Raw genomic sequence first — 57,671 nt, 5'->3', positions numbered from 1 at the left:
CAATTCCAAAAACTTCCAACATAGCCGCAAGAGCTTGCTTAACACTTGTATCATAGTTACCAGAGTTTATCCATTTGGCCATTTCAAAGACAACTGTGATACCGTTGGCAGCGTTAAAATCCTCATCCATAGCTGCTACAAACTTATCTTTAAAGGCTTGTAACTCTTGAGCATCTACAGTTCCAGTAAATGGTTGCTCATAAGTATTCTTTAGATACTTGAGATTAGTCTCTGCATCCCGCACTGCCTTTTCCGTAAAGTTGATAGGTTTGCGATAATGTTGAGTCGCAAAGAAGAAACGAAGCACTTGACCATCAAGAGTCTTCAGGGCATCATGAACAGTGATAAAGTTCCCCAAAGACTTAGACATCTTGACATTATCGATATTGACAAAGCCATTGTGCATCCAGTAGTTGGCAAAGGTCTGACCTGTTTTGGCTTCTGACTGGGCAATTTCATTGGTATGATGAGGAAACTCTAGGTCGGCTCCGCCACCGTGGATATCAATGGTATCGCCCAAAATCTCTGTTGACATGACTGAACACTCGATGTGCCAGCCTGGACGACCAGGTCCCCAAGGACTATCCCAAGAAATCTCGCCTAGCTTGGCAGCTTTCCAGAGGGCAAAGTCCACAGGATTTTCCTTACGAGCCGTTTCTTCATCGGTACGACCTGAAGCACCTAGCTCCAAATCTTCCAAGGTTTTATTTGCTAATTTAGCATAGTTGTGGGATTTTTCCACACGGAAGTAAACATCCCCTTGGCTCTCATAGGCAAAACCTTTTTCAATCAAGTCTTCCACAAAGCGGATAATGTCAGCCATAAACTCCACCACACGCGGATGGCGAGTCGCAGGTTTGACGCCCAAGGCTGTCACATCCTCACGAAAGGCAACTATGTACTTGTCCGCAACCTCCTGAGGAGTGATGCCTTCTTCCTTGGCACGGTTGATAATCTTATCATCCACATCCGTAAAATTGGAAATATAGGCAACTTCGTACCCACGATACTCAAAGTAACGTCGAATGGTATCAAAAGCTACCGTCGAGCGGGCATTCCCCACGTGGATATAGTTGTACACGGTTGGCCCACAAACATACATCTTGACCTTGCCGTCCTCGATTGGGACAAATTCTCGCAAATCACGAGACATGGTGTCATAGATTTTAATCATAAATCATAATCAGGAAAGCTGAATTCCAAGAACAGTTAATTTCATCACTAAAAGTTCAAGTAAATTTCAGTCCGAATATCTCTACACTTCGGAATCCCTTGCTCCTTTCTCATTCAGATAAACCACCTGAGTCTGTTTGACAAAGCCAATTTTTTCATACAAGCGCTTGGCACCTACATTACTATCCTCTACAGCAATCTGAAATTCCTTATCATTTTGCTCAATTAGTTGGTTGACAAGGGATTTTGCTAAATAGCTTCCATACCCTTTTCCACGTTCAGGTTCCGATATTGCTAAACCGTAGAAGTAATTCGTATTAGTCGATAAATCTACCGTGCAAGTTCCAATAACCTGACCGTCTTTTAATAAAATATATAAGCGACTTTCTGGATCCTTCAGAGCTTCAGCGACATATCTATCCACAATCTCTCTAGACTCATGTTCCTCTGAAAATGCCTGAAATTTTAACTGACTAATTTGCTCCTGAAACGAACTATCTGCTAACAAAACTTCAAGATTGGAAACAGTTGCTAACGGATAAGGTCTTCTATCCTTACCTAACCAGGTTTCTGTCTCTTCGTCCTCGACCAATCCCCAGTTGCTGACAAAATCAGGATGGCGGTCTAGAAAAATACGTTCTGTCTGAAAAGTAACTGAACGAATAGGGAAAGAAGCCGTTTCTTTCTCAAAACTAGTAAACAATGCACGCGCAATCCCCTGATGGCGATGACCTGGATGAACCAGTATCGTCACTTCTACATCTTGGTCATCTGCATAGACAGTTAATAAACCAACAAGTTCGCCTTTTTCATAATAAAGGAAAAAGGCGGGCATGTTTGGGTCAAAATTAAGCATGTTAGAGAGATAGGGATCACGATAGGTACCGTCATAGTTTTGGCAACAGTTAATTAGTTTTTTCGCCTCAGATAGCTCCTCTTGGCTTAACTTGTTTCTTGCTTGAATCATATAGGTATCCTCTACAACCCAGACGATCTGTGACTGGCATCTTTAGCCTGCTCGAGTTTATTGACGTAGTACTCTCGTTTTTCCTCTACTTCGTGAATGACCGGCTCATCCTTCTTACCATGAACACGGACAATCTTAGCAGGAATACCGACAACCGTCACATCACTAGGAACATCTGCCACAACAACTGCTGCAGCACCGACCTTAGCATTTTCGCCGATTTCCACCGGTCCAATAACTTGGGCATGGGCTGATATGAGAGCTCCCTTTCGAACAGTCGGATGGCGTTTGCCACAGTCTTTCCCTGTTCCCCCAAGAGTCACCCCATGATAGAGGAGAACTCCCGTCTCAACGATAGCCGTCTCTCCAATCACCAGACCCGAACCATGGTCGATAAAGACACCTGAATCAATCTGGGCACCTGGATGAATCTCAATCTGAGTCCAAAAGCGCCAGAACTGACTGTGCATACGAGCCAGTAGTTTGAAGCCATGCTTCCATAGAAAATGCGAGAGACGGTGGGCCGCCAAGGCCTTGACACCTGGATAAGTCAGCAAAACCTCCAAAGTGGTGCGGGCCGCTGGATCATTTTCTTTTACGATATCAATGGTTTCGCGCCACCATCCCATACATTTCTCCTTTTCTTATTCTGAATCTTTTGGTGTTTCTGTAAATTCTTTCTTAGGTTTGTGATCCTTGTGATGACGTGGGCGGTGAGGACGCTCTGATTTTTCACCTTTTTCATCACGTTCAGGTTTTGGAGGACGAGGAAGAAGGGCTTTCATAGAAGCATCCACACGTCCTTTTTCATCAATCTTGATAACCTTAACATCAACTTCATCCCCGATTGCTACCAAGTCTTCGACATTATTGGTACGCGTCCAAGCCATCTCAGAGATATGAACAAGGGCATCTGTCTTGTCAAAGAGGTTGACAAAGGCACCAAATTTCTCGATACGAACGACTTTAGCACGGTAAACTTCATCCACTTTGGCTTCACGGACCAAACCAGCAATAATTTCTTTAGCACGGTTAATAGCATCTTGGTCGCTAGAGTAGATAGACACATTTCCTTCTTCGTCGATATCAATCTTAACGCCTGTTTCGGCGATAATCTTGTCGATGGTTTCTCCACCCTTACCGATGACAATCTTGATCTTGTCCACATCGATCTTGATCGTATCAATTTTCGGAGCAGTTGGAGCCAATTCTGGACGAACTTCTGGAATGGTTGCTTCAATCACATCAAGGATTTCAAAACGTGCTTTCTTGGCTTGAGCAAGAGCCTCTGTCAAGATTTCTGCAGTGATTCCTTGAATCTTGATATCCATTTGAAGGGCTGTAATCCCGTCACGAGTACCCGCAACCTTGAAGTCCATGTCGCCAAAATGATCTTCCAAACCTTGGATATCTGTCAATACTGTGTAGTTATTTCCATCTGAGATGAGACCCATGGCAATCCCTGCTACTGGTGCCTTGATTGGCACACCACCAGCCATAAGGGCAAGAGTTCCCGCACAGATAGAAGCTTGAGATGAAGAACCATTTGATTCCAAGACTTCTGCTACCAGACGGATAGCGTATGGGAATTCTTCCAAGCTTGGCAAGACTTGAGCAAGGGCACGCTCTCCAAGAGCACCGTGACCAATTTCACGACGACCTGGCGCACCGTAACGACCAGTTTCCCCTACAGAGTATTGTGGGAAGTTATAGTGGTGCATAAAGCGTTTCTTGTACTCTGGGTCCAAACCATCAATGATTTGAGTTTCACCCATCGGAGCCAAAGTCAAGACTGAAAGAGCCTGAGTTTGTCCACGAGTAAAGAGACCTGAACCGTGCACACGAGGAAGGAAGTCAACAACCGCATCCAAAGGACGGATTTCATCAACCTTACGACCGTCAGGACGCACCTTATCTTCTGTGATCAAACGGCGCACTTCAGCATGTTCCATTTGTTCCAAGATTTCAGCCACATCACGCATAATACGGTCAAATTCTTCGTGGTCTGCATATTTTTCTTCGTAAACAGCAGTTACTTGGTCTTTAACAGCTTGAGTTGCAGCTTCACGAGCCAATTTTTCTTCTACTTGAACCGCTTTTTGGAGATCACTGTTGTAGGCTGCGATGATTTCAGCTTGCAATTCAGCATCTACATGAAGCAATTCCACCTCTGCTTTTTCTTTACCGACTGCTGCAACGATTTCTTCTTGGAAAGCGATCAATTCTTTAACTGCTTCGTGTCCTTTAAGAAGGGCTTCCAACATGATTTCTTCTGACAATTCTTTAGCACCAGACTCTACCATGTTGATAGCGTGCTTGGTACCAGCTACTGTCAATTCAAGGAGAGATTGCTCTGCTTGTTCTTGCGTAGGGTTGATGATGATTTGGCCATCTACATAGCCCACTTGTACTCCAGCGATTGGTCCGTCAAATGGAATATCTGAGATAGAAAGCGCCAAGGATGAACCAAACATAGCAGCCATTGGTGCAGAAGCATTTTCATCATAAGAAAGCACGGTGTTAATCACTTGCACTTCATTACGGAAACCTTCCGCAAACATGGGACGGATTGGACGGTCAATTAAACGCGCTGTCAAGGTCGCATCTGTTGAAGGACGTCCTTCACGTTTCATAAAGCCACCAGGAAACTTCCCAGCTGCATACATTTTTTCTTCGTAGTTGACTTGAAGAGGGAAGAAATCTCCAGTTGCCATTTTCTTAGACATAACGGCAGCAGTCAAGACAGTTGACTCACCGTAACGCACGACAACAGAGCCATTGGCTTGCTTAGCAACCTGACCAGTCTCTACAATTAACTCACGACCCGCAAAAGTCGTTTGAAACACTTGTTTTGTCATTTTAATCCCCTTTGGATTGATGAAATTATACGCCTTGCCTACAAAGATCAAGATACCAAGGACATCAAAAGCAAAGTAAAAATAGGAAACTGACGAAGTCTTCGATGAAGACAAGACAGTTTATCTTTTTTACACAGCTTTTCGGCCGGGTTCAATTGCTCAAGATATTTTGGACGGTTCGGCTTGCCGAACATTTCTGTAGAAAAATAGGAAGGTGACTTTGCACTCGATGAGTGCTAGGAAGCTTATCTTTTTTCCTAAGAAATGAGGACAAAATTCAATTAAGTATCTTTTTGATATTTCCCTGAAATAGTGTGGACGGGAGATAAAATTATCCAGTGGATGATTTTAGAAATCCAATGGAATTTCAATGGTAAATTTTAATTACTTCGCCTTTTCATTTCTATGCTCAGGCTAAAATAGTTTCCCGAGCTATTTTACTCTCAAAAATCCCGTCTTAGATAATAATATTGTTATCATCTAAGATACCACGATAGCGTGAATATCTTTTAAATACTCACTCCGTTCGTGTTTTTTGAGACACACATTATCAGATTTTGTTTAAAAAATAATCAACTTTAAACAAACTTCTACAACCTAAATACCCTCATCTTTGTATCAAGTACGTACAGAGTCTATTTTATCATATTTTTCTTAAAAAGTGCGGTCTTTACCATTAAAAAGGAACCATTCCCCTCACTGAGAAGAATGGTTTGCTTTTTATTATCCGAGAGACTGATGATTAAACAAAGCATGTGTTGCTTGGTGGATGTATTTTGCTGTATCCGCATTGTTCATGGTGTAGAGATGCACACCTGCAACATCCTGAGTTACCAAGTCCACGATTTGGTCCACTGCATAGGCAAGTCCTGCTGCTCTGAGCGACTCAGGGTCATGCTCATACTTGTCTAAGATGGCTTTAAATTTGCGTGGAAGATGGATATTCTCACAAGTCTTCAAGAGACGGAGAGCCTGATTTCGATTCAGAATTGGCATAATCCCTGCATGAATGGGAACATCAATCCCAGCCAAGATGCACTTGTCTTGGAAATCATAGAAGCGCTCATTGTCAAAGAAAAGCTGAGTTACAAGGCTCGAACAGCCTGCATCCACTTTCTTCTTAAGATTTTGAATATCTGAAATCTGATTTGGTGAATCTGGATGCCCTTCTGGATAACAAGCACCAACAATATCAAAGTGAGGAGCTTGCTCCTTGATGAACTCAATCAAGTCAGTTGCGTAGCGGAAATCCTTTTGTGGTTCCACATCTGGAATAATATCCCCACGAAGAGCCAAGATTTTCTGCACCCCAACCTTGTCCAAGTCTGCAATAGTTTCAGCAACCTTGTCCTTGGTCAGATAGATGGCTGGCAAGTGAGCAATAGTCGGAATCGCCAAGTCATTTTGGATAAAGTCGGCCAAACGAACCGTCGTTTCCTTGATATTAAATTTATTATTGCTGGCAGTTACACTGATAAAGTGGGGAGCCAACTCCTGCATATCTTGAAGAGCAGAAATAATGTTATCATTACCCACGGCTGGGTTTGGAGGGAACACTTCAAATGAGAGTGACGGTGTTTGGCGTGACATAGTCATTATCCTTTTCTAGTTGATTTTTTCGTTAGCTGGACTCCTATAATCCGAGTGAAACAGGCAGATTGACCAAACAGCGCTTCTTGAGAAATCCTATCTTATAATTTCTCACGCGCAGCTTTAGCTGCTTCAACAAGGCGGATCAAGCTTTCTTTTGTTTCTGGAATACCGCGTGTTTTCAAACCACAGTCAGGGTTGATCCAAACTTTCTTGCTTGGCACTTTAGCAAGGATAGCTTCGATTGTATTGTCAATTTCGCCTTCATTTGGCACACGAGGAGAGTGGATATCGTAAACCCCAGGTCCCACTTCTGTTTGGAAGTTTTTCGCTTTGAGTTCGTCCAAGATTTCAAGATTTGAACGGCTTGCCTCAAATGAGATAACGTCCGCATCCATGTTGTCGATAGCTGGGATGATATCTGTAAATTCTGAATAACACATGTGAGTGTGGATTTGAGTATCTGGCGCTACTGTTGAGTGTACCAAGCGGAAGGCAGGAATTGCCCAGTCAAGGTAGTCTTCATACCAGTCGCTACGACGGAGTGGCAATTTCTCACGAAGAGCAGCCTCGTCGATTTGGATGATTTTCACACCAGCAGCTTCAAGGTCAAGCACTTCATCCTTGATAGCAAGGGCGATTTGAAGAGTAGAATCCTTGATAGAGATGTCTTCACGTGGGAATGACCAGTTGAGGATGGTAACAGGTCCAGTCAACATACCTTTAACAGGTTTGTTTGTACGGCTTTGTGCATAGCTAGACCATTTAACAGTGATAGGGTTAAGACGAGTGACATCACCCCAAATGATTGGTGGTTTCACCCCACGCATACCGTATGATTGTACCCAACCATTTTTAGAGAAGAGGTATCCTGACAAGTTTTGACCGAAGTACTCAACCATGTCATTACGCTCGAATTCACCGTGAACAAGGACATCAAAGTCGATATCTTCTTGCCATTTGATCCATTCATCGATCGTTTCAGCAAGGAAAGCATCGTACTCTTCTTGAGACAACTCACCTTTACGGTAAGCCAAACGTTTCGCACGAACTTCCTTGGTTTGAGGGAATGAACCGATAGTTGTTGTTGGAAGAGCTGGAAGTTTGAAAGCTTCTTCTTGGATAGCTTCACGTTCAGCAAATGCTGGCAAACGAGTGTAGTCTGCGTCTGTCAAGCCAGCGATACGCGCACGAAGTTCCGCATTTTCACCAACACGCTCAGTCGCAAAGAGTTCTTTGTTAGCTGCAAGTGCTTCTTCACCTTGACCATTGCGGATAGCATCCAAGTCACGGATTTCATCTAATTTTTCAACCGCAAAGGCAAAGTGGTTCAAGATTGCTGGTTCAAATTCTTCATTAGCAGTTGTAAATGGCACATGAAGAAGTGAGCATGAACTTGTCAAGACAATGTTTTCAGCTGGAATTTGTTCAAGAACAGCCAAACTCTTTTCGTAATTGTTACGCCAGATGTTTTTACCATTGACAATACCTGCATAAAGAGTCTTATCAGCTGGGAAACCACCTTTAACGAGTTCAAGAGTTTTCTTACCTTCAACGAAGTCAAGACCGATAGCATCTACTGGCAAGTTTACAAGGTCAGCGTAGACGTCACGAACGTCACCGAAGTAAGTTTGAAGCAAGACTTCAAGACCTTTTTTGTCAGCCAAGAGTTTGTTGTAGAGGTTCAAGAAGAGAGCTTTTTCTTTAGCTGTCAAATCTTTGACAAGAGCCGCTTCATCCAATTGGATACGAGTCGCACCAAGTTCTGCCAATTTAGCAAAAACTTCTTGGTAAGCAGCCACTAAGCTGTCTACGAAGTCTTCTGCTTTCACGCCTTCTTCAAAGTCTGACAATTGAAGGAAAGTGAAGGGACCTACAAGGACTGGGCGAGTGTTCAATCCAAGTTCTTTTGCTTCTTGGAACTCATCGAAGATCTTGTGACCAGCCAATTTTACTTGAGTGTCTTTTTCAAATTTAGGAACGATGTAGTGGTAGTTGGTGTTGAACCATTTCTTCATTGGAAGGGCGCGAACGTCTCCTTTTTCTCCTTGGTAACCACGACCCAAAGCGAAGTAGCGCTCAAGGTCAGACAAGTCCAAGTTTTGAACGGATGCAGGTACCACGTTGAAAAGGAAGGCTGCATCTAGGAAGTTGTCATAGTGAGAAAAGTCATTTGATGGAATTTCAGTAATGCCTTTTTCTTTGACAATGTTCCAGTGTTTAGCACGCAAGTCTTTTGCGGCTGCCAAGAGTTCTTCTTCTGAGATTTCTTTTCTAAAGTATTTTTCAGTTGTAAATTTTAATTCGCGGAATTCGCCCAAACGAGGGAAACCGATGATTGTAGTTGACATGATGTGTCCTCCAAAATTTGTTGTTGAAACTATCTTAACAGAAAAGGAATCATCTGTATAATTGTAAAAAATTAGGCTTTGATATAGTTTGAAACTATACCTCTGTTTTAGACAAAAGAAAAAGACTTGAGACAAATGCCTCAAATCCTTTGTGTAGCTTGTTTTTTAACTATATTTCAGTTAGACTGGCCAAACGCGTTATTAGTAATTCTTATAAGTGACTATGACTTGTTATTAGAAAAGACTATAGGTTGATTCCCTTCTCTCGGAGATTAGCCAGACACTCCTCATAGTAGGCGTCGTCATGTTCGCTATAGATAGGACTAGTCAACTTCTCCTCTGCTAAATCTTCATAGAGAGGACAGGTCTTACCTCGGTAGTTCTTGTCCAGCCACTCTTGACTGACATTATAGCCACGGTTAGCCATCTCCTCCATGATCAAGTCATGATAGGCATAGAGACGATAAGGCGAGTGGGTAAAGACATACTCCACCGTTGCATGCTTTCTGCCCCAGCCATTGCCACGCAGGGCACAACACTCTCGATGTTGCCCCAAGAGTTGAGGACGAGGAAGCTGTGAAATCAAAGCCTCATGCCAAAGTCTCATGGGAGTCTCCTTTCAGTAACGTTGAATGTTGCAAATAGGTATTTGGATAGCGATCAAGCAAGTCTCGAGTCTTAGTGATCAAGTCTTCCTTAGAAGCCTGACCAAAGCGGTAGCGATCCAGCAAGAGCATATAGTCCTTGCGCTCGGCATCTGTCGCTTTCTTTTTAAAATAGCCCCAAATATGCTGAAAGGCATTGCAAACCTGACCCCTGTGTTCTGGAATCTGACAGACACGGTCAATCATCTCCTGAACCTGACTCACCTCCACCTCTTCATTCTTTAGATACTGACGAATCTCATTGTAAATATTGCTGGAATGACTCAAAACTAGATATTTGTTTCTAGCCCAGAGTTGTTGGCAAAGAGCACGTTGGTTGTTATTCATAATTGACATTATACCATGTTTAGATTCATAAATATCTATTCCTACCTTATAATCTTATAAAATTGCCTTTTTTAAAGCCGCTTGAAGTTCTTCATCTACTGCGTAGATATAGAGTCCATTTACTCCTCTTGTAAGTAAAACATTTAATTCATTTTTTAAAAGATCTTCACCAAAATTTTTCATTTCACCATTTTCGAGTTTCCTATTTTGAACTGCCCCTTTATTTTTACTAGCAGAGATATCAAACTTAATTTTACCATCTCTATATTTAACCGATGGACCAATAATGACTCCAGCATAATTCAAATCAAAACCTTGCACAGTAAAAGTGGATCCTACTTCACCAATAGTTTGTGGTTGTTCAATCCAAGAAAGTTTAGAGTTTTTCCTATCCCTACTCAATTCTCTATTCCAAGGACAAGACCAGTCATCTATTTCCACACACCAATAATCTTTAGATTCAGGTTTAGATTGACTACTATATTCCCAATCATAAGTTGCTATTAACCTAGAAATCCCTAAATGACGATTCTCATCTTTTAATTTAATAGCATCCTGTAATTCCTTGGGAGAATTAAATATCTGGATATCATAGTTATTATCTTCTTTTAATTTGGTAATTTCTCTTTTATCAATAATATTTCTAATCCAACTAATTGTTGATTCACTAGCTTTTATACGCATTTGATTATTTAATTCAATTAAATTGCCAGACAGCCTCGCTTGATGCTGTAAAGTCAAAAATGAATCATCTACCCATATTTGAGATTTACTCATTATTTGATTATCATCGTACACTAAAACTACTACTTTCGATTTTGATAGTATATCCTTTAAATGATTACCACCTTGATAAGCTTGATTTTTTGCAGTCAAAAGTAAGTGTCCTTCGTCAATAACAACTATACCAGCATTAGCATCTTGCTTTTTTAGTGCGTTTAAAAACTGAGTTGGTTTCATAGCAACATCAAGGGTTGAACCACTCTTCCATTCAAGCTTTTTCTCTATTTCTTTATAGACACTCAATTGATCATCATGATTAACAACCAAATTAATTGCATTATTTTCTCTTAGGAAATCCGTGTCATCAGAATTTAATAGATCATCGATTAAAGAACTCATCAAAACAGTTTTACCAGCACCAGCTTCTCCTTTAACCAAGATTAAAGTTCCAAACTCGTTCTTACTAAGTGCTGATGTAATTTTAAAAACGATTTCATTTTTCGCTTTTAATTGCTCATTGGTTAATTTATGAAATGGGGAAGATTTAAAAATTGCAGAATTTCTAACAATACTTTCTGCTGGAAATAAATACTTATTTTTCTTATTTAACGAACTCCAAATTTTGGTAAAAATCTCATCAAGCTCATCAGAAGTATAATATTTATTTTGAGGATTCCCTCGTCTGTTTTGAACATTTGAAACATTATCAACACTTAATAAATACAACATTAGTCTATTCTCAATATCTAGTGTCAAAGACTTATTAAAGTGATGATGACCTATAACAAACATTTTAGTAGTATTTGATTTTGAAAATTTAGTCCAATCTTCTCTAATTTCACCTAAATGTTGATTTGTACGACGTACAATATCTGTTGTTTCACCTACATAAACACTATATCCATCAGAATTTTTATCATTTACAATATATATAGTCGGATACTCAAACAATAGTATCTTGTTTTCATCACGAAAACTGATTTTTAAAGTTTCCTGTAAAGTGTCTAATGAACCACTTTCATATTTTACTTCTTCAATTACTGGTTTCAATATTTTACTCATATCAGTTACTCAACACTATAATTCAGTATATTTTTTATTATTCCCCTTACTTAATTTAACAGGATATTTCGCTTTATTTTTTTCTAATTTTTCTTCAATAATTTGTTCTATATCCAGTTGTAAATTATCAGCTAACATCATTGAATATATTAGCACATCCGCTAGTTCTTCTTTAATTCTTTCGAGAGAATTTGTTGTAACTTCTTCAGGCTGCTTCCATTGGAACAATTCTAGAAGTTCACTAGATTCCAGCAAAATAGAAATAGCTAAATCTTTTTCATTGTGAAATTTTCTCCAATCCCGATCATCCCGAAATTTATTAATTTTCTCTATTGTTGATTTCATTTATTTTCTCCAATATCAATTTACTTATACACATTATATCATGAAACCCGTTCTTAAATTTTATAATTGGAATAAAATTAGGTTTAAATTCTTGAAATTCCCTCTAATCCCAAAACAATCCTTTCCCCCTTTCTCCTCCAAAATATGGTATAGTAGAAATATACTATCTATGAGGAGTTTACATGTCACAGGATAAACAAATGAAAGCTGTTTCTCCCCTTCTGCAGCAAGTTATCAATATCTCATCGATTGTCGGTGGGGTTGGGAGTTTGATTTTCTGTATTTGGGCTTATCAGGCTGGGATTTTACAGTCTAAGGAAACCCTCTCTGCCTTTATCCAGCAGGCAGGCATCTGGGGGCCACCTCTCTTTATCTTTTTACAGATTTTACAGACGGTCGTCCCTATCATTCCTGGGGCCTTGACCTCGGTGGCTGGCGTCTTTATCTACGGTCACATCATCGGGACAATCTACAACTATATCGGCATCGTGATTGGCTGTGCCATTATCTTTTATCTGGTGCGCCTCTACGGAGCTACCTTTGTCCAGTCTGTCGTCAGCAAGCGCACCTATGACAAGTATATAGGCTGGTTGGATAAGGGCAATCGTTTTGACCGTTTCTTTATTTTTATGATGATTTGGCCCATTAGTCCAGCTGACTTTCTCTGTATGCTGGCTGCCCTGACCAAGATGAGCTTCAAGCGCTATATGATCATCATCGTTCTGACCAAACCCTTTACCCTCGTGGTTTATACCTACGGTCTGACCTATATTATTGACTTTTTCTGGCAAATGCTTTGACATGTAAAAAATCCGTTTGGTTTCCCAAGCGGATTTTGTGCTTTATTTTGAAACTTCTTTTGCAAGGACAAAGTTCCCAAGGGTGGCAGAACCATTTCCTGCGACTGCTGGCGTCACGATATAGTCACGCACATCTGGTACTGGTAGGTAGCCGTTGAGAAGAGCTGTAAATTTTTCACGGACACGGTCCAGCATGTGTTGTTGAGCCATGACCCCTCCACCAAAGACAATCACGTCTGGGCGGAAAGTCACTGTCGCATTAACCGCAGCTTGGGCGATGTAGTAGGCTTGAACATCCCAGACAGGGTTGTTGAGTTCAATGTTTTCCCCACGAACACCTGTACGAGCTTCCAGACTTGGACCAGCTGCATAGCCTTCCAGACATCCCTTATGGAAAGGACAAACACCCTTAAACTCTTTTTCAATATCCATTGGGTGTCTAGCCACATAGTAATGACCCATTTCAGGATGACCCACACCACCGATAAACTCACCACGTTGGATGACACCTGCACCGATACCTGTACCGATTGTGTAGTAAACCAAGTTTTCGATACGACCACCAGCATTGTTACGGGCAACCACTTCACCATAAGCAGAGCTGTTTACGTCTGTTGTGAAGTACATTGGCACGTTGAGGGCGCGACGAAGGGCACCAAGCAAGTCCACATTTGCCCAGTTCGGTTTTGGAGTTGTTGTGATAAAGCCATAGGTTTTTGAGTTTTTATCAATATCAATCGGACCAAATGAACCAACTGCAAGACCAGCAAGGTTGTCGAATTTTGAGAAGAACTCAATAGTTTTATCGATTGTTTCGATTGGAGTTGTTGTTGGAAATTGTGTTTTTTCTACAACGTTAAAGTTTTCATCACCGACAGCACAGACAAACTTTGTACCGCCCGCTTCCAAGCTTCCATATAATTTTGTCATGATAAACCTCTTGTTTTTATTTTCTTTATTATAGCATATTTCGAAAGTCTAAATTTCTCTATTTTTTAGATTTTCCTCTGTAAATCTTACCATTCAAGCAAAAACGAACAAACATGTCATTTGTTCGTTTTCATTTAGCTAGGAAAGATTAAGCTTTCACTTCGATAAGAGCATCCCCCTTCGCAACTGAACCTGTTGCGACTGGAGCTACTGAAGAGAAGTCAGCTGTGTTTGTAACGATAACCATTGTTGTATCATCAAGACCAGCTGCAGCGATTTTGTTTGAGTCAAATGTTCCAAGAACATCGCCTGCTTTCACCTTGTCACCTTGGGCAACTTTTTGTTCGAAACCTTCACCGTTCATTGTTACAGTGTCGATACCAACGTGGATCAAGACTTCAGCACCATTAGTTGTTTTCAAACCAAAGGCGTGTCCTGTTGCAAAGGCGATTGAAACTTCAGCATCAGCTGGTGCATATACCACACCTTGACTTGGTTTCACAGCGATACCTTGTCCCATAGCTCCACTTGAAAAAACAGGGTCATTAACATCAGCAAGAGCGACAACATCACCGACGATAGGAGTTACAAGTGTTTCATTTCGAAGAGTTGCTGGAATGTTACCAGTTGTTTCTTCTTGGACCAAACGTTCTGTCTCTACTTCAGTAGCAACTTCTTTTTCATCCTCATAACCAAACATGTAAGTAAGAGCAAAACCAAGTGCAAATGATACAGCTACCATAAGAAGGTATAGTGGAAGTTGTCCATTACCTGCATAAAGCATTGTACCAGGGATGATAGTGATACCACTACCAGTACCAGCAAGTCCAAGGATTGAAGCCAATCCACCACCGATTGCACCAGCAATCAATGAAAGGAAGAATGGTTTACGGAAACGCAAGTTCACCCCGAAGATAGCAGGCTCTGTAATACCGAGGAAGGCAGAAAGAGCAGCTGGGAAAGCAAGTGTTTTCAGTTTTGGATTTTTAGTTTTAACACCAACCGCAACAGTCGCAGCACCTTGGGCTGTCATAGCCGCAGTGATGATCGCGTTGAATGGATTAGCATGGTCAGCAGCAAGCAATTGCACTTCAAGCAAGTTGAAGATGTGGTGCACACCTGACACGACAATCAATTGGTGAACCCCACCAATCAAGAAACCACCAAGACCAAATGGCAAGCCAAGAATTGCTTTTGTACCAATAAGGATGTAGTTTTCAACAACGTGGAAGACTGGTCCGATAACAAAGAGTCCAAGGATAGACATGACCAAAAGTGTCACGAATGGTGTTACCAAGAGGTCAATGACATCTGGAACAACCTTGCGGACAGCTTTTTCAAATTTAGCTCCGACAACCCCGATGATGAAGGCTGGAAGAACAGAACCTTGCAAACCAACAACAGGGATGAAACCAAAGAAGTTCATAGCTGTTACTTCACCACCTGAAGCGACTGCCCAAGCGTTTGGAAGTGAGCCAGAAACAAGCATCATACCAAGAACGATACCAACGGCAGGATTTCCACCAAATACACGGAAGGTTGACCACACAACCAAACCTGGCAAGATGATAAAGGCTGTATCTGTCAAGATTTGAGTGTAAGTTGCAAAGTCACCTGGAAGTGGCATTTCAAGAGCGTTGAAAAGACCACGCACACCCATAAAGAGACCTGTCGCTACGATAACTGGGATGATTGGAACAAAAACGTCACCGAAAGTACGGATAGCACGTTGGAACCAGTTCCCTTGTTTCGCAGCTTCTGCTTTCATGTCATCTTTAGATGATGTTGGCAAACCAAGCGCAACAACTTCATCGTACATTTTGTTTACTGTACCAGTACCAAAGATGATTTGGTATTGACCTGAGTTAAAGAAAGCACCTTGAACTTTTTCCAAGTTCTCAATCACTTCTTTATTGATTTTTCCTTCATCTTTGACCATGACACGAAGACGAGTCGCACAGTGAGCTACACTGTTGACATTTTCACGTCCGCCCAAGGCATCGATGACTTTTTTTGCAATTTCCTGATTGTTCATTTGCAAAAATCTCCTTATATAAAATTTTGTTATTGTTTGAAAGCGATTTTATTCGCCCTACGACTATTATTTTATCATGTTTTAGAAATATGTCAAGCGTTTTGCAGAAAAAATATTCTATCCACTTAGTAAGCTCGCTTTAGATTGATTGATTTTGACTGTTTTAGCAGGTGTTCCTTGAAAAAATAAGTTTAAAATCATGATTAAAGCGGCTTTGATTTTATTATCTTTCATATTTTTGTAAAAAAATGATTGATTTTCTGCTTTTAATTTGTGGTAAACGTTTGACAGTTTTTTCTCTTTTTTAACATAAAAGGCTTGCATTTTTTATCGAAAACGGTTACTATTAGAAGTGATAAGATTTTTGGAGGAATGAATGAATGGAATGGACAACTGAGCGTCGTTACAGACTTTATCAAGATTGGACGCAAGAAGAAATTCAACATATAAAAGAAAATATGGCACAATCTCCATGGCATACTCATTACCATGTTGAGCCAAAAACAGGACTTCTAAACGACCCAAATGGCTTTTCCTACTTTGATGGGAAGTGGGTTGTTTTTTATCAAAATTTTCCTTTTGGTGCAGCCCACGGTTTGAAATCTTGGGTGCAGTTGGAAAGTGAGGACTTGGTTCACTTCACAGAAACTGGAGTCAAAGTTTTGCCTGATACTCTATTAGATAGCCACGGTGCCTACTCTGGTTCTGCCATGCAGTTTGGCGATAACTTGTTCCTATTCTATACAGGAAATGTCCGCGATGAAAACTGGATCCGTCACCCTTACCAGATTGGAGCTTTGATGGATAAGGATGGCAAGATTACAAAGATTGACAAGATTTTGATTGACCAACCAGCAGACTCTACTGACCACTTCCGCGACCCGCAAATTTTTAACTTCAAGGGCCAATATTATGCCATCGTCGGTGGACAGGACTTGGATAAAAAAGGCTTCGTCCGTCTCTACAAGGCTGTAGACAACGACTATACAAACTGGCAAGCCGTTGGCAACCTTGACTTTGCTAACGACCGTACTGCCTACATGATGGAATGTCCAAATCTGGTCTTTGTAGGGGAACAACCTGTCCTTCTCTACTGCCCACAAGGATTGGATAAGAAAGTTCTAGACTACGATAATATCTTTCCAAATATGTATAAGATTGGGGCTTCCTTTGACCCTGAAAATGCTAAAATGGTAGATGTATCTCAACTTCAAAACATGGACTATGGTTTCGAAGCCTATGCAACTCAAGCCTTCAACGCTCCTGACGGACGTGCTCTAGCTGTTAGCTGGCTTGGCTTGCCAGATGTTTCTTACCCATCTGACCGTTTTGACCACCAAGGAACCTTCTCTTTGGTCAAGGAACTCACTATCAAAGACGGCAAACTCTACCAATACCCAGTCGCAGCTATCAAGAACCTTCGTGCTTCTGAAGAACCTTTCTCAAACCGTGCCCAAACCAAGAACACTTACGAACTTGAACTCAACTTGGAAGCTAATAGCCAGAGCGAGATTACCTTACTTGCTGATCAAGAAGGAAAGGGACTTTCCATCAACTTTGACCTTGTAAATGGTCAAGTGACAGTGGATCGTAGCCAGGCTGGTGAACAGTATGCCCAAGAATTTGGAACAACTCGCTCTTGCCCTATCGATCATCAGGCTACTACTGCTACAATCTTCATCGATAACTCTGTCTTTGAAATTTTCATCAATAAAGGAGAAAAAGTATTTTCTGGTCGTGTCTTCCCACATGCGGACCAAAATGGTATCCTCATCAAATCTGGAAATCCAACTGGAACTTACTATGAATTAGATTATGGTCGCAAAACTAACTGATGTCGCCAAACTTGCAGGCGTCAGTCCTACTACCGTTTCTCGGGTTATCAATAAAAAAGGGTATCTATCTGAAAAAACCATTCAAAAGGTTAATGAAGCCATGCGAGAACTGGGCTATAAACCCAACAACCTAGCTCGCAGTCTACAAGGAAAATCAGCTAAGTTAATCGGCTTGATTTTCCCAAATATTTCCAACGTTTTCTACGCAGAATTGATTGATAAGCTGGAACACCAACTCTTCAAAAATGGCTACAAGACCATCATTTGCAACAGCGAGCATGACTCTGAGAAGGAACGCGAATACATCGAAATGTTGGAAGCTAATCAGGTGGACGGCATCATTTCGGGTAGTCACAACTTGGGAATCGAAGACTACAATCGTGTGACGGCGCCGATTATTTCCTTTGACCGAAATCTGTCACCAGACATTCCAGTCGTCTCCTCTGACAACTATGCTGGTGGAGTTCTCGCAGCCCAGACCTTAGTCAAGACAGGTGCCCAGTCCATCATCATGATTACAGGGAATGACAATTCTAATTCGCCAACTGGACTACGTCACGCTGGCTTTGCATCTGTTCTCCCCAAAGCACCTATTATCAATGTTTCCAGTGACTTTTCTCCTGTCAGAAAAGAAATGGAAATCAAGAATATCTTGACCCGTCAAAGACCAGATGCCATCTTTGCTTCAGATGACTTAACAGCTATTCTGGTCATTAAAATCGCTCAAGAACTGGGCATTTCTGTCCCGAAAGAGCTTAAAATCATCGGCTATGATGGGACCTACTTTATCGAGAATTACTACCCTCAACTGGCTACTATCAAGCAACCCTTGGAAGAGATTGCCTGCCTCACTGTTGACCTACTCTTGCAAAAAATCGAAGGCAAGGACGTGGCAACAACAGGCTACTTTTTACCAGTTACCCTATTACCAGGAAAAAGTATTTAATACTCAATGAAAATCAAAGAGCAAACTAGGAAGCTAGCCACAGTTTGCTAAAAGCACTGCTTTGAGGTTGTAGATAAGACTGACGAAGTCAGTTACATATATCTACGGCAAGGCGAAGCTGACGTGGTTTGAAGAGATTTTCGAAGAGTATAAGCACAAGAAAACTCAGACCGATCTGTCTGAGTTTTTTATGATCTTAAATTTTCGAGATAGCGCTGGGCTGTCTCTAAATTAAAGGTTTTCTCTGCGATCAGACGCTCAACTAGGGGAGCTACCTCGGATTCACTAGCACCTGCTAGAAGTGCCAAGGATTTGGCCTGCAATTTCATGTGGCCTTGCTGGATGCCTGTACTGACCAAGGCTTTGAGTGCCGCAAAATTTTGGGCAAGTCCGATAGAAACGATAAGCTGGGCTAATTCTTTGGCAGAAGGATTTCCCAGTAGTTCATGACTGAGGGCTACACGAGGGTTGAGGCCGATAGAGCCTCCCTTGGTCGCCACAGGCATGGGCAGGGTAAGCTCACCGACCAATTCTTCTCTTTCAAGGTCCAGCGTCCAGCGACTGAGACCTTGAAAGTGCCCGTCTCGACTGGCAAAAGCATGAGCTCCCGCCTCAATGGCACGCCAGTCATTACCAGTGGCAATTAAAATGGCATCAATACCATTAAAAATCCCTTTATTGTGAGTAGCAGCTCGATAAGGATCAGCCTGTGCAAACTGACTAGCCAAAGCAATTTTCTCCGCAATTTCTCGTCCTTGATCCTTTTGGCGACTCAAGTAGCGAAAGGCGAGGCGACAGCTTGCAGTCACCAGAGAATCGGTCGCGTAGTTGGACAGGATTCCCATAAGACTCTGTCCTTGACTCAGTTCTTCTAAGACTGGTTTCAAGGCTTCCAGCATGGTGTTGAGCATATTAGCACCCATGGCTTCCTGGGTATCGACATGAAGATAAACGACGAGAAAGTCTGTTTCACCTTTGATCTGCTCTATATGCAAATCACGCACCCCACCTCCACGTTTAACGATAGAAGGATAGGCTTGATTGGCAAGCTCCAAGAGTTCTGCTTTCTTGCTGGCAATCTTCTCTTGCGCTTGTTCAGGTTCAACAACTTGATAAAGGGCCACCTGCCCAATCATCTGACGCTCATGCACTTGAGCAGTAAAGCCACCTGCTCGCTTGATGATTTTGCTGGCATAACTGGCCGCAGCAACCACAGAGGGCTCTTCTGTCACATAGGGAACTGTGTACTCCTGACCATTGACAAGAACCTCTGGAACCAGCGAATAAGGCAGAGAAAAAGTCCCCACCACATTCTCACTCAGCTGGTCTGCCACAGTCACACTCATCTGTTCATCCTGCTCCAGACTCGCTTGTCTCTCAGGACTAAGGAGCGCCTGAGCTTTTAACAGCTCGAGGCGCTCTTGGTATGATTTTTTAGAAAATCCATTCCAACTTATCTTCATTATTTTTCAACCTTGCTATAACGGCGTTGGTGGTCAACAATTTCAACCAAGGCAAAATCTTGATTTTCATAGCCAGCAAACTGGGTAGAATTTGTTTCATCTAAGTCTACTTCCTCAAAGAAGACTTTTTCATAGTCTGCAACGGATAGGGCAGTTCGTTGGTTGAGCTTATTCAAACGATCTTTATCCAAATAAGCTTCATATCCTTCAACCAATTCACCACTGAAGAACTCAGCCACAGCACCACTTCCGTAACTATAAAGGGCAATTTTATCACCAGCCTTCAAGCTATCTGTATTTTCCAAGAGAGACAGAAGCCCAAGGAAGAGAGAACCTGTATAGATATTCCCCACCTTCTGACTGTAGAGAATAGACTGGTCAAAATGCTTTTGCAAGAGGTCTTTTTTCTCTTGAGGCAAGTTCTTATCCATGATTTTTTTCAAGCCTTTTAGCGCTAATTTAGGATAAGGCAAGTGGAAGCAAACAGCTGCAAAATCATCCAAAGTAAGCTGGTAGCGTTTTTGGTATTCAAGCCAAGTCGTTTTCAAACTATCTAGGTATTGTTGGGTAGAATAGACACCATTTACATAAGGAGTTGTTGAGTAATTTGGACGCCAGAAATCCATGATGTCACGAGTTTGAGCCACATTGTCATTATTAAAGGCCATCATGCGTGGATTCTGTGTAATCAACATAGCCACACTTCCGGCACCCTGAGTGGGTTCTCCTGGAGTTTCAATACCGTATTTGGCAATATCGCTAGCAATAACCAAGACCTTGGACTCTGGAGAATTTTCCACATGCAGTTTTGCATAATGAAGGGCCGCTGTCGCCCCATAGCAAGCTTCTTTAATCTCGAAACTACGAGCAAAGGGCTGAATGCCCAGCAAGCCATGCACAAAGACCGCCGCAGCCTTACTCTGGTCAATTCCTGACTCGGTAGCCACAATGACCATATCGATTTCTTGTCTTTCTTGCTCAGTTAAAATAGAGTCACTAGCACTGGCGGCCAAGGTCACGATATCCTCAGTTAGAGGCGCAATACTTAATTCCTTGAGTAAGAGTCCTTTGCTTAATTTTTCAGGGTCAATTCCCCTCGCTTCTGCTAAGTCTTGTAATTTCAAGACATATTGACTGGTCGCAAAACCAATCTTATCAATACCGATTGTCATATTTACCTCTGTTTTATCATTCATGTAAAAAATCGTTCAGTACTATTTTATCACAAATGGCAATAAAAGAGAGAAAAAAGACTTGATTCACCAAATCAAGCCTCTTATGAATCTAACTTTTATGCTGTTTTCGTAAGTAAGAATAAAGTCTGAGAATCACTGTTCCGCTAGCCATTCCAATGGAAATGACCAGAGCCAGCATGACAACCAAGGTCGCACTTGCCAGCGCTTTATTATAGTCCCCTGTCACAAAAAAGGCAGTTGTCCGATAGGAGAGATAACCCGGAACCAAGGGTGCCAAGATGGCTAAGATAAAGACTACAGCAGGAGTCTTATAAAGAATACTCAAAATCTGGCTGACACAAGAACCGATAATGGCCGCAATGAAGGTAGCAACAATGACATTGGTCGGTTCCTTGAGCAAGAGATAAATTAGCCAGACAGCCATGCCCAAAATCCCTCCAGGTAAGAGCATAGAGCGTTGCACATTGAGTACGATTAAAAAAGTGATAATGGCAAGAAGACTTGCCACTGCTTGTAATAAAAAGGTTGTTAGTGTCATATTAGTTCATCAATACCAAGGCGACAGAAGTTCCTGCCCCTAAAGCAAGGGTAATGAGCAGGGATTCAAACATCTTGCTCATACCAGAGTTTATGTGGTTAGTCATAATATCACGAACCGCATTAGTCAAGGCAATCCCTGGTACAAAAGGCATGACCGCACCAGCTATAATCAAGTCTGCCGTTGAAGGAAAGCCTGTGTAGCGAGCCCAAAACTGGGCAATCATTCCAAAGACGAAGGCCCCAGCAAAGGCCGTCACAAAGGGAATTCGGATAAACTTCTCCACATAGAGGGAAAAGGCAAAACCAAATAAGGTCGCCACTCCTGCCCCAAGTGCGTCATAGATATTTCCACTAAACATAACCGAAAAGAAAGGAGCACTAAGGGTCGCGGCCAGAGTTACCTGCAACTTAGTATAGGGAAGGGGCTGGGCTTGCAAGGCCTTCAATTGCTTGAAGGCTGTCTCTAAATCAATCCGCCCCCCAACCAGCTGACGAGAAATCTGGTTGACATCGCAGACTTTTTCGATGTTATAAGAAGAGGAAGTCACGCGTTTCATTCGCGAAATATTGGTATTTTCAATAGAGAAAAAGATAGCGGCAGGCATGGCAAGAACATTGCAATCCACAATCCCCTGCGAATGCGCAATACGGATCATGGTATCTTCTACACGATGAATCTCTGAGCCACTTTTGAGAAGAATGGTTCCAGCTAACATAATCACATCGATGACGGCATTTAATTCTCTTGATTCTTCCATGCTTTCCTCCTTTTATCAACTCCCTCTATTCTATCACAAATCCGGACTCAAAAAAAATCTTTGCCACGAAATCATGACAAAGATTGATTACTTATTTTGATTATCCATCTGATTTTAAGGAGTAGCTGAACTTGTTTTAGGTTTGTAGATTGAAATCTTGACCCTTGTCTTATTGAGGTCTACCTTTTCACCTGCTCTAGGACTTTGTTCAACAACCATACCTCCTGCACTACCTGCAGGCGCTGTCGTCACTTCTACCACTTCTATATTAGCTTCCTTAATCCCAACAATTTGAATCAAATTATTCTTAGTAAACTCCAAGCTGGAACCAATGTAGCTCGGCATGGCAACACTTGTAACTTTTTTAGCTACTGTCAAGACGATTTGAGTAGGTTTACTCAAATCATAAAGGATACCTGCACCTGGATTTTGTTTCATAATCGTTCCTGGTTCGCTTTCGCTGGACTCTTCTTCCTCTATCTTAATCAAATTCTCAGGAACCTTCTTCTGCTTGAGTTCTGAGATTACTTCTGTAGAGTTCCGTCCAATATAGTTCCCTAATTGAATCGTCGTAGCTTTTTTAGCTACTGTCAAGACGATTTGAGTTGCCTTGCTTAAGTCATAGGTCGTACCTTCTGGTAGACTTTGTTTCATGACCGTTCCAGCCTCACTCTCCTTGGACTCTTCTTCCTCAATTTTAATCAAATTATCTGGAACTTTTTTCTCTTTTAATTCCGCAATGACATCAGAGGATTTCCGGCCGACATAATTACTAATTTGGAAGGATTGTTTGCCTGATGAGACAACCAAATTGATTTTCGTCCCTTCTTTTCGACCAGTTCCAGCACCAGGATCTGTACGGATAATCCGCCCCTCTTCCACCTTTTCACTAGCCTCTGACTTCTCCTCGCCAATCTCAAAATTGGCTTTCTTGAGTGTTTCCTTGGCCTCCGCAACTGTCTGACCTGCCACATCTGGAATGGCAATAGTTGCAGGAGTTTTGGATAGTATCCAAATAAGAGAAGCTGCCACCAATACAATGCTGGCCAAAAAAATCAGGTAACGCATCTTAAATCTACGTTTTTTCGATACTTGTGGTTGGTAAGTTTCCTCTGTCACAGCATGGCTTGGTTTTTTGATTGGTTTGTGTTCTGTCTGCGCTTGAACCTTAGGAATCGAAGTCAAGGTGCTCTGGGATACTTTTGGTAGAGTCTTGGTATCTGCCTTAGTCGCATCGTCAAAGACCAGCTTTGGTTCATTACGACGATTATAAGACAAACTACTAGACAAATCCACATACATTTCAGCAACTGATTTATAGCGATCTGTCAATTTCTTAGCAGTTGCCTTGATAACAACATTCTCCAAAGCCTGGGGCACAGATGGATTCTCAGCAATAACGGACGGCAGTGGTTTTTGGAAATGTTGGAGAGCGATGGTCACCGCACTATCTCCATCGTAAGGGATATGACCTGTCAGCATCTCATAAAAAATAATCCCCATTGCATAGATATCACTTTGTACAGTCGCCTTCGAACCACGCGCCTGCTCTGGTGACAAGTAATGAACTGAACCCAGCATCGAGTTAGTCTGAGTCAGACTCGTCTCAGCAAAGGCTACTGCAATCCCAAAGTCTGTAACCTTGACAGTCCCATCTGGTGTCAAGAGGATGTTTTGAGGTTTCAAGTCCCGGTGAACAATTCCTCGAGTATGGGCTAAGCGCATGGCTAGGAGGATTTGTCCCATGATACGGACGGCTTCTTCATTAGAAAGAGGATAATGTTCCTTGATATAGCGTTTCAGGTCAAGTCCAGCCACATACTCCATAGCGAGGTACTGTTGACCGTCTTCCTCGCCAATATCTGTTATCCGAACGATATGAGGATGGTCTAAATCTGCCATAGCTCTCGCTTCACGCTGAAAACGAGCTACAGCTATCGGGTCTGTCTGGTAGTTGGTTCTCAGAACCTTCACTGCCACTTCTTCCCCGTCTAGAATCAAATCTTTGGCCAAGTAAACATCTGCCATGCCTCCTCGACCAATCTGTTTGATAATCCGATAGCGTCCGGCAAAAATCTTGCCGATTTGGATCATTCTGCATCCTCCTCGTTCATAGAAACAAGGGCAACCGTAATGTTGTCTAAGCCTCCTGCATTGTTAGCAAAACGAATAAGTGTCTCCGTTTTATCTGCTAAAGGAATATCACTGGTTACAATATCACGAATCTCACTGCCTGAAATCATGTTGGTCAAGCCGTCACTATTGAGCAAGAGATAGTCGCCTGACTCAAGGATAACTGTCCCAAAATCAGGCTGAATTTCATCTTTTTGACCAATAGACTGGGTGATAATATTTTTTTGCGGATGAGCTTCTGCCTCTTCTGGTGTCAATTGACCAGCCTTGAGCAATTCATTGACCAAAGAATGGTCGCTCGTCAACTGATGGTATTCTTCTCCACGAATCAAGCCGATACGCGAATCACCGATATGAGCATAGATAGCTTGATTGCCAATAATAGCAAGGACTTCCAAAGTAGTTCCCATGCCTCTGTAAGCTTCATCCTGACCAAGCTGGTGAATCTTTTGATTTTCAATTTCTAGGTAATGGGCGAACCATTCACGCACTTCATTGACTGTATCGATTTGGGTATCGACCCAAGCTATACCTAGGTCTGTTACCGCCATTTCACTAGCGATATTCCCTGCGCGATGACCTCCCATCCCATCAGCTAAAATAATCATGGTACGCCCAGCTCTATTGACATAGTGGTTGACATAGTCTTGGTTATTTGTCCGTTTCTGACCAACATCTGTTAATAATGAAATTTCCATGTGTCAGTTCCTTCCTAATCCGATATCTTGCGAAATTGACTGATGAAGAATCCATCACTTCCATACAATTCAGGTGTAATGAGGATACAGCCGTCTTTCATGATATCCTTACATTCATGTTCTAGTCTTACCTGCTCGAACTCAGGATGACTTTCTAAAAACGCCTCAACGACTTGAAAATTCTCCTCTGAGACAATAGTACAGGTACTATAAGTTATTATACCACCTTTGCCTAGTGTTTGACAAACACTACCTAATATTTCTAGCTGAATTTCCTGTAAGGACGCGAAATCTGCCGTTTCTTTATTGTATTTGATATCTGGTTTTCGGCGCAAAAGACCGATTCCTGAACAGGGAGCATCCACCAAAATCTTATCAAATGAATCCTGACCAAAAAACTCATGTACCTTTCTGGCATCCAATTTTTGCCTTTGAACCCGATCTGCAACTCCCAGACGTTGGGCATTTTCTTGGATTAAATCCAACTTGTGATCGTAAAGGTCCAGAGCAGTAACCTGACCTGTCGTAAGATAAGAGGCTATATGGGCTGTTTTCCCACCTGGAGCCGCACAGGCATCAAGCACTCGCTCATCACCTTGTAAATCAAGCGTCGGAGCAACCAGCTGACTGGACTCGTCTTGGATGGTAATGGCTCCCTCCGCAAACAAATCATGGCCTGCAAAATGCCCTTGCTCCTTAACCAGACCAGTGGTTGCTAAAAGGGAATTATTCGCCTCTAACAAGGCTTGAATTTCCTCTTTTCGGCTTAAGTCAGTCACTCGGATGCTAGCCTTGTTGCGCACTAAGAGACTTTCAAAGATAGCTTGTGCTCGCTCTTCTCCGTATTCTTCCTTGAGTTTGGTAACTAGCCAAACTGGGAGAGAATAGGCAATGGAATCACGCTTGTTTTTTCGTTTGATGCTAGCAATATCTGGCCAGCCTTCACGCAAGATACGGCGAAGGACGGCGTTGACCAATTTTTCGCTACCTTTTTTACGGACTTTGGCCAATTCCACTGCTTCATTGACCACAGCATGATCTGGAATCTTGTCCAAATAGCGGAGTTGGTAGGCACTCATGAGGAGAAGGACGTAGAGCCAGCTGTCTAACTGATCTCTGTCTTCGATAAAGTGGGATAGGTACCATTCCAGAGTCAGTTTACGGGCTACCGTTCCATAGACCAGCTCGGTCGCCAAACCCTTGTCTGCTGCTGAAAGTTGGCTTCCCTTGAGATGCTTATTTAAGGCAATATTTGAGTATGCTTGATTGATAAAGACATCCTCTAATACTGCTAGGGATAAACTTCTAGCCGTTTCTACTTTAGTCACCAAATCGTTCTCCTACAGTCAATGTACGTCCAACTCCGTTGAGGAAGGAAGCAATGTCCATCTTAGGCTTACCAGCTGGCTGCACTTGTTTGAGGGATAAAGCCCCTTCAGCCGTTGCGACAATCAATTCTTTCTTGCCGATAGAGAGGATTTCTCCTGGATTTCCCTGACCTTCTACTGGTAGAGCTTCATAAATCTTAAAGCGGTCGCCCTTAAGGAAAGTATGGGCAACAGGCCACGGATTCATTCCACGGATTTGGTTAAAGAGTTGACGATTGGTTTTATTCCAGTCCAGTTTTTCTTCTTCTGGCTTGATATTTGGCGAGAAAGTAACCTGACTTGGATCCTGCGCTTCAGGTTTGATATCACCAGCAATGTAGCCAGGCAAAGTATCCAAAAGCAAATCACGACCAACTAGCGCCAATTTCTCAAACAAGGTGCCGACATTGTCCTCATCCGTAATCGGAATACTACGACGAGAAATCATATCTCCTGCATCCATTTCCTTAACCATCTCCATAATGGTCACACCAGCTTCCTCATCCCCTTGAATCAAGGCATAATGGATAGGCGCACCACCACGGTGTTTAGGAAGGAGGGAGGCGTGAACATTGACAGCAAAGTCCATGCTATCAAGGAGTTTACTTGGGAGAAACTGCCCAAAAGCAGCTGTCACAATCCCATCCGCTCCTAGCTTCATAATAGCTTCCATCTCTGGACTTCCAGATAGTTTTTCAGGTTGATAAATAGGAAGTCCTGCTTCCTTGGCAGCTTGTTTAACTGGGGTTTCTTGGATCACTTTTTTACGGCCGACAGCACGGTCTGGCTGGGTTACAACAGCTAGAATTTCGTAACGGTCATCTGTCAAAAGTCCTTTTAAGACTGTTGCTGAAAAGTCGGGTGTCCCCATAAAGATTAGTTTTGTCATATCTTCTCCTTCTTATAAAAATTGCTGTGGCTCATGGTCAATGCTGAGACGGAGCTCACTATTTTCCCGTTCTTGAGTCAAGGCCAAGACCTGGTTGAGAGTCGGCCCCAGCTCATCTTCTAAACGGTATTTAATTAAAATCTGGTAATGGTAGAGGTTGTGAGTACGAGCGATGGGCTTGGGCGTCGGCCCAAGGATGTTACTGGTTTCTGACAAACCTGACCGCAAAATATTCATCACTTCATAAGCACGTTTGACAACCTCTTCTTCTTTTTTATGAGAAAGGGTAATGCCAATGGTGAAATAGTAAGGCGGATAACCAAGTTGTCGTCTGATTCCCATTTCATAAGCGTAAAAGCCTTCGTAGTCCTGATCCTTGGCAAATCGGATAGCGTAGTGCTGAGGATTGTAAGACTGGATTAAGACCTGACCTGCTTTTTCAGCCCGACCTGCTCGACCTGCCACCTGAGTCAAGAGCTGGAAGGTTCTCTCAGAAGAACGGAAATCAGGCAGATTCAAGGATGTATCGGCATTGAGAACTCCGACCAAAGTCACATTTGGAAAATCCAATCCCTTGGCGATCATCTGAGTACCTAGTAAAATATCTGCTTCCCCTCTACCAAATTGGTCAAGGAGAGCTTGATGACTACCTTTCTTACGAGTCGTGTCCACATCCATGCGCAGAATGCGAGCCTGGGGAAAAAGTTCTGCTAGCTCGTCATAAGCCTTCTGAGTTCCCGTCCCGTAGTAACGAATGCTTCGGCTCTTACAGTTAGGACAGACCTGAGGAATATCCTTCGAGAAACCACAATAATGGCAGTTCATAGTCTTGGTATCCATATGCAAGGTCAGAGAAATGTCACAGTTGGGACAAGTATCCACCGTTCCACACTCTCGACACATGACAAAGCTAGAATAACCACGGCGATTGAGCATGAGAACTACCTGCTCTTTTTTAGCTAGACGGTCCTGAATAGCTTCTAACAAAGGTGGCGTAAAGTTTGACGTCTCATTTTGTCCGATATAGTCCCGAAAGTCAATCACTTGAACCTCAGGGATCCTAGCTAAAGGATTGGCGCGTTGGGTCAGACGTAAATGTTGATAAACGCCTTTTCCAGCTCGCGCACGGCTCTCTAAGCTCGGCGTTGCAGAACCAAGGACTAAAGCCGCTTGATTATACTGAGCCCGTAAAATAGCAACCTCTCTGGCATGATAACGGGGATTACTGTCCTGCTTATAAGTCGCTTCATGCTCCTCATCAATAATCATGACACCCAGATTTTTCAGAGGAGCAAAGATGGCAGATCTGGCACCCACAACAACTTGAGCGTCTCCACGCTCGACCTTGCGCCATTCATCATACTTTTCACCATTAGACAAGCCTGAGTGAAGAATGGCCACCTTGTCCCCAAAACGTGCTATAAAACGCTCCGTCATTTGCGGAGTCAAGGAAATCTCAGGCACCAGCAAAATAGCTGTCTTGCCCTTGTCCAAGGCCCCTTGGATAATCTGCAAGTAAACCTCGGTCTTCCCACTTCCTGTAATCCCTTGAAGGAGGAAGGGAGGCTGATGACTGCCAATCGCACTGACAACCGCATCACGCGCCTGTCTTTGTTCTGGATTTAACTCCAAAGGTCGACTTGTCTCAATACCTTCAAAATAAGCAGCCGAGCGTTGAACTTCCTTTTGGACTATGGTCACAGCACCTTGTTCCACAAAGAAGTTGACTTGGTCCCGCGAATAGGACTCTAACAAACTAGCCAAGGAAGCACTCTCAGGATGAGACAGCAAGTAATCTCTCAATTCCAACTTTTTCTTGGCACGTGTAGAAATCTCTACTCCTTCTAATTGAGCAAGATGAACCTCATACCAAGACTGGGTCTTGACTTTCTTTTGATCGACTGCCTGATACTCCAGACCAAGCAGGCCTTTTCTAGTCAGTTGCATCATTTCAGCTTGTTTGGCAAGGTCTAGTGAAGAAAAGGCAAGCGAATTTTCTGAACCAAACAAGCGCTCTCTGTCTTCCTGACTCAGACCTGCCTTAGGATAGAGAATTTTGTCATAGCTGGAGTTCAGAAACCCTGGTAACATAGCCTTGAGAATAGAGATTTTGTAGGAGAAGACAGATTTACGTAACTCCTCAGCCAGCCAGAGTTGTTCTTGCGTGAGAACAGGAGAAAAATCCAGCACCTCCGCAATATCTTTTAAATCTTGATTAGCCTCTTCTTCATCTGGTTGGGACTCCAAACCAAGAACAATCCCTTGAATCAGGCGATTGCCCTTACCAAAGGGAACATGAACCCGCATCCCAACTTCAAGCATTCCCTCAAATTCCTCCGGAATCCTGTAACTATAGGGCTGGTCCGTCTGCATCAAGGGCACATCCACGATAATTTTAGCTATAGCCATCTTCTCACCTCCTCCTTGTCAGTACATTCTTGCAATAGAAAAAATAAGATTGAGTCCCCCCAACCTTAAATTTTTTCACCATCTTCTTTTTCTTTAGCGATTTGCTCTTTGATTTTCTTTTCTTCTTCTTCTTTGCGACGTTTTGCTTCTTCGATACGGCGACGCACCGCTTCACGTTTTCCTTCTGGGTCTGGGTGAATTGTAACGTTTCCTGATTCGATTTCTTCTAAAGCGCGAAGAGTTGATTTTTCAGACTTGAAACCTTGAGTTGCTGGCGCACCTGCTTCTAATTCGTGGGCACGTTTTGCTTCCAAGATTACGAGTGAATATTTTGAAGGAACCTTGTCAAGCAAGGTATCAATAGAGGGTTTTAACATCATTTGCTTGTACCTATTTTCTATATTTTATCGGGTAGTTGGAGATTTTGGTAACATCTCCTGATAGTGACCAATGACACGATCCACACGGAAGTGTTCTGCTTCGATCACACGTTTGACACGCTCAGCAGCTAGGGGCACCTGATCGTTGACAATCGCATAATCATATTCACGCATGAGGGCAATTTCTTCCTTGGCTTTTTCGATTCGTTGGGCAATTACTTCTGCACTATCTGTTCCACGACCTACCAGACGATCTTGCAATTCATCCAAATCGGGTGGTGTCAGGAAGATAAAGACAGCATCTGGAACCTTTTTCTTGACCTGAAGAGCACCCTGAACTTCAATTTCAAGGAAAACATCGATTCCCTTGTCCAAGGTTTCATTGACATAGGTCAGAGGAGTTCCATAGTAGTTGCCGACATATTCTGCATATTCCAACATCTGACCTTGACGAATCAGCTCTTCAAACTCTTCTCGAGTACGGAAGAAATAGTCAACACCATCCACTTCTCCAGGACGTTGTGCGCGTGTCGTCATCGATACAGAGTATTGAAATTGGTTTTCAGAACTCTCAAAAATCTCTCTTCTAACCGTTCCTTTTCCAACCCCTGAAGGACCAGAAAAAACGATTAGTAAGCCTCGGTCTGCCATTGTGTCTCCTTTTAGTCAGTCTGTGAAATAACATTTCTCTAGAATAATGGCAAAAAGCCAGATTATCCTTTACAGTCTTTCTATCTAGTGTAACAAAAAAGCAGTAATTTTTCAACTGCTCTTTCTTATTTATTTAGCATAATCTACTGCACGAAGCTCGCGAATCACGGTTACCTTGATATTTCCTGGGTAATCGAGATTGTTTTCAATTTTCTCACGAACTTTGTGAGCCAAGATTGTGACTTTGTCGTCCTTGATTTGTCCTGGATTTACCATGATGCGGATTTCACGTCCTGCTTGAAGGGCAAAGCTAGTTTGCACTCCTTCAAAACCGTTAGCAATTTCTTCCAAATCATGAAGACGCTTAATGTAGCTTTCAAGAGACTCACTACGAGCACCTGGACGAGCTGCACTCAAGGCATCTGCTGCAGCGACGATAACTGCAATGACGCTCTCAGCTTCAACATCTCCGTGGTGGCTAGCAATCGTATTTACCACAACTGGGTGTTCCTTGTACTTACGTGCCAATTCCATACCGATTTCAACGTGGCTACCCTCAACCTCACGGTCAATAGCTTTCCCGATATCGTGAAGGAATCCAGCACGACGGGCAAGAGCCGCATTTTCACCAAGCTCGCTCGCCATGATACCAGCCAACTTAGCAACCTCAATCGAATGGCGCAAAACATTTTGTCCATAAGAGGTACGGAACTGCAAACGTCCCATAATCTTCATCAAGTCTGGATGGAGGTTCGGCGCACCGATCTCATAGGCTGCTGCCTCGCCGTATTCCCGGATCTTATTGTCAATCTCTTGACGGTTTTTCTCAACCAACTCTTCGATACGAGCTGGGTGGATACGACCATCTTTGAGCAACATTTCCATAGTCATACGAGCAATCTCACGACGAATCGGGTCAAAACCTGACAAGGTCACCACTTCTGGCGTATCGTCGATAATCACATCGACCCCTGTCAAACTTTCAAAGGTACGAATGTTACGACCTTCACGACCAATAATGCGTCCCTTCATAGTATCGTCTGGCAGATGAACTGTTGAGTTCGTTGACTCTGCTACATATTCACCAGCGATACGTTGCATAGCTTGAACCAGGATATCCTTGGCCATTTTGTCAGAACGTTCCTTGACCTCTTGCTCAGCTTCACGAATACGGCTAGCAATCTCCTTGGTCAAATTTTCCTCTGTCTGAGCCAAGATAATATCTCGTGCTTCTGCCTGAGACAGAGCACCAATACGCTCTAGCTCTGCTTCTTTTTGTCTTTCGACTTCCTCTAATTGCTCTTCACGCGCATCAAGGTTTTTCGCTCTATCAGAAATACTTTGTTCTTTTTGTTCAAGTGTTTGTTCTTTACTCGTCAAATTGTCGTCTTTACGGTCAAGGCTAGTAGCTCTCTCTGTCAAACGACTTTCGATTTGTTTGAGTTCTTGACGTTCTGATTTGAATTCAGCGTCCACTTCTTCACGGTATTTTCTGGCTTCTTCTTTGGCCTCCAATAGTGCTTCTTTTTTAAGAGACTTGCTTTCACGTTTGGCTTCATTAACAAGTAAATCTGCTTCACGTTCAGCTTGTCCACGTAAATTAGTTGCTTCTTGTTCAGCATTTAAAAGCATCAACTCTGCAGCTTCCTGAGATGATTTCATCTTAGCTGAGATGCTGACATATCCAATGACTAAACCAATGATGACGGCAAAAACAGCAATCGCAAGCGACATTACTTCCATGTTTTTACCTCATTTTATTGTTATTCCGAATGACATACATTCTTTTACATTCTACCATAAAAATGTGATTTTCACAAACCTAAAATAGAATATGTTTTGAGGAATTTGGAACATGTTTGCTAAAATAAACTTGTTGTTTAGAAAAGCCTACTTCGCAGTAGACTTAGTTTGTTTCTATTCTTATCGGCGCTCTTCCAAAATTCTGCTCTTCTATACTGGGATTCCCCAGTTGATAAATCTGGTCTGCCTTTTGGGTCATGGCATCCCAAGGTTCTTTGCCAATTCGGCTGACTAGATTGACCTGCCCTTTCAGAGACTTGAGGTGTTGCCTGCCTTTTTCAGTAAAGCCAAGAACATGAATAGCTTCTGGTAAGTCACTTTCTCTGGCCTGCACCAAAATATAGGTCAAAAGGCGTCTGACACGCGCCTTGGTGTAACGTTTGGTCGCAACCGCTTCAACCAATTCGTCAACAGACTGGGCTGGTTTAATAGCCTCTTTAATGCGCACAGCCATTTCTTGATTGACCTGATAAATGGTTGGTAGGTAGGGATTTGACAAGATTTGATAGCGGAGCATAGGAAAATAGTCTTCCCAGCTCACCTTACTAGCCTGCTCAAAGAGGGCAACAGAAGGCATAAAGCGTTCTAAGAAATCTTTGTCCCTCTGGTGCTGACGAAGGGCTGTCGCCGAGGCAAAGTCCACATCCTTATCCACAGAATGGTAACCAGCCCCCTGACGTTGAATTGGATGAAGTTTAATATTTCGCCCTGCAACTGCCTTGACATAGGCCAGAGCTAGAACATGATTGGGCGTATTGCCTGAAAAATCAAGATCTGCAAATTCTTTCCACATGGCTTGGGTTTTCTGGGGATAGGAAAGGGAATCAGGCAGATTTTCCACAAATTGCTCCATCTCAGCACCTTTCTCTGTGTATAAGTCAGCGATTTTTTGATAATCCAGAACTTCCTCCGTCCCAAAGGCTAGGTTATCAATTCTTAACTGGGTTAAGATATCCACAGCTCCTTGGCCAAAGAAATCTGCTGCCTGAACACTGACTAAAAAGGGCAATTCCACCACCAGATCCGCTCCATTTTCTAGCGCCATCTGGGTCCGTACCCACTTGTCTACGATAGCAGGCTCTCCACGCTGCATAAAATTACCAGACATGGCAACGATTTTCAGTCCCTCAGCCTGCTCAAGCAGGTATTTATGCCCATTATGAAAAGGATTAAACTCCGCAATAATACCTGTGATGGTCATAGTAATCTCCTACTTCTGCGCGACAAAAAACCAACGGGTGCTAGTTTCTGTAGGCTCTTTATCCTCAAAGTCTGCATAGAGTTTGAAAGACTTAAATCCGGCCTGTTCCAGCAAAATATCATAGGTCAAGACCTCATAGGTCCGCTCCTCATGCACTTCATCGTGACGACTAAAGGAGCCATCCGCTTCCTTGACAAAGAAAGTCAACTCATGCACGATGGAGTGAGGCGTCGCATCCTCATAGGTATCCCAAAGCATAGCGAAATCTTCCGCATTTTCATGGTAGGAATAGCCTGGAAAAACCTCGTCCGTCTGGTAGGTCGAATGCACATCAAAGATAAAGACACCATCTTCGTTGAGAGCATTATAGACTTCTTTAAAAACGTCCCCGACTTCCACCTCATCCTGCATGTAACAGATTGAGTCCGAATAACAAGTGACAAAATCATATTGACCTGCCTTGGACAAATCCAGCATATTGCCTTCAATAAAATCAATCTTTTGCTTGGCTGAAGTCGCTCTCTTCTCCGCAATCTTCAACATATCCCCACTCAAGTCAAGTCCAGTCACATCAAAACCAGCCTGAGAGAAGCGAACAGACTGGATACCTGTCCCACAAGCCAATTCCAAAAGTTTCTTTTTCTCCTTGGTCTTAGGCAAATGACGCAGAGAAAAATCAGTCCATTTATCGTATAAACTGTCATCCATAACCGCATCATAGACCGCCGCAAAAGTTTCATAAGTTGCCATAATCATGATACCAAGAGCCTCCATGGCAAACACCACTCGCCCTATACCTTTCTATCACATTCCTTTTAAAATAAGCAAAGAAACCCAGTTGACTACAACTGAGTTCATCTTCTAAGCAAGAGCTTCTGAAATATCTACTGAATTTGCCTCATGCCATAGTTTTTCTAAGTTATAGTGGGCACGCATTTCTTCTGAAAAGACATGCACGACAACAGCACCGAGGTCTAGCAAGACCCAGCCTCCAGCCGCATCTCCTTCGACATGACTGCCTTTAAAGCCTGCTTCCGCTACTTTTTCACGGATATTATCAGCGATAGCGTCCAACTGACGGCTATTCATTGAACTAGTAATAACAAAGTAATCCGTCACACTAGTCAAATCTTGTACGTCAAGTGCGAGGATATCCTCCGCACGTTTCTCATCAGCCGCTTTCACGACTAGTTCTAGTAATTCTTTTTCGTTCATTTAGTCCTCTTTTTAGAAAATATGTTTGTAATCTAGGACATCTGCAAAGCGCCCCTCCCAAATGCCCTCATAAAATTCATTAATCGTTTCTGCTGGAATGTCATCCCCATCAAAGGTTGTGACAGCACCTTCTGGAATAATCAGCTTATAGCCATATTCAAAGGCAACCTTGACAGAGGTATCCACACAATATTCTGTCTGCATACCACATAAAACTAATTTTTCAATCCCCTGTTTATCCAAGTATTCTTTTAAGCCAGTTTCTTTGAAAATACTGTTATACTTCTTCTGAAAGACCTTTTCATCAGTTTTTCGATTTAAAAGCGCAGATAACTGCCAATCTTCTGATGTTTGAGCTTCAGAGTTCTCAATATGTTGAACATAGATAATTTCAATATTCTTGCTTCTAGCCTGGTTTTGTAAATAAGAAATTTTTTCCAATAGACTTTTTGTCTGGAACCCAGTTTCTACTAAAACATTCTGAACATCAATGATTATAAAAGCCGTCTTCATTTAGTCCTCTTTCAAATAGTGCACAAAGGCGTTATAGGTTTCAAGGGTTTGGGGATAGATGGCAAATCCCTGATGAGCTAGATGCTCCACAGTGCGAGCTGTCTCATAAGCTACTGCCTTATTAAGTGATAGACTTGCAATCTCACGTGCCACATCAACTCCTGGAAAGGCACGATTATGCTCAATATAGTCTGCTACATAGATAACCTTATCTAAGTCTGTCATCTGAGCCGCCCCGACTGTATGGATTTCAATGGCTCGCAGGATTTCTGGATCATGCAAATCCAAGTCTTCTTGAATCTTGTAAATTCCGACCATACCATGCCAGACATTATTGCCCCAGTTTTTGAGGTCAGGATTCAGCTGATAACGATCAATCAAGTCTAGAAATTCCTGATCTGACAGCTTTTTAGCATAGTCATGAAGAAGACCTGCTAGACCAGCTTTCTCGGCATCTACTCCAAATCGTTGGGCTAGTTCTATGGCTGCACGCTCCACACCCAAGCAATGGGTTAAACGTTTTTCAGGTAGAAGCTCTGCCATTTTTTCCAACAAAGTCTCACGAGAGCAGTTGATATAGTCTTGATAGTCCATTAGTAGAGACCCTCCTTCTCGATGTAGTCTAGCACCGGCTGGGGTAGGAGAAAGTTGGGTTTCCGACCTTGAGCAAGGAAGTCCCGCACCATGCTGGATGAGATATCCATGAGAGGCACATCCACCCAGATAACTGGATAAGAAGTCCCTGCCTTGTAGCGTGGGCGCTGAACTCCCACAAACTGAACCATATCTACCAGTTCATCAATTCGGTACCACTTAGGCAGATAGTCCACCATGTCGGCACCGATGATAAAGTAATAATCGGTATCTGGATTTTTCTCTGTCAAAATCTTCATGGTGTCATAGGTGTAGGAAATGCCCTTGCGCTCCAACTCAATGGTTTCAATATCCAAACCTTCAATCCCCTCAATCGACAACTCAAGCATCTTGAGACGATGGTGTTCAGGGATTGTTTCCTTTTTATCTACGTGAGGAGGTTGGTATTCAGGCATGAGCAGAACCTGATCCAGTCCCAACTGTTGCCGTACTTGGTCCGCAACGATCAGATGGGCATTGTGAACAGGGTTAAAATTCCCCCCTAGAATCCCGACTTGTTTGCGTTTTTTCTCCTTGATTTCTGGCTCCAACTCTACCTTGGTAAAGGGAGTCAATAATTCGATTGCCATAGGCTAGTCTCCTTTATTTCTCTGTAAGAACAGTTGTTTGGAGTAGTTTTTTTAGATTTCTTTGACTTTTTTAGAAATCTTGCGATTCTCTTTCTTGCTGGATTGTTTAAACAAAATCAAGATGCGTCCGATTTTTTGGACTGTATCGACGCCGATTTCTTCTTCCAAGATTTCAGCTACTTCGTGGATGTTTTCATCTGTGTTTTGCAAGAGAGTGACTTTAATCAATTCGCGGGCATCAAGAGCCTGACGGACGCTGGTTTTGATTTGGTCGTTGAGTCCATTTTTTCCGATTTGGATGATGGGTTTGAGGGTGTGTGCCTGGCTGTTGAGGAAGGCACGTTGTTTTGATGTTAATGACATAATTTCTTCCTTTTTTTGATAGTTGTTTTAGGTGGTGAGGGACGGTCGGAACTAATTTTTCAAAGATTTCATCTTTGAAAAATGGATTTCCTGACCTCACAATTGAGCCTAGGTCTCAATTGTGCCCCTTGCCAATCTACAGATTGGCAATCACACCACGGCAATAACTATCGATATATGAGCTCACTTTGTTCGCTCAGTGATTTTATTTTAAATAATGGCTTTTCGTGTGACGACGGCGACGCCTTCTGGTGCCCAGACGGCGACTTTGGCAGTGCCTATTACACGGATCCAGCCGAGTCCAGAGATGACTAGGTCTGTCTTTTCCTTAATGTTAAATACATGCTGAACTAGTTTTGGAAAATCTTCTTTTTCCTTACTATTTGGTGGTGTCAGAAGGGTTCCGACGTGCTTATCGTAGAAAGCACTAGCACCTTCAAGCTTGGTACGATGGAGTTTCAATTCGTTGTCAAAAAAGGCTGTGAAACCTTGCTTCTCACCTGCAATGAAATCAAAACGTCCGAGACCACCTAAAAATAGGGTTTGTTCAGAATTGAGCTGATAGGTTTTAGGCTTGATTTCCTTTTTAGGACTGACATACTTGAGGTTTTTAGCAGTCAAGTAGTGAGCCATCTGGTGACGGTGGATAATCCCCGGCGTATCGTAGATATAAGAACCGTCATCAAGCGGAATCTCGATTTTGTCCAAGGTTGTCCCTGGGAAGCGCGAAGTCGTAATGACATTCTGATCACCCGTGATTTCTTGGATAATAGCATTGATAAGAGTTGATTTTCCAACGTTGGTTACACCGACCACATAGACATCGCGGCCCTTACGGTAATGCTCGATTTTGTCAATGACTTCCTTAATGGCATGCTTGTTTTGGGCTGAAGTTAGGACGACATCGACTGGACGAAGACCTTCTTCGTGGGCACGTTCCATGAGCCACTGGCTAATCTTGCCTGGTTTAACAGACTTGGGCAAGATATCTTTTTTATTTCCCACCAAGAGGACATCATTGCCCGATACAAAGCGTGGCAATCCTGGGATGACAGAGCCATTAAAATCAAAGATATCAATGACATTGACCACTAAGGCATCACTGTCTCCCACCTCGTGCAAGAGCTTGAGGAAATCATCGTCCGTCAACTGGACATCCGTGATTTCATTATAGTGGCGGAGACGGAAACAGCGTTGGCAATAGACTTCGCCAGTTTCCAAACCTTTTTCAAGTGCCGACTGGGGGGTAAAACCAAGACCAGCCTTATCTGTCGTCTGAATGGTTGCTCCACAACCAATACAGAGAATTTCTTCCATAGTTAAATTCCTTTTTTATATGTAATCGGTCCGTACTTTTCAGTGATTTTTCGCTTCACACGGCGCTCACGAGCTCGGTTGATCTGCGTTTTGATCGAGTCATGTTGGACCAAGGGTTTGACTAAAATCGAGCGAATGCCTGCACGGTGGGCTGCTCGTATATCTGTCATGAGCTGGTCGCCAACCATGACCACTTCACTTTTCTCATAATGAAATTCCTTCATGGCACGGTCAATCCCAAATGTGAAGGGCTTCAGAGCCCAATAAACGTAGTCAATCCCAAATTTCTCAACTGCTCGTTGGACGCGTTTTTTAGTGTTATTTGATACCACAATGATGCGAATGCCCGCGTCCCGAAGATCATGTAGCCATTGCTTCATCTCTGGCGTCCCGTCAGGGTTGTTCCAAGCAATGAGGGTATTGTCCAAATCGACCAAAACAGCCTTGATTCCATGCGCCTGCAGGCTTGGGACTGTCAGATCATAGACTGCTTCCACAGCAAAGTCTGGCATGTAGTTTTCAATCACCATTTTGGCTCCTTTTCTTTTATTTTCTAGTAATTTTCTTCAGCCATTGAGATAAGGCCACCCATAAAATCAAGCTAGTCATTAAGATATAAATCCAAGCATTTGGCTCTTCTGTAAATGGTAGAGGAACATTCATTCCGAAGAAACCTGTAATAACCGCAAGTACTGCTAGTAAGACGGAGATAATAGTCAAAATTGACAAACTATCATTCAAGTTATTGTTTAGGATGTTGTTGTAAGAAGCTGAGAGTTGTTGCAAGACTTGAGAAATCAAGTCTGTCATAGACACCAACTGATGGGCTTCAATCATGGCATCATCAAACTGCTCTCGTTCGACATCATTAAATCTCCGATAAAGAGCATGGCCCTGGATATGTTCCAAGAGGAGTCGATTTTGTTTTGCTGCTGCTGTCAAGTAAACCATACCAGTCTCCAAGTCAGAGAGGGCGAAGAGATTTTTCTTTGTTGTAGTTTGACGTAGCAAGGCACTAATTTCGTCCTTACTTTTATCCATCTCTTCAATGACAGGATAATAAGCGTTACTGATAATCTCTAAACCAGCAAAGAGAAACTTGTAAATAGAAAGCGACTCATGGCTATCCAGATAAGCTGACATCTGATCAATGACATAAGCATTCTTATGGTTGCTGATGGTAATCATTCGTTGTCTTTCGACGATAAAGGTCATGGGAATCGCTTCATAATATTCTTTGTCTTTTTCTAAATCAAGAACATTATAAATAAAGGTCACAGTCCCATTTTCACGGTGATAATCCATGTGAGCGCGTTCATTTCTATCCAGTGCGTATTCAATCGTTTCCTTGTCCAAACCGTAGATTTCAGAAAGGTCCTCTAGTTTTTTCAACTTGTCCAAATCTAGGTTAATCCAGGTACAACCATTACCCAACTGTTTTTCTAAAAACATCTTCTCTCCTTTATTAAACTCTTTCTATTGTACCATAAATTACTTAAAATAACAGGTCTAGTCTGTGCGTGAGAAATTGCTAACAACCGTGATATTTCGGTTAGGGACAAAGTGAAGGGCTTGCTCCTCGCTACGAAGCTGGGTCGTACGAATACCGACACTAACCACCTTGCCTGATACAGTAATGGGGCCATTTGTCAGAACGACCTCATCTCCCACATCCAGTTGATGTTCAAAGAGGATGAAAAAACCATTGATGACATCAGATAGAAAGCCTTGGGCTCCCATCCCAATCGCCACCCCAGCAATACCAGCTCCAGCAAGCAAACTAGAAACTGGCAAACCTAAAATCGACAAAATGCAGTAGAGTAAAAAGAAATATAGCGTATAATTAAACACATTTTCTAGTAAACGCGAAATAGTCTTTTGGCGCCCGACATCATGACGAGACATTTTTAGAGAAGGTTTGACAATTCTCTGCACCATGGTATGAAGCATTTTTTTAGCAATATAAAATACAATCAAAAGCAGTAAAAGAGAAATGACCTTGGTGAGAATATTCTCGATAATGGTTGTCACATCTAACTTTTCAATATAAGCTTGAATAAATTTTTGCATATAAAACTCCTTTCATTTATTATACCATACTTTCATAAAGTGTCATTCTCCATAAATATTCAAAAATAATTTCAAAAATAGACAGAAAATTCTTGATTTTAGTTCATATTTATACTATAATCATAAACATTACACAACAAAGGAGATTGTTATGAAAAAATTTATTCATGCTTGGAATAAGGCAAGCCTAATCAAACGAATTTTGATTGGCATGCTTATTGGAGGAACCCTAGGACTGACATTTCCTAACGTTTCAGGAATTGGTCTACTCGGGGATTTATTCGTCGGAGGTCTAAAAGCTGTTGCTCCTATCCTAGTCTTTGCCCTCGTTGCCAATGCCCTTTCCCAACATCAAAAGGGACAAGATAGCAATATGAAAACGGTTATCTTCCTTTACTTGGTGGGAACCTTTGCCGCTGCCCTTATCGCTGTACTAGCAAGTTTCATCGTACCTGTTGAAATTACCCTAAATAGTGCCAATACTGAAATTGCACCACCAGATGGGATTGGACAGGTCCTCAGCAACCTCTTGCTCAAACTGGTTGACAATCCAGTTAATGCCCTCATTACTGCCAACTACATCGGTATCCTATCTTGGGCAGTTGTTTTCGGGATTGCCATGAGAGAAGCCAGCAAAAATAGTAAAGAATTACTAAAAACTATGGCTGATGTGACTTCTAAAATTGTCGAATGGATCATCAACCTGGCTCCATTTGGAATCCTTGGTCTTGTTTTTAAAACCATTTCTGACAAGGGAATCGGAAGCCTTGCCAACTACGGTATTTTATTGGTTCTATTAGTAACGACTATGCTTTTTGTTGCCCTTGTGGTCAACCCTTTGATTGCCTTCTTCTTTATGAGACGCAATCCTTACCCTCTAGTTTGGAACTGCCTCCGTGTCAGCGGTGTGACAGCCTTCTTTACTCGTAGTTCTGCTGCCAACATCCCTGTCAACATGAAACTTTGCCACGACCTTGGACTGGATCCAGATACCTATTCTGTTTCTATCCCACTTGGTTCTACTATCAACATGGCCGGAGCAGCGATTACTATTAACATTTTGACCCTTGCTGCAGTTAACACTCTTGGAATCCCTGTTGACTTTGCGACAGCCTTTGTCCTCAGTGTAGTAGCAGCTATCTCAGCCTGTGGTGCTTCTGGTATTGCGGGAGGTTCCCTCCTTCTTATCCCAGTTGCTTGTAGCCTTTTCGGTATTTCTAACGATATTGCCATGCAAGTTGTCGGAGTTGGTTTTGTGATTGGGGTCATCCAAGACTCATGTGAAACAGCCCTCAACTCTTCTACAGATGTCCTCTTTACCGCCGTTGCCGAATACGCAGCAGCCCGTAAAAAATAACTCATAAAGGCAAGCCTCTCAGGTCTTGTCTTTTACGCTTTTATTCTAACTTATTAGGAAATTCTTATGTCTATTAGCCAACGTACGACCAAGCTCATCTTAGCTACCTGTCTTGCCTGCCTTCTTGCTTATTTTCTCAATCTCTCCTCAGCTGTCTCGGCTGGAATCATCGCCCTCTTAAGCCTATCTGATACGCGTAGAAGTACCTTAAAACTGGCTCGCAATCGACTCTTTTCCATGCTCCTAGCTCTGGCTATCGGTGTTCTAGCTTTTCACTTGAGCGGATTTCATATCTGGAGTCTTGGCCTCTATCTCGCCTTCTACGTTCCTTTAGCCTACAAGATGGGCTGGGAAATTGGCATCACACCAAGCACTGTTTTGGTTAGCCACCTCTTGGTGCAAGAGTCAACCTCTCCAAACCTTCTAGTTAATGAATTTCTTCTCTTTGCTATCGGTACTGGATTTGCCTTGCTTGTCAATCTCTACATGCCTTCACGAGAAGAGGAAATTCATCACTACCACACATTGGTAGAAGAAAAGTTAAAAGATATCCTCCTACGCTTCAAATATTATTTATCCAGAGGTGATGGACGCAACCGAGCACAGCTGGTGGAAGAATTAGACACTCTTTTGGAAGAAGCCCTCAAACTGGTCTATCTAGATCACTCTGACCACCTCTTCCACCAGACCGACTACCATATCCACTACTTTGAGATGAGACAGCGACAAAGTCGCATCCTGCGAAACATGGCCCAGCAAATCAACACCTGTCACCTAGCTGCCAGTGAGAGCCTGATTTTGGCCCAACTCTTTTCAAAAATTGCCGGCCAACTGAGCCAGACCAATCCTGCTTCTGATTTGCTAGATGAAATTGAACGCTATCTAGAAGTCTTTCGCAACCGCAGTCTGCCCAAGACAAGAGAAGAATTTGAAACCCGCGCCACCCTTCTTCAACTCCTACGTGAAGCCAAAACCTTCATCCAAGTAAAAGTTGACTTTTATCAAAAATATGGACAGTAAAAAAGAAAACTTCAGACCAATCACAAAAGGTGAATATCTGAAGTTTTCTTTTATTTGTAAGTTATTACCATAAAGGTTAATAGTAAAACGAATAAGGCCAAACTTACCAATAAAGTGAGCACCTTTACCAAGGTGTTGCTCTGCCAGTAACTTGGTTTACCAATATTACTGGTCGCATCCATGGAAAATAGTTGATTTTGACGGGGTTGTATAGTTACCAATACAATCAAAGCAAGAGATAGGACAATAGCTAAAACAATCAGTATTTCAATCATAGACCTACCTCAAAATTCCCAGCAAAGTAAAGAGTAAACCAATCAGAATCATCAAACCCAGTAAGAGTGAAAAAGTCTTACTAATCTTTTCCCCTCGGGTTTCTTTTTCCTTCTTGATGGGTTTTTGTTTCAACTCTTCCATGCGACCTTCAACGTCTTTGTAAAATAAATCTTCCTCTGACATATTAGCCTCCTAAAACAGTTTGCATGGTTTCCTGATATCGTACCAAATCAACATAATTTGCATGTTGGCCTTGTTTGCCAAGTGCCTGATTCATTTGATCAACATCTGAAAGAGCCAATTTAATGGTCTCAACCAAAGCAGAAACTTCACTACTTTCAAATAGATGTTCTGGAGCGATATAAAGTCGATTGTGCACCGTCTGATTAAATCCAAGAATCAACACATTATGCTCAAAGGCCTGACGAACTGCCTGCAATAACTCATTGCTATAGTTGATATCCAAGTAAATATCCGACAGTTGATACAACTCCTGAATCTTCTGTGGACTAGCGTTCTGATAAAGGACCACATTAGGATAGCGAAGCATGTCTAAGAGCTTAGAAGACATCTCTGTCACCGCTGCGATACGGAAAGTGACATCAGGCAAGGCTTCTACGATTGCTTCTACTTGCTCAATCTGATCTGAATTAGTCAAGATTAAGGCATCTCGTCTTAGGAAGTTATCACGTTTGAACTGGTAATGATAACCCAAGTGCACAAACTGATCATGGTATCTCTCGTCAGTCAACTCTAAAGCGCGCTCATAAGTCGCCTTATTGGGAATGATGATTTTCTTAGTACGCACATTATCACTTTCCAAAATCAACTGCATATTGCCTGGAATGGCATCATAGAGAGGTTCCTGCCAAACCAAAACATCTGAGCCAGATTTATCTGGATGATGGAAGGAAACTAAGAAAGGAGTCGCTAGAGTATTAAAGATAAGCTGACTTGTATCTATTTCCAAACCTTGCAAAAAGAAGGTGATAAATTCAACCTTATTTGCAAAGTAACGCATGGACTGACCAGGCAAAGTCAATAAGATATCTCCCGTCACATGGTTTTCAAGCAAAACTTGTTGATCATTGACATCTTGATAAACTGTCATAATCGGCTCACTATCTGCGCTATAGGTCGTTGTAGCAAAGCAAGCACCAAAGCGATTGTAATGGTCAATCTGGCGTACTCTTCCTTCCAAGTCTTTCCAATCTACCTGTTTAACCAATCGAGCCTGCATTCCATCTGCAAAGTGAATTACAGCCCTCTCCTGTAGTAAATCATTAATAGTGGCCGAACTATTATTCCCCATAATTTCCCAAAAATCTGGAACGGGAACTTGATTAAAATAGAGAGGTTTTCCATCCTCGTAACCTAGATAATAGGTAAAAGGAGAAACCAGACCATCAGGCAGAAAACCATCTGCATCGATGACTACTCCAAGTTGGGAAAGACCAGTAGCTACTAGACTTTCATGTAAATCTCGACTTTCCTGACTATAACGATCATAAAGTTCAATCATGGAGCACCTCCTCTACTGTTTTCTTCCACTTTTCTAACATTTCTTTGGTTAAGAAGCCTTCCGCAATTTGATAAGAATGGGCACGCATAGCTTCCAAGCAATTTTCTTGATACAATTGACAAATCTTAGCCACAAAGGCTTGCTTGATTTGGTCTTCTACATGGTCATATGAACTTGGAATCAAATAACCATTTTGCCCATCTTCTATAAATGTCTGATTACCATAAGGAACATCAAAACCGATTAGGGGGAGACCTGAACCAACTGCTTCCATCAAAGTCAAACCAAAGCCTTCGCTGGTAGAAGCCGTCAAGTAGACCTCATACTGGCTATAAATCTGCGCAAGATCCGCATGCCCCTTGAGTTGGATATAGTCCCCAGCCTGATGAGTTGCAATAATGTCTCGAAGAAGAGAATCTTCTCCACCACTACCATAAATATCAAAGGTTAATTCAGGAATTTCCTTACGAGCCTCAATGACCGCCTTGACCAACCAATCAATGTGTTTTTCTTTGGCAAGACGTGAAGCCGTAATCAATGAAAAGGGTTTACGTCCTTGACTTGACTCAGTTAATGCATCAATACTTCCTACAGGAATGGTAACAATCTTTGGTTGGTGCTGGGTGTATTTGGCAAATTGCTCTTCTAACACTTCCTTCTGTCTATCAGTTGATACGATAAAGAAATCAACCTTATCTGCATTGGTAAACTGGTAGTCATAATAGTTATTCCAAAGTATGTAATCCTCATTTGTAACATTTTCACTATAATGCTCCGCATGGACAACTACTGCTAAATGCGCTAGCTGTGCTTCCTCAAAAACAACCTGTCCAATACCTGTCTCCCTATCAAGAATGACCAAATCAGACTTGTTCAAATTCAAGGATTTCATAAAGGCACGCATAAAGGCTTGCTTTCCATAGAAAATCTTATCCTTGAAACGGTAAACTTCTTCCTTCCCTTGATTCATCAAGATATCATAGACTGGAGTCCCGTCTTCATTGTAAAAGGTTCGCTGATATAATACTGCAACATTGTCCTTGGGAGCAAAATATTCAGTGCAGTAACGAGTATAAGAAAAGTAATCCTTACGAATCAGTTTTCCTTGAAAGACATACTCGGCATGTTGAACCAAGTCCTTGTTCTCATCCACCAAATAACAGGTGACAAACTTATCTTGGTCAGAAAAGAAGACACGCAAGACCTTCCCATTCTTTTCTCTACGACTTTCGACACCACCAAAATAAGTCAAGACATCATCCACTGTCACACTTGTCGGTGCAATTTTGATATCTGTAAAATGATTATAAAGCCAAATCACTTGATCATCATCAAAACCAATATTGGCAGTTAAGTGCTGAATATTATCGGCTAAAATCATATCTGTAAAGATAAACTTAGAGGGTAGATTTAAACTACGAAAAATACCCGCGCGATAGGCTTGAGCGTATTCAACACCGCTACTAGCCCAGCCAATGCCTAAATTTATATTATAAATTGTCATATATTCTCCTCTTATGGGAAATGAGTCATAATCTCACCTTTAGAAGTAACTTCAACAAGTCCCATCAAAAGATTACGTATCATATCAGCCCGAATCTGTTCTTTCATGGTTTCAAAACCATCATAAGCCTCCTGATAATACTCTACTATAGGATTTTTCTGAGCAGCCGGCTGATTCCCTATCGCCATAGTCAATTGTTGTAAGTAATCTACCTGCTCTACCCAGTTATCATCAATAGCCTTGAGCAAAGAAAGTCGTAAAAACTGTTCATACAAGTCATGTTGATCAAGTAATTCTTTCTTTTCTGAAAGTTCTTTATCAATCACCTGCTTCATAAAACTACGAACTGCAGTCTTGTCAGTCACATCTATATGATCTGGAATCTCTTTAACATGGAAACTAATATTGGTCACGATAAAGTGGAAGAGCAAGTCTCGGCTTTCATAATTTGAAGCGGTCACTTGATCTATATAACTAGCAATGATTCCCTCAACAACATCCTCTAAGTCACGGGAGCCATCTATTAGACGATCTCGCTCCTTATAGACCATATCCCGCTGGATATTCATACTCTCAGCATACTCCAGAGTCTGACGTCGTGCAGAACGTCCTGCACTATCACTGGCATGCTGTGCTTTTTCAACAAGCCTACGATATTTATGTCCCTTTAAAACCTCTGGTTTGGTCATATCTTTAACTTGATAATCCTGATAACGTTTATGAACCCAATTCGGCCCAAACTTCTTGATAACATCGTCCTCTAAAGATACAAAGAACTTACTCATACCAGGATCCCCTTGACGACCAGAACGTCCTCGAATCTGTAAGTCAATCCGTTGACTTTCCATCCGCTCTGTTCCGATTACAATCAATCCTCCAAGTTCTGCAACTCCCTTACCAAGTTTAATATCCGTACCACGTCCTGCCATAGAGGTAGCTACTGTCACAGCCCCCATCTGACCTGACTCGGAGATAATCTGAGCCTCACGCGCCGCATTATTAGCATTTAGAACATTATGGACAATCCCTTCACGTAATAAAAGAGATGAGTAAAGATGGGACATCTCCACAGAACCAACAAAAACCAATAAAGGATTTCCCTTAGCATGGTATTCTTTGATATACTCCAAAGAAGCATACACTTTTTCAGGTAACGTTACATACAAATTGTCTGGATAGTCAATCCGTTGTTTCGGACGATTGGTTGGAATACGAATAACTGCCATATTATAAGTTTCAAGAAACTCTTTTTCTGCAACCTTACCTGTCCCTGTCATCCCCGATATCTTATTAAACATCTTAAAGAGACTCTGATAGGTTATGGAAGCCATGGCCCTCGTTTCTGGAGATAATTTAACATGCTCCTTCGCCTCAATTGCCTGATGAAGCCCCCCTTGCAATTTGGTCATTTCCATAAGACGTCCTGTCCCCTTATCGACCAGTACCATTTCATCTCCTCGAATGATATAGTCCTTATCTCTTGTATAAAGTTTATGGGCTCTTATTGCATAGACTAAGTGCCGAGCAAATACCGCATGTTCTTCCTTATAAAAATGATCTATCCCTAAAAAACTTTCAGCAGCTTTAGCCCCCTTAGTGGTCAACCAAACTTCATCTTTCTCCTCTTTAAAAATGTAATCCTCACCTTCAACCAAGGTCGTTACCAGCGTATCAATAATACCGTAGTGATTAGATTGAACACGCGGAGCACCGGCAACAATCAAAGGAGTTTGAGCACTATCAAGTAAAATATCATCAATTTCATCAATGATTACATAATCAAAAGGACGTAAAAATTTAGATGACTCATCAGAAGCTAAATTATCATTCAGATAATCAAATCCCAATACACTATTGGTTGTGTATATAATATCTGATCCATAAATAAGTCTTTTTTCCTCAGGTGTGTATTCTTCATTAGGATCACCTGTAAAGGGAATTCCAACAGACAAACCTAAAAAACGGTAAACCTGGCCCATTTCCTCCGCATCACGCTTGGCAAGATATTCATTCGTTGTAATAACCATCGTTCCCTTGCCCGTCAGCGCATTGAGGTAAACGGGCATAGTAGCTGTCAAGGTTTTCCCCTCACCTGTATTCATCTCCGCTACATTACCTTGATGAATAACAATTCCTCCCATGACCTGTACATCATAGGGGAACATTCCTAACACTCTTTTATCTGCTTCGCGTACTACTGCAAATGCCTCAACCAAAAGATCATCCACCGTTTCTCCTTTAGCAAGACGTTGGCGAAACTCCACCGTTTTTGCCGCTAATTTTTGATCTGAGAGAGACTCCATTTCCCCTTTTAGGGCATTAATCTTTTTTAAGATCCTTTTGACTTTCCTCAACTGAAAATCTTGACTAAAATTTTTAATCACGATTCATCTCCTCGATATAAAAATCATAAAAGTCTAACGACTCAAAACCTGCACTCAAAAGAGACACTTCATAGGTGTAAGCTTCTTTGGGGTAAGTAAACATAAATTGTTTAACTTTTTCTACCTTTTCCTCAATTACAGTTTCATAGCGATCAAAAAATCTAATTTTTATGTATAAACCTTGTTCTGGTTGACAATCGAAATTCATACACATTTGATAATCCTGTCCTCGTTTTAACAAAGGCAGACTAACTTGAGTTCTAGCTCCTTGATAGTTCAAACTAGAAAACCATCTTTTCAAAATTTCTCCAGATGTCAACAAAGGATTATAGAGACTGATATGCTGGCTGCTATGATAAGTCACCCGAGTGCCATACATAAATGTTACCCCAACTTCTCCCCACTCTATTCCTTGTCTTTGTTTGATAATCATTCATCACCTCTCCCAAAATCTGCCTCTAACACCATATGATAAAAGTGCAAAAACCAAGCTACGTTGGTATCCGTATCATCATTATGTCGTCCCGCTGTTCCTTTAGAAAGTATTTTCGCTCCTGTATTACATAAGTGATCAACTAATTGTTCATAAGCATGACTATCCATATCCTCGTCCTTCATATACGATAGTCCAAAAATTGTATTTGAAAAGTCTGCTTTTTTAAAAACATTCCAAAAACGTTGATCTAATTCCAGCATATGTCTAGAGCTAACTCCCCCAGTTTGATGATGCAAAATATCAAAAGCTGTATTAAATACTCCTGGAGCTTCTAACCGTCCACGGCCAGCAATCGTTCCAATATTGGCAAGAGGTTTACCTACAATAATAGCATGAGGTTCAAAGAAAGCCCCATAATAAAGAGATGGAAATGTTCCCATAGAAAGACCTGACAAAATCAAATTCTTTTTATCAAATCCTAGATAATCTAGATAGTGAAGAATCGTTTCCTTTACCTTATTTTCTAGCTCCTCACTTCCCAAATAAAAGGCGCCACCTTCAAGACGTGGATCAGAAAACAAGATAAAGGGACATCCAAGATTTTTTATCATGTAGTATCCTTCAAAACCTTCCGCAGAACGATATCCTGCAAAGTACACATTCAAAGGAGGCTTAAAATCTCCAGGATGGAAGAAATAGTTAATTTCTTCACGCTTACTATCGTGTAAGATATTCCCCCCCAAGAAAAACTTTCCAAATTGCTTACGAGTCCAACGTCTGTGTAGACTTCCTAATTGAAGAATTCCCTGCCCACGTGCTAAAATTGAGATTGCTAAATAGCCCTTTGATTCACCTGGAATGACGAATGCCTTTTCCAAATCAAGCTCATTTAGGATTATCTCTTCTATAATTTTTGAAACTGAACCAGATTCTATTTTCTTTATACTAACTTGAAATTCTACCCCATCACTTTTTTCATACTCTAACCACAATTCAATAGGGCGTTCTTCTTCTAGGGTTACGTTATAGCTCCAAAAAGCTAACTGAGAAAATTCTTCTCCAAAATCTCCCTCTAATATTAAATGTTCAAAGCCTTGATAAGAAATCGAACCCTTAAAAGCAGGATTGACTTGCAACATAAACGGCTTCAACTTATCGCCATATCCGCCACCAAACAGCGAAGTCGACAAATCTTCCAGTAATGTTTGAGGCTCTGAAAAATCAACAGCCTGAGCACAAGATTTTTTCAAAAATGATAAGATGGTCAAGTCTGTAGTTTCAAAATTTTGGTTATAAAAAAGAGTATGAGGTTCTATGTTATTCATAAACGGAAGTAAATCTTTCAGATACTGACCGTCCTCTATTAAAACAACATGAAAACTAGCAATTCCATCCATTTCCATCATTTTTCTCAAAGCAAGAGAAGAATCAGGACAAAAATAATACCAGTCCATATTATCAGGAATTTCAAAACAATGTTTCCAGTTATCAATTCCAATTTGTAAGATTTTAAGATTCTTTGACATCTGTGATTTCTCCTATCCAATTTTGGAGTTTTTCTAAAAACATCTGTCCCGTATATTCCTTGATTTTTTCTACAGAGTAAATCAAGGCTTGATTCCACTCCTTAAGTGTATCCAAATAATAATGGATTGCCTTTTGAAGTTCTGATAAATCAGAAATAAGATATCCGTTCTTTAAATGATCCACATAAACTGTTTTCACTCGATTAATTTGAGGAATCCCTGCACTAATTCCAGCAATTTGAGTATAAAGATGAGGAAGTTTACTTAAGTCTACAATTAAACGTACAAACTCCAAGGTTTTAATTAAATCCAGTTCATCATTCATATTAACGACTTGATATCTCAGTTCCTCTACTTTATTATCCTCTAAAGGATTTTCTGAATCGCCATAACCCGCATCTTTTTCCAACGATTGACTATCGATTCTCTCTTGTATAATCTTCTGAATTAAATCTTCAAACTGCTCTAGTAATTCTTCATCCGTCGCAAAGGTACCAAATATCAATTCCACATCTTTTGTTTTCGAAACAAAATCTAATATTTGATATATCCCCTCTTCATCAATACCCTCTTTAAAATTCAATTGATAGTAAATAAAAGAGGTTTTTCTTGTCTGGCTACGCCCCAAACGTAGGCGAGTATCAAAAGGAGACAAATGTTTAAAATATTGTTCATTCTCTGGATATAATTCTTTCAAAATATGAAGACTATCTTCCCTATCTACCAAGGTAAAATCTACCTTATTGAATACTGGCAATAAAGTGGGAAATGTATCTTGAGGATTTCGATCAATAAAGAGACTCAAAATCTTATGACTTTCTTCCGGTAAAGTTCTCATCATTAAATCATTGTGAACTTGATGGGCTGGGATAATAAATAAATTATTCTTTTTATAAATTTTACTTAGTCGTTTTTCAAAAAATTCCTCTATTGCCTCGCCTATATTATGATAAGTCAATGATTTAAATCGATAACCAAATATTGGATTAATCTCAATACGTCCACCATCCTGCAAGTGCTCTCTAAACTGCCAAATTCCTTTAGTATTCAGATAATCTTGATAGTAAGCTACATCATCCTTAAAATAAATAACACTAGATACTAGCCCCCTATCATCCATAATAAACTGTTCAGAACGTTGACCTTCACTATTGAAGTATTGGATATGACTAATAAAACCTTCTACACCATGTTCTACCTGTGCATACGGTCTACCTTTTCTCTGCACCAATATAGCAAAAGGACTATAAATAAATTCACACTCACTATCCCATTCAATATCTTTAAGACTTAAAATCTGTGAGTGTTCCACAGAAAAATCTTGCATATCATCAAATACAGAATAAGCTTCTGTCTCCAAAACACTATGACGATGTAAAAAATATCGAAGATGAGGTTGGTAGGACAAAATTAACAGTTGAGAACGAAAGCCCTGATCCTGTAATAATCTGATTTGATTAAAGGTATCATCAAATTCAAGTTTAAAAAAAGTACGATACCAAGGAATTAAATCAAAATGCCATGGTCTATCAGTCCCATACCATGCTGGAATAAAATAATACATCGCAACCTCCTAGATAAGTGGTTTATAAGTTTCGTTCATTCTTAAAGCCTTTACTTCATCTTTTACATTAAAAATCATTCCATTCAGCATTAAAAACAAACCAGGAATCATGGCCACTCGTAACAGTTTTTCATCAGATAAAACAAGGAGCATTGGCAAGCCCGCCATAACCACATTAATGATTCCTCCTACAATAGAAAATCGGAAAACTAGACCGTTGATAAAACGACTGGTCTCCTCACCCGGATATACTCCATAGATATATTCACCTGACTTTTTCATTCGATCAGCAATCTGATCTCCACTTATATTTACAAATGCAAATGCAATACTAAAAATAAATAAAATGCCTATATATAAATAAATCCATAATGGCTCACCCATCTTATATTGACCAGATAATTCCATATAGATGGGATTTTCTGGAAATATAGCATGTAGAAGAAGCAATACATAAGTAGGTAAACTCATAAAAGTCATAACATACATATACGGCATTCCCCCGGCAGGATTTAGCATTATCTCAAAATAAGAATATCTCTTAAATCGGCTATGCAAACCAACTTTATGTATAGGTAAACGATAGCGCGCTCGATACAAAATGGAAACAATATAGGTGAAAAGGATTCCCATCAGAACTAATAATAGAATAGTGATATAAGATACATGTATAACTTTAAACGTTTCAATCATATCCTGTGGAATAGTCAATACCATACTAGATAGCAAAATAACCATAGGACCTCCCAAACCATTGCTGGCATTTATATCTGACAACCAAACTAAGAAGAAGGTTCCCGCAATCAGTAACAGAGTATTCATAAAGGTAATAACAATTGGAGAAAAGGATGCCTGAATGGGAAGGTTTAGGGAAATAGCCAACGACTGGATAATCGAAATAAATAAGGTTAGGTACATTTTCCTTCTATCTTGCACCTCTATTGAGAGAGATGAAATCCCTAAACGTTTAGACAAGGAGAACATTTGCCATAAAAGTGTCGCAGACATCCAAGGAGAAAGACCTACCGACAGCAAAGAAAGACTCCTAAGGTTTCCACCTGAAATAGCTGTAGAAAAAGCTAAATAGGCAGTTGAACCACCTAAAAAATCTCTGCTATTCACATTAACAAAAGGAAGAGATAATCTACTTCCCAAGACATAAATAAAAATCAAAAACAGGGTCACAAGACCTTTTTTCACTATTATAGACGAAAAAATATTTTTCATAACGAATCCTTACATAAAAATTAATATAGCATTTTTTATTCTTTCCACTACACAGTAGAAAAGGAATAGAAAATAACCCAGTAAATCATGTTAGAAACCTTAGTCATTTTCCGCTTTATTTTTGAGCGCTAGCTCTTATCATTTCAAAGTTAAAACTAAAATACTATTTTATTATCAAAGTCCCCTAGACAAACAATGTCAAAGTGTTTATCCAAGATAGCACTTTAACAGGAAATTTCTGTTAAAAATATACTTGGCTCGCACTTACTGAGGCAGAACTAAGTTAAATGTCAACACTATTTGTTGTCAAAATATAAATAGAAGTTAATTTTATAACTAAAAAATTTTAACTCTACATACAATTCCAGTCTTTCCATTATATCAAAAAAAGCAGAAAAAATACTGCTTTCAAGTGTCTATAAGATAGAGATATCTCCATTCATGCTCTAGATTCTTTATTCAATACCAATACTTCCACGCATGTTTTATATTTACAAAATATCACAGTTGCTCAAACGAGATGTCTTGATACTCTTAGATAATCCCTGCAGACTACATTAGTATCGTTTTATCCTAGTCAAGTGCTGTCATTTATAGGATAAGAGGGAGCTTTAATCGCTTAATAAATACAAAAGTTCTGCATAGCGTTTAAAGATATCCGTGTTTTGAAGTCCCGCTTCTTTTGCTTGATTGTAACGCGATTTTAAATTATCTACTATATTCTCTCTTTCATCTGCTACATTCCAACCTTTAATAGCATAAACAGCCATCCGTTCCATCAAACAATCCAAAACATCCTCTAATAACTTTTCAGTTATCCTACTGCTGATACTGTCTATTCCCACTCTATAATTATAGAGTGCCTTATGAATATAAGTCGAACGACAAGACTCTGCAAAAAAGCGATAATTCGTACGAGTATCTTCAATAATTTTCCCTTTAGGGAAGGAAATGTTATCAAATAATCTACGCGCAAACAAAATTCCCCAACTTGTTGTAAAAGACTTATCTCTACGTTCTAATAAGGGTAGTTGCTGGATGAGTTCCTCATCGCTATAGTGAGTCTCATAATAATCATCAAAGATGTGAATCCAGTAACAGTTCTCTTTCACATCAAACTTCTTATAATTCGATACAACTACTTCAGCATCATTAAGTAAGGCTGCTCGGTACATATCCTCGACATAAGTCGGCTCTATCCAATCATCTGAATCAACAAAGGAAAGAAACTCCCCTTGCGCCCTCGTAATACCAACATTTCGAGCATCCGACAAGCCACCATTTCCCTTTTCAATATAATGGAAGCGGCTATCCCTCGCAACAAATTCCTGACAGATAGCAGCAGATCCATCTGGTGAACCATCGTTAACCAATAGAACTTCTATATTTGAATAAGTCTGATTGGCAATACTATCCAAACACATCCGTAGATAAGTCTCAACATTGTAAATTGGAACGATTAAACTAATTAATGGCTGAGGATATGTAATCTTTTCTCGAACTTCTGATACAAATAATTCATATTCTCTAATCGCTTTCGATGTTGGAAACATATTTATTCCATCTACTACGAAATATTCCAGCATTTTAACATAGTGAAAAGTTGGAATCCCCAGTTCTTCAATTCGTTGGAACATTTTTTTATAGATTTCCAATCGTTGCAAGGCTTTAATTTCATCGTAATTAGCCGTTGAACTCATTCCATGCTTACGGTAAATATAGGTCATTTCCTTTACATAGAATACGCTTGATGCTCTTAGATAAAGACGGAAAAAGAAATCTAAATCCTCTGAAAATTGAATTCTTTCATCAAATAGAAGATCTATATTTCGGAAGTCAGTACAAAGCAACTCTCTTTTAAACAGTTTTTGAGAAACATTATAAAAATCATGAATTAGATACCCTAACTTGGGGAAAATTTCTAAAAACTCAAACCTAGGTTTTTTTCCAACATTCAGAAGAGTAGCTTCCGCTTGAGAAGAATGAACCAATATATAGTGTATCCCATCTGGTTCAAATAATTTAAAGGATGAAATAGAAATGTCAACATCATTCTCTTTCAGAGTAGTATAAAGAACTTCCAAATACTCAGGGGTAACCCAATCGTCCGAATCAATAAAAGTAATGTACGCCCCCCCCGAACGTTCGAGTCCTAGGTTACGGGCTGAAGATGCTCCGCCATTTTCCTTTTCAAAATAACGGAAACGACTATCATTCTCTACGTACTCCTGACAAATCATTCCAGATGAATCGGTCGAACCATCGTTTACAAGTAACACTTCAAAATTAGTATAAGTTTGATTGATAATACTATCTAAACACTGACGTAAATACTTCTCTGCACTATAAACTGGAATTATAATACTGATCAATTCATTATTCATCTTTCTTCTCCACTTCTTATCTCATATCCATAAACATCCAGCTATGCTTACTCCTTCATTTTCCAATACTTATCAACTAAATAAGCTTCTTATTTTTTCAACCATCTTTTCAGGTTCATCCTTTTTACAAATATAGCTTGCTTTTCCTGCAGTATGATCTGTACTATCAAATGTCAATATTGGTTTGCCAAGGCTGTTGACTTTTTCTATAATATGATCAACTTCTGCTTCATAATTAATATCCAAATAAAAATCAATTTCTTCCAATACTTTTATCAAATTCATTGGATTATAAACTGGAAAGATTCTTACATTTAAATATCTTTGCAAGTCTACAATTTCAGATGCAAATTCTGTTGGAGCTAAAATAGAAAAATGAATATACGGCAATTCTCTTATTAGATATTCTAACTGTTCCATACGACAAGTATTTGTAAAAATGGCTGTATGATATATAGGGGAATCAATAAGAGAATCCAAACCTTTTTCAAAATTCATCTTCCTCATGACAATATCAGACCATTCCAAACCATAATAAAACCACCATTCATTTCTAAAGCGGTTTAAATTGATACCATACCATGGTTTTTCGCCAGTATAATGAATAATTTCAGCTTCTTTCTCCGCAACTAGAGAATCCTGATACCATGAAACGATCTGATAGTTTCTTGCAACAGTATCCATACCTACCATGAAATTATATTTTTGAGGTAATTTTTTCCACCGTTTCTGAAATAAAATATTTAAAATCCCTTGATCTCCAAAACTACTCTCATGAAATTGATTTGTTAGTTCAAATAATTTTTCAGTGACCCCTTCTGTCCTCCAGACATCAACATCAATCAACATCACACCAGAATTAAAGGAATCACTTGTCAGATCATCTTCTACAGCAGCCATCGGAAAATCACCTAAATCTTCTGAAAATAAAGCATCCAAGCTTCCCCTCACTATAACATCTGAATCTAAATAGATAGCTCTATTCTCTTCAACAAATTGTGGAATAAAATAACGAAAAAAAGCTGCATAACTTAAATGAGAAAGAGGTAAATGATAGTTTTTCAGACTGTGACTGCTAATTTTCACATTCACAATTTCTGAAGATAAGGGTTCCAACCGCTTTGTCATTAATTGAAACCATTCTGAAGGCATGTCATCATTAAATACATAAAACTTCACACTTCGATTATGGGCACATACTGACTTGATTGTTGTTTCAATCTTATCACGATACCCACTATCTGCCCCCAGAACAATGACTTTTTTATTCATTTTAAACATTCCTTTCGTTTTATGAACTATAAAACTATTTATTCTAAAAAATATTATAAAAGATTTAAATATACTTTCTCTTGAATTAGTTTATGGATTTTTATTTTCATTTCTGTAGTATTTTCACATACAATCGCTTTGTCCCCTACATGGTTTGTATCTGAAAAAGCAAAAATTGTCACATTCTTCTTCAGTGCTTCTTGAGTTGCTTCTTCCCATGTTGCTCCCTCTGCTATATCCAAAACTGCTAATGCTTTCTCTAGGATATGCTTGTAGCTATTTTTTGTGTGTGCATTTGGATAATAGTAAAGATTTGGATATTCTATATACTGTTGTTGAATTGCTGGAAAACAAGGTTGAAAAATATGAAATTGGCAATCGGGAAATTCTTCTAATAAATTTG

The 57,671-nt window shown here is 40.9% G+C and carries 53 protein-coding genes (1 of these 53 running past the window's edge); 5 read left to right on the top strand and 48 right to left on the bottom strand.

What is annotated here, in order from left to right; genetic code table 11:
• From cysS to HMPREF9957_RS09525, 10 genes are all read right to left on the bottom strand, one after another.
• Positions 1–1,174: the 5' portion of a cysteine--tRNA ligase gene (gene cysS, locus HMPREF9957_RS09570; RefSeq protein ID WP_000591111.1), read on the bottom strand. The gene continues 170 nt to the left of window position 1, outside the view; only the first 1,174 of its 1,344 coding nucleotides appear in the window; its start codon is at positions 1,172–1,174; its stop codon lies beyond the left edge, outside the window.
• Positions 1,175–1,255: 81 nt separating this feature from the next.
• Complete coding sequence (locus HMPREF9957_RS09565) at positions 1,256–2,140, bottom strand: GNAT family N-acetyltransferase (protein WP_000613649.1); 885 nt, start codon at positions 2,138–2,140, stop codon at positions 1,256–1,258.
• An 11-nt stretch (positions 2,141–2,151) separates the two neighbouring features.
• The gene (gene cysE / locus HMPREF9957_RS09560; protein ID WP_000539985.1) at positions 2,152–2,769 is read right to left on the bottom strand and encodes a serine O-acetyltransferase; all 618 of its coding nucleotides are present in this window, start codon (positions 2,767–2,769) and stop codon (positions 2,152–2,154) included.
• A gap of 15 nt (positions 2,770–2,784) precedes the next feature.
• A complete protein-coding gene (gene pnp / locus HMPREF9957_RS09555; RefSeq protein ID WP_004242619.1) occupies positions 2,785–4,998 on the bottom strand; it encodes a polyribonucleotide nucleotidyltransferase in 2,214 nt (737 codons plus the stop codon).
• Positions 4,999–5,721: 723 nt separating this feature from the next.
• A complete protein-coding gene (gene metF / locus HMPREF9957_RS09550) occupies positions 5,722–6,588 on the bottom strand; it encodes a methylenetetrahydrofolate reductase [NAD(P)H] (protein WP_000089966.1) in 867 nt (288 codons plus the stop codon).
• A gap of 101 nt (positions 6,589–6,689) precedes the next feature.
• On the bottom strand, positions 6,690–8,939 hold the full coding sequence (metE, locus tag HMPREF9957_RS09545; protein ID WP_000108232.1) for a 5-methyltetrahydropteroyltriglutamate--homocysteine S-methyltransferase: 2,250 nt from the start codon (positions 8,937–8,939) through the stop codon (positions 6,690–6,692).
• A gap of 244 nt (positions 8,940–9,183) precedes the next feature.
• Complete coding sequence (locus HMPREF9957_RS09540) at positions 9,184–9,546, bottom strand: TIGR02328 family protein (protein WP_001241804.1); 363 nt, start codon at positions 9,544–9,546, stop codon at positions 9,184–9,186.
• The gene (locus HMPREF9957_RS09535) at positions 9,530–9,940 is read right to left on the bottom strand and encodes a YbgA family protein (protein ID WP_000026182.1); all 411 of its coding nucleotides are present in this window, start codon (positions 9,938–9,940) and stop codon (positions 9,530–9,532) included. The genes HMPREF9957_RS09540 and HMPREF9957_RS09535 overlap by 17 nt, the downstream gene beginning before the upstream one ends.
• Positions 9,941–9,985: 45 nt before the next feature.
• Positions 9,986–11,716 (bottom strand): DUF2075 domain-containing protein, encoded by a 1,731-nt coding sequence (locus HMPREF9957_RS09530; RefSeq protein WP_000034974.1) that lies wholly within the window; start codon positions 11,714–11,716, stop codon positions 9,986–9,988.
• Positions 11,717–11,731: 15 nt separating this feature from the next.
• A complete protein-coding gene (locus HMPREF9957_RS09525) occupies positions 11,732–12,061 on the bottom strand; it encodes a MazG-like family protein (RefSeq protein ID WP_000843086.1) in 330 nt (109 codons plus the stop codon).
• Positions 12,062–12,243: 182 nt separating this feature from the next.
• On the opposite strand from HMPREF9957_RS09525, the gene HMPREF9957_RS09520 reads away from it, so the two are divergent.
• The gene (locus HMPREF9957_RS09520; RefSeq protein WP_000076169.1) at positions 12,244–12,861 is read left to right on the top strand and encodes a TVP38/TMEM64 family protein; all 618 of its coding nucleotides are present in this window, start codon (positions 12,244–12,246) and stop codon (positions 12,859–12,861) included.
• A gap of 42 nt (positions 12,862–12,903) precedes the next feature.
• On the opposite strand, the gene scrK is transcribed toward HMPREF9957_RS09520, so the two are convergent.
• From scrK to HMPREF9957_RS09505, 3 genes are all read right to left on the bottom strand, one after another.
• The gene (gene scrK / locus HMPREF9957_RS09515) at positions 12,904–13,791 is read right to left on the bottom strand and encodes a fructokinase ScrK (protein ID WP_000164309.1); all 888 of its coding nucleotides are present in this window, start codon (positions 13,789–13,791) and stop codon (positions 12,904–12,906) included.
• A gap of 148 nt (positions 13,792–13,939) precedes the next feature.
• Positions 13,940–15,826, bottom strand: a complete 1,887-nt coding sequence (locus HMPREF9957_RS09510) for a sucrose-specific PTS transporter subunit IIBC (protein ID WP_001064575.1) — start codon at positions 15,824–15,826, stop codon at positions 13,940–13,942.
• 117 nt (positions 15,827–15,943) lie between these two features.
• Positions 15,944–16,150, bottom strand: a complete 207-nt coding sequence (locus HMPREF9957_RS09505) for a hypothetical protein (RefSeq protein WP_004242645.1) — start codon at positions 16,148–16,150, stop codon at positions 15,944–15,946.
• 56 nt (positions 16,151–16,206) lie between these two features.
• Between HMPREF9957_RS09505 and HMPREF9957_RS09500 the strand changes: the two genes are divergently transcribed.
• Together HMPREF9957_RS09500 and HMPREF9957_RS09495 are read left to right on the top strand one after the other, a co-directional pair.
• The gene (locus tag HMPREF9957_RS09500; protein ID WP_000455322.1) at positions 16,207–17,661 is read left to right on the top strand and encodes a sucrose-6-phosphate hydrolase; all 1,455 of its coding nucleotides are present in this window, start codon (positions 16,207–16,209) and stop codon (positions 17,659–17,661) included.
• The gene (locus tag HMPREF9957_RS09495; protein ID WP_000226010.1) at positions 17,642–18,607 is read left to right on the top strand and encodes a LacI family DNA-binding transcriptional regulator; all 966 of its coding nucleotides are present in this window, start codon (positions 17,642–17,644) and stop codon (positions 18,605–18,607) included. The genes HMPREF9957_RS09500 and HMPREF9957_RS09495 overlap by 20 nt, the downstream gene beginning before the upstream one ends.
• Positions 18,608–18,795: 188 nt before the next feature.
• Here the strand turns inward: HMPREF9957_RS09495 and HMPREF9957_RS09490 are convergent, their stop codons facing one another.
• From HMPREF9957_RS09490 to HMPREF9957_RS09380, 23 genes are all read right to left on the bottom strand, one after another.
• Positions 18,796–20,070, bottom strand: coding sequence for a hydroxymethylglutaryl-CoA reductase, degradative (locus HMPREF9957_RS09490; RefSeq protein ID WP_000704397.1), 1,275 nt, complete (start codon positions 20,068–20,070; stop codon positions 18,796–18,798).
• Complete coding sequence (locus tag HMPREF9957_RS09485; RefSeq protein ID WP_000151952.1) at positions 20,070–21,242, bottom strand: hydroxymethylglutaryl-CoA synthase; 1,173 nt, start codon at positions 21,240–21,242, stop codon at positions 20,070–20,072. Before HMPREF9957_RS09485 ends, HMPREF9957_RS09490 begins: the two co-directional genes overlap by 1 nt.
• Before the next feature lie 112 nt (positions 21,243–21,354).
• Positions 21,355–21,804, bottom strand: coding sequence for a threonine/serine exporter family protein (locus HMPREF9957_RS09480; protein WP_000176928.1), 450 nt, complete (start codon positions 21,802–21,804; stop codon positions 21,355–21,357).
• Position 21,805: 1 nt separating this feature from the next.
• Positions 21,806–22,564, bottom strand: a complete 759-nt coding sequence (locus HMPREF9957_RS09475) for a threonine/serine exporter family protein (RefSeq protein WP_000392951.1) — start codon at positions 22,562–22,564, stop codon at positions 21,806–21,808.
• Between the two features lie 114 nt (positions 22,565–22,678).
• A complete protein-coding gene (gene stkP / locus HMPREF9957_RS09470; protein WP_000614505.1) occupies positions 22,679–24,658 on the bottom strand; it encodes a serine/threonine-protein kinase StkP in 1,980 nt (659 codons plus the stop codon).
• Positions 24,655–25,395, bottom strand: a complete 741-nt coding sequence (locus HMPREF9957_RS09465; RefSeq protein ID WP_000406238.1) for a Stp1/IreP family PP2C-type Ser/Thr phosphatase — start codon at positions 25,393–25,395, stop codon at positions 24,655–24,657. The genes stkP and HMPREF9957_RS09465 overlap by 4 nt, the downstream gene beginning before the upstream one ends.
• Before the next feature lie 14 nt (positions 25,396–25,409).
• The gene (gene rsmB / locus HMPREF9957_RS09460; protein WP_004242664.1) at positions 25,410–26,723 is read right to left on the bottom strand and encodes a 16S rRNA (cytosine(967)-C(5))-methyltransferase RsmB; all 1,314 of its coding nucleotides are present in this window, start codon (positions 26,721–26,723) and stop codon (positions 25,410–25,412) included.
• Entirely contained in the window at positions 26,716–27,651 is a 936-nt protein-coding gene (gene fmt, locus HMPREF9957_RS09455) for a methionyl-tRNA formyltransferase (protein ID WP_000163674.1), read from the bottom strand. The genes rsmB and fmt overlap by 8 nt, the downstream gene beginning before the upstream one ends.
• Positions 27,652–27,663: 12 nt before the next feature.
• On the bottom strand, positions 27,664–30,060 hold the full coding sequence (locus tag HMPREF9957_RS09450; RefSeq protein ID WP_000951909.1) for a primosomal protein N': 2,397 nt from the start codon (positions 30,058–30,060) through the stop codon (positions 27,664–27,666).
• Between the two features lie 65 nt (positions 30,061–30,125).
• On the bottom strand, positions 30,126–30,440 hold the full coding sequence (gene rpoZ, locus HMPREF9957_RS09445; protein ID WP_025170715.1) for a DNA-directed RNA polymerase subunit omega: 315 nt from the start codon (positions 30,438–30,440) through the stop codon (positions 30,126–30,128).
• A 24-nt stretch (positions 30,441–30,464) separates the two neighbouring features.
• Positions 30,465–31,091, bottom strand: a complete 627-nt coding sequence (gmk, locus tag HMPREF9957_RS09440) for a guanylate kinase (RefSeq protein ID WP_000775041.1) — start codon at positions 31,089–31,091, stop codon at positions 30,465–30,467.
• A 129-nt stretch (positions 31,092–31,220) separates the two neighbouring features.
• Positions 31,221–32,834: a ribonuclease Y gene (locus HMPREF9957_RS09435; protein ID WP_000453526.1), complete on the bottom strand. Its 1,614-nt coding sequence runs from the start codon at positions 32,832–32,834 to the stop codon at positions 31,221–31,223.
• 163 nt (positions 32,835–32,997) lie between these two features.
• A complete protein-coding gene (locus HMPREF9957_RS09430) occupies positions 32,998–34,095 on the bottom strand; it encodes a nucleotidyltransferase (protein ID WP_000156381.1) in 1,098 nt (365 codons plus the stop codon).
• Positions 34,096–34,104: 9 nt separating this feature from the next.
• Positions 34,105–34,845 (bottom strand): class I SAM-dependent DNA methyltransferase, encoded by a 741-nt coding sequence (locus tag HMPREF9957_RS09425; RefSeq protein WP_025170714.1) that lies wholly within the window; start codon positions 34,843–34,845, stop codon positions 34,105–34,107.
• Positions 34,846–34,956: 111 nt separating this feature from the next.
• Positions 34,957–35,310, bottom strand: a complete 354-nt coding sequence (gene rsfS / locus HMPREF9957_RS09420; protein ID WP_001003006.1) for a ribosome silencing factor — start codon at positions 35,308–35,310, stop codon at positions 34,957–34,959.
• 12 nt (positions 35,311–35,322) lie between these two features.
• On the bottom strand, positions 35,323–35,823 hold the full coding sequence (locus tag HMPREF9957_RS09415; RefSeq protein ID WP_000844710.1) for a cysteine hydrolase family protein: 501 nt from the start codon (positions 35,821–35,823) through the stop codon (positions 35,323–35,325).
• The gene (gene yqeK, locus HMPREF9957_RS09410; RefSeq protein WP_000386243.1) at positions 35,824–36,417 is read right to left on the bottom strand and encodes a bis(5'-nucleosyl)-tetraphosphatase (symmetrical) YqeK; all 594 of its coding nucleotides are present in this window, start codon (positions 36,415–36,417) and stop codon (positions 35,824–35,826) included. It abuts the gene before it with no gap.
• On the bottom strand, positions 36,417–37,046 hold the full coding sequence (locus HMPREF9957_RS09405) for a nicotinate-nucleotide adenylyltransferase (RefSeq protein WP_000963711.1): 630 nt from the start codon (positions 37,044–37,046) through the stop codon (positions 36,417–36,419). The genes yqeK and HMPREF9957_RS09405 overlap by 1 nt, the downstream gene beginning before the upstream one ends.
• A 51-nt stretch (positions 37,047–37,097) precedes the next feature.
• Entirely contained in the window at positions 37,098–37,409 is a 312-nt protein-coding gene (gene yhbY, locus HMPREF9957_RS09400) for a ribosome assembly RNA-binding protein YhbY (protein WP_000060169.1), read from the bottom strand.
• A 210-nt stretch (positions 37,410–37,619) separates the two neighbouring features.
• Positions 37,620–38,726, bottom strand: coding sequence for a ribosome biogenesis GTPase YqeH (yqeH, locus tag HMPREF9957_RS09395; protein WP_000391193.1), 1,107 nt, complete (start codon positions 38,724–38,726; stop codon positions 37,620–37,622).
• 2 nt (positions 38,727–38,728) lie between these two features.
• Complete coding sequence (locus HMPREF9957_RS09390) at positions 38,729–39,256, bottom strand: YqeG family HAD IIIA-type phosphatase (RefSeq protein WP_000234217.1); 528 nt, start codon at positions 39,254–39,256, stop codon at positions 38,729–38,731.
• A gap of 16 nt (positions 39,257–39,272) precedes the next feature.
• Complete coding sequence (locus HMPREF9957_RS09385) at positions 39,273–40,178, bottom strand: magnesium transporter CorA family protein (RefSeq protein ID WP_000478241.1); 906 nt, start codon at positions 40,176–40,178, stop codon at positions 39,273–39,275.
• A 57-nt stretch (positions 40,179–40,235) separates the two neighbouring features.
• On the bottom strand, positions 40,236–40,796 hold the full coding sequence (locus HMPREF9957_RS09380; RefSeq protein WP_001168884.1) for a mechanosensitive ion channel family protein: 561 nt from the start codon (positions 40,794–40,796) through the stop codon (positions 40,236–40,238).
• A 151-nt stretch (positions 40,797–40,947) separates the two neighbouring features.
• Here HMPREF9957_RS09380 and sstT point away from each other — a divergent pair, with 151 nt between their 5' ends.
• The gene (sstT, locus tag HMPREF9957_RS09375) at positions 40,948–42,153 is read left to right on the top strand and encodes a serine/threonine transporter SstT (RefSeq protein WP_000713440.1); all 1,206 of its coding nucleotides are present in this window, start codon (positions 40,948–40,950) and stop codon (positions 42,151–42,153) included.
• A gap of 66 nt (positions 42,154–42,219) precedes the next feature.
• Positions 42,220–43,173 (top strand): aromatic acid exporter family protein, encoded by a 954-nt coding sequence (locus tag HMPREF9957_RS09370; protein WP_000028184.1) that lies wholly within the window; start codon positions 42,220–42,222, stop codon positions 43,171–43,173.
• Positions 43,174–43,223: 50 nt separating this feature from the next.
• Here HMPREF9957_RS09370 and asp5 read toward each other — a convergent pair whose 3' ends face one another.
• The 12 genes from asp5 to HMPREF9957_RS13340 all read right to left on the bottom strand — a co-directional run.
• Positions 43,224–43,448: an accessory Sec system protein Asp5 gene (asp5, locus tag HMPREF9957_RS09365; protein ID WP_000569974.1), complete on the bottom strand. Its 225-nt coding sequence runs from the start codon at positions 43,446–43,448 to the stop codon at positions 43,224–43,226.
• Positions 43,449–43,452: 4 nt separating this feature from the next.
• The gene (gene asp4, locus HMPREF9957_RS09360) at positions 43,453–43,632 is read right to left on the bottom strand and encodes an accessory Sec system protein Asp4 (protein WP_001287962.1); all 180 of its coding nucleotides are present in this window, start codon (positions 43,630–43,632) and stop codon (positions 43,453–43,455) included.
• Between the two features lies 1 nt (position 43,633).
• On the bottom strand, positions 43,634–44,971 hold the full coding sequence (gene gtfB / locus HMPREF9957_RS09355; RefSeq protein ID WP_000571758.1) for an accessory Sec system glycosylation chaperone GtfB: 1,338 nt from the start codon (positions 44,969–44,971) through the stop codon (positions 43,634–43,636).
• Positions 44,964–46,475, bottom strand: a complete 1,512-nt coding sequence (gene gtfA / locus HMPREF9957_RS09350; RefSeq protein WP_000158447.1) for an accessory Sec system glycosyltransferase GtfA — start codon at positions 46,473–46,475, stop codon at positions 44,964–44,966. The genes gtfB and gtfA overlap by 8 nt, the downstream gene beginning before the upstream one ends.
• An 11-nt stretch (positions 46,476–46,486) precedes the next feature.
• Entirely contained in the window at positions 46,487–48,859 is a 2,373-nt protein-coding gene (secA2, locus tag HMPREF9957_RS09345) for an accessory Sec system translocase SecA2 (protein WP_000594407.1), read from the bottom strand.
• Positions 48,852–49,292, bottom strand: coding sequence for an accessory Sec system protein Asp3 (gene asp3, locus HMPREF9957_RS09340; RefSeq protein ID WP_000584517.1), 441 nt, complete (start codon positions 49,290–49,292; stop codon positions 48,852–48,854). Before asp3 ends, secA2 begins: the two co-directional genes overlap by 8 nt.
• Entirely contained in the window at positions 49,289–50,821 is a 1,533-nt protein-coding gene (asp2, locus tag HMPREF9957_RS09335; RefSeq protein WP_000042042.1) for an accessory Sec system protein Asp2, read from the bottom strand. Before asp2 ends, asp3 begins: the two co-directional genes overlap by 4 nt.
• Positions 50,805–52,385, bottom strand: a complete 1,581-nt coding sequence (gene asp1 / locus HMPREF9957_RS09330; RefSeq protein WP_000291170.1) for an accessory Sec system protein Asp1 — start codon at positions 52,383–52,385, stop codon at positions 50,805–50,807. Before asp1 ends, asp2 begins: the two co-directional genes overlap by 17 nt.
• A gap of 9 nt (positions 52,386–52,394) precedes the next feature.
• Positions 52,395–53,612 carry an accessory Sec system protein translocase subunit SecY2 gene (secY2, locus tag HMPREF9957_RS09325; RefSeq protein ID WP_004242570.1) on the bottom strand — a complete coding sequence of 406 codons (1,218 nt, stop codon included), beginning with the start codon at positions 53,610–53,612 and terminating at the stop codon, positions 52,395–52,397.
• A gap of 611 nt (positions 53,613–54,223) precedes the next feature.
• Positions 54,224–55,996 (bottom strand): glycosyltransferase family 2 protein, encoded by a 1,773-nt coding sequence (locus HMPREF9957_RS09320; RefSeq protein ID WP_001058400.1) that lies wholly within the window; start codon positions 55,994–55,996, stop codon positions 54,224–54,226.
• A 72-nt stretch (positions 55,997–56,068) separates the two neighbouring features.
• Positions 56,069–57,268, bottom strand: coding sequence for a glycosyltransferase family 8 protein (locus tag HMPREF9957_RS09315; protein ID WP_001036907.1), 1,200 nt, complete (start codon positions 57,266–57,268; stop codon positions 56,069–56,071).
• A 53-nt stretch (positions 57,269–57,321) separates the two neighbouring features.
• Positions 57,322–57,671, bottom strand: a 350-nt coding sequence (locus tag HMPREF9957_RS13340) for a hypothetical protein (protein WP_000293841.1), incomplete at its 5' end; no start/stop codon positions are given.

It is taken from the genome of Streptococcus mitis SK1080, assembly GCF_000220085.1.
Taxonomy (GTDB): domain Bacteria; phylum Bacillota; class Bacilli; order Lactobacillales; family Streptococcaceae; genus Streptococcus; species Streptococcus mitis_K.
This window is presented reverse-complemented; position numbering and strand designations above follow the sequence as displayed.

What these genes read in the sequence shown, in the direction of transcription:
- HMPREF9957_RS09415 (WP_000844710.1), bottom strand. Translation starts at nt 35,823, where the DNA reads ATGAAGACGGCTTTTATAATCATTGATGTTCAGAATGTTTTAGTAGAA.
- scrK (WP_000164309.1), bottom strand. Translation starts at nt 13,791, where the DNA reads ATGACAAAATTATATGGAAGCTTGGAAGCGGGCGGTACAAAGTTTGTC.
- asp2 (WP_000042042.1), bottom strand. Translation starts at nt 50,821, where the DNA reads ATGTCAAAGAATCTTAAAATCTTACAAATTGGAATTGATAACTGGAAA.
- HMPREF9957_RS09510 (WP_001064575.1), bottom strand. Translation starts at nt 15,826, where the DNA reads ATGAACAATCAGGAAATTGCAAAAAAAGTCATCGATGCCTTGGGCGGA.
- HMPREF9957_RS09520 (WP_000076169.1), top strand. Translation starts at nt 12,244, where the DNA reads ATGTCACAGGATAAACAAATGAAAGCTGTTTCTCCCCTTCTGCAGCAA.
- HMPREF9957_RS09475 (WP_000392951.1), bottom strand. Translation starts at nt 22,564, where the DNA reads ATGGAAGAATCAAGAGAATTAAATGCCGTCATCGATGTGATTATGTTA.
- yqeK (WP_000386243.1), bottom strand. Translation starts at nt 36,417, where the DNA reads ATGGACTATCAAGACTATATCAACTGCTCTCGTGAGACTTTGTTGGAA.
- metE (WP_000108232.1), bottom strand. Translation starts at nt 8,939, where the DNA reads ATGTCAACTACAATCATCGGTTTCCCTCGTTTGGGCGAATTCCGCGAA.
- HMPREF9957_RS09485 (WP_000151952.1), bottom strand. Translation starts at nt 21,242, where the DNA reads ATGACAATCGGTATTGATAAGATTGGTTTTGCGACCAGTCAATATGTC.
- yqeH (WP_000391193.1), bottom strand. Translation starts at nt 38,726, where the DNA reads ATGGAAGAAATTCTCTGTATTGGTTGTGGAGCAACCATTCAGACGACA.
- HMPREF9957_RS09535 (WP_000026182.1), bottom strand. Translation starts at nt 9,940, where the DNA reads ATGTCAATTATGAATAACAACCAACGTGCTCTTTGCCAACAACTCTGG.
- HMPREF9957_RS09390 (WP_000234217.1), bottom strand. Translation starts at nt 39,256, where the DNA reads ATGGTGATTGAAAACTACATGCCAGACTTTGCTGTGGAAGCAGTCTAT.
- rpoZ (WP_025170715.1), bottom strand. Translation starts at nt 30,440, where the DNA reads ATGATGTTAAAACCCTCTATTGATACCTTGCTTGACAAGGTTCCTTCA.
- HMPREF9957_RS09505 (WP_004242645.1), bottom strand. Translation starts at nt 16,150, where the DNA reads ATGCAAGCCTTTTATGTTAAAAAAGAGAAAAAACTGTCAAACGTTTAC.
- asp4 (WP_001287962.1), bottom strand. Translation starts at nt 43,632, where the DNA reads ATGTCAGAGGAAGATTTATTTTACAAAGACGTTGAAGGTCGCATGGAA.
- HMPREF9957_RS09425 (WP_025170714.1), bottom strand. Translation starts at nt 34,845, where the DNA reads ATGGCAACTTATGAAACTTTTGCGGCGGTCTATGATGCGGTTATGGAT.
- gmk (WP_000775041.1), bottom strand. Translation starts at nt 31,091, where the DNA reads ATGGCAGACCGAGGCTTACTAATCGTTTTTTCTGGTCCTTCAGGGGTT.
- HMPREF9957_RS09530 (WP_000034974.1), bottom strand. Translation starts at nt 11,716, where the DNA reads ATGAGTAAAATATTGAAACCAGTAATTGAAGAAGTAAAATATGAAAGT.
- HMPREF9957_RS09405 (WP_000963711.1), bottom strand. Translation starts at nt 37,046, where the DNA reads ATGGCAATCGAATTATTGACTCCCTTTACCAAGGTAGAGTTGGAGCCA.
- HMPREF9957_RS09320 (WP_001058400.1), bottom strand. Translation starts at nt 55,996, where the DNA reads ATGAATAATGAATTGATCAGTATTATAATTCCAGTTTATAGTGCAGAG.
- yhbY (WP_000060169.1), bottom strand. Translation starts at nt 37,409, where the DNA reads ATGTCATTAACATCAAAACAACGTGCCTTCCTCAACAGCCAGGCACAC.
- cysE (WP_000539985.1), bottom strand. Translation starts at nt 2,769, where the DNA reads ATGGGATGGTGGCGCGAAACCATTGATATCGTAAAAGAAAATGATCCA.
- HMPREF9957_RS09380 (WP_001168884.1), bottom strand. Translation starts at nt 40,796, where the DNA reads ATGCAAAAATTTATTCAAGCTTATATTGAAAAGTTAGATGTGACAACC.
- HMPREF9957_RS09565 (WP_000613649.1), bottom strand. Translation starts at nt 2,140, where the DNA reads ATGATTCAAGCAAGAAACAAGTTAAGCCAAGAGGAGCTATCTGAGGCG.
- HMPREF9957_RS09385 (WP_000478241.1), bottom strand. Translation starts at nt 40,178, where the DNA reads ATGTTTTTAGAAAAACAGTTGGGTAATGGTTGTACCTGGATTAACCTA.
- pnp (WP_004242619.1), bottom strand. Translation starts at nt 4,998, where the DNA reads ATGACAAAACAAGTGTTTCAAACGACTTTTGCGGGTCGTGAGTTAATT.
- HMPREF9957_RS09435 (WP_000453526.1), bottom strand. Translation starts at nt 32,834, where the DNA reads ATGGAAGTAATGTCGCTTGCGATTGCTGTTTTTGCCGTCATCATTGGT.
- HMPREF9957_RS09370 (WP_000028184.1), top strand. Translation starts at nt 42,220, where the DNA reads ATGTCTATTAGCCAACGTACGACCAAGCTCATCTTAGCTACCTGTCTT.
- asp3 (WP_000584517.1), bottom strand. Translation starts at nt 49,292, where the DNA reads ATGATTATCAAACAAAGACAAGGAATAGAGTGGGGAGAAGTTGGGGTA.
- gtfA (WP_000158447.1), bottom strand. Translation starts at nt 46,475, where the DNA reads ATGACAATTTATAATATAAATTTAGGCATTGGCTGGGCTAGTAGCGGT.
- HMPREF9957_RS09465 (WP_000406238.1), bottom strand. Translation starts at nt 25,395, where the DNA reads ATGGAAATTTCATTATTAACAGATGTTGGTCAGAAACGGACAAATAAC.
- metF (WP_000089966.1), bottom strand. Translation starts at nt 6,588, where the DNA reads ATGTCACGCCAAACACCGTCACTCTCATTTGAAGTGTTCCCTCCAAAC.
- HMPREF9957_RS09490 (WP_000704397.1), bottom strand. Translation starts at nt 20,070, where the DNA reads ATGAAGATAAGTTGGAATGGATTTTCTAAAAAATCATACCAAGAGCGC.
- HMPREF9957_RS09525 (WP_000843086.1), bottom strand. Translation starts at nt 12,061, where the DNA reads ATGAAATCAACAATAGAGAAAATTAATAAATTTCGGGATGATCGGGAT.
- HMPREF9957_RS09430 (WP_000156381.1), bottom strand. Translation starts at nt 34,095, where the DNA reads ATGACCATCACAGGTATTATTGCGGAGTTTAATCCTTTTCATAATGGG.
- fmt (WP_000163674.1), bottom strand. Translation starts at nt 27,651, where the DNA reads ATGACAAAACTAATCTTTATGGGGACACCCGACTTTTCAGCAACAGTC.
- HMPREF9957_RS09500 (WP_000455322.1), top strand. Translation starts at nt 16,207, where the DNA reads ATGGAATGGACAACTGAGCGTCGTTACAGACTTTATCAAGATTGGACG.
- asp5 (WP_000569974.1), bottom strand. Translation starts at nt 43,448, where the DNA reads ATGATTGAAATACTGATTGTTTTAGCTATTGTCCTATCTCTTGCTTTG.
- HMPREF9957_RS09315 (WP_001036907.1), bottom strand. Translation starts at nt 57,268, where the DNA reads ATGAATAAAAAAGTCATTGTTCTGGGGGCAGATAGTGGGTATCGTGAT.
- gtfB (WP_000571758.1), bottom strand. Translation starts at nt 44,971, where the DNA reads ATGATTGAACTTTATGATCGTTATAGTCAGGAAAGTCGAGATTTACAT.
- HMPREF9957_RS09450 (WP_000951909.1), bottom strand. Translation starts at nt 30,060, where the DNA reads ATGGCTATAGCTAAAATTATCGTGGATGTGCCCTTGATGCAGACGGAC.
- HMPREF9957_RS09540 (WP_001241804.1), bottom strand. Translation starts at nt 9,546, where the DNA reads ATGAGACTTTGGCATGAGGCTTTGATTTCACAGCTTCCTCGTCCTCAA.
- stkP (WP_000614505.1), bottom strand. Translation starts at nt 24,658, where the DNA reads ATGATCCAAATCGGCAAGATTTTTGCCGGACGCTATCGGATTATCAAA.
- rsfS (WP_001003006.1), bottom strand. Translation starts at nt 35,310, where the DNA reads ATGAACGAAAAAGAATTACTAGAACTAGTCGTGAAAGCGGCTGATGAG.
- secY2 (WP_004242570.1), bottom strand. Translation starts at nt 53,612, where the DNA reads ATGAAAAATATTTTTTCGTCTATAATAGTGAAAAAAGGTCTTGTGACC.
- HMPREF9957_RS09495 (WP_000226010.1), top strand. Translation starts at nt 17,642, where the DNA reads ATGGTCGCAAAACTAACTGATGTCGCCAAACTTGCAGGCGTCAGTCCT.
- HMPREF9957_RS09480 (WP_000176928.1), bottom strand. Translation starts at nt 21,804, where the DNA reads ATGACACTAACAACCTTTTTATTACAAGCAGTGGCAAGTCTTCTTGCC.
- sstT (WP_000713440.1), top strand. Translation starts at nt 40,948, where the DNA reads ATGAAAAAATTTATTCATGCTTGGAATAAGGCAAGCCTAATCAAACGA.
- asp1 (WP_000291170.1), bottom strand. Translation starts at nt 52,385, where the DNA reads ATGTATTATTTTATTCCAGCATGGTATGGGACTGATAGACCATGGCAT.